Origin of the sequence: Flavobacterium sp. LM5 (assembly GCF_002017945.1) — a bacterium.
Taxonomy (GTDB): domain Bacteria; phylum Bacteroidota; class Bacteroidia; order Flavobacteriales; family Flavobacteriaceae; genus Flavobacterium; species Flavobacterium succinicans.
In genome coordinates, this window is record NZ_MUFX01000001.1 from 519,043 (window position 1) to 576,713 (window position 57,671).

The window sequence follows — 57,671 nt, forward strand, 5'->3', positions numbered from 1 at the left end:
TGTCATACATGCTTTGATGATTAGCTACAATAATAAGAGGAACGTTTTTAGGTATGAGATCTAAATTATTAAACTGATACGTTGTTCCTAATAAATTGGTACATTTCACTAGAAAAAAATTTAAGTAATCTACACTTTTCTTATGGGCTTGATAGCCGAATATATTGAAACAAAGCCACTGAATAGGGTGGAAAATTACTAAACACAAACCAAAACACAAATAGTAAACTATGGATATGGGGTACGAAATTATTTTTTGCATGCGATTAAAATAAGCGTCAAAAGTACAAATTAAATTATTTAATGCTATTTAATTCGTAAACAATAATCTGTTTGGGCTTTAATTGTAACTTTGCAGACAAATTATCCCCTTTTTATTTGAATTTAATGGATTTCAACTACCCAAAAGAAGAAAAGCTCAAAAGTAAAATCACTATCGGTTTATTGTTTTCCGAAGGTAAATCCGTATCTAAATATCCGTTGCGTTTGGTGTATTGTCCTTTGAATAATAACGAGCAACAGCCTATAAAAATGGGAGTGTCAGTATCCAAAAAGTATTTTAAAAAAGCTGTTGATCGCAATTATTTTAAAAGAGTATTACGTGAAACGTATCGATTGAATAAACATTTGCTTTTAGATGCTTTGGAAGAACCTTATGGTTTTATGTTTTTTTATCAAACCAAAGAGCGATTGACGTATGAAGAAATTAATACCAAAACCATCCAATTGTTTGAAAAATTTGTAGCACAGCTTGCACAGAAGAAAGTTGTCCAAAGTACTGATTCACCTTGTACTGATATCTCTCAAAAATAACAGGTCGAGTATTTATTCCCCTTTTATTATTAAATTAGAAGTCTATTAATCAATCAACGCTTTACTTATGAACGCTTTTTTTCAAAAAAAATATATCATTCCTGTTTTGGCTTCTGCTTTTTTGTTTATTGGAGTGAGTTTCAAAAATGATTTTTTTGAAATCGCCAAGCAAATCGAAATTTTCACTACCCTTTTTAAGGAAGTCAACGCTAATTATGTTGACGAGACAAACCCCGGCGATTTGATGGATAAAGCCATTAAAGGAATGCTGGCCAGTTTGGATCCGTATACCAATTATTTTAATGAGGCGGATGTAGTAAAATTCAAAATTAATAATACGGGCGAATATACTGGAATCGGTGCGTTAATCAGTAGGAGAGAAGAACAGTTGATTATCAAAGAACCCTATAAAAATTTCCCTGCCGATAAAGCGGGACTCAAAGCAGGCGATGCTATTATTCAAATTGGTGACGTAATGCTGAAAGATTTTAAAGATGATGCCTCTCAATTGCTTAAAGGTGCCAAAAACACCAAAATCGACATCAAATACATTCGTCAAGGCAAAACGTTGAGTACGCAATTGGTTTTGGATGAAGTAGATCTTAAAGCGGTACCTTTTTTCGGAAAAATTGACGCTAAAACGGGTTATATTGTGTTGACTAGCTTTACCAAAAAAGCTTCTTCGGAAGTAAAAGAAGCTTTGGAACAACTCAAAAGAGAAGGGGCAGATCGTATTGTTTTGGACTTACGCGATAATCCCGGCGGACTGTTGAATGAAGCGGTGAATATTTGCAATTTGTTTGTTCCCAAAAATGAGATTATAGTTACCACTAAATCGAAAGTAGAAAAATATAATAATACCTATAAAACCACTCGCGAACCTGTAGATTTGAACATACCTGTAGTAGTTATTGTCAATGGACGAAGCGCTTCTGCCTCAGAGATTGTAGCAGGTGCGTTGCAGGATTTGGATCGTGCGGTAGTAGTGGGGAGCCGTAGTTTCGGTAAAGGGCTGGTTCAGCGCCCGATTGATCTGACCTACGGTACGCAAATAAAAGTGACTATTTCTCGTTACTACACACCTTCAGGACGTTGCATCCAAGCCTTGGATTATGCTCGAAAAGATAAAAATGGAGCGGCCATACGCACCGAAGAAAAAAATTACACTGCTTTTAAAACGCGTAAAGGAAGAACCGTGTACGATGGAGGAGGCATTCAACCTGATGTTGAGCTTTCAGAAACGCAAGTGAGTGCCATAGCCAATGCCGTAATTAAAAACGATGCTATCTTTGATTATGCTACCACTTATTATTACAAAAATCCCAATCTCGGGACTACCATTCCTACGATAAACGACGCAGATTATGCAGATTTTAAGCAATTTTTGAAAACCAAAAAATTCAATTTGGATACCGAAACCGAGTTGAATTTGAAAAAGACTTTGGCAGCGGCCAAAAAAGAAAAAATTGACGAAGCGATTATTGCAGAATACCAACAATTGTTAAACGCCATCCAAAAAAGTGAATGGAACGCTTTGGACAAAAATCAAAAAGAAATCAAAAATTTATTGCTGGACGAGATTATCAAGCGCTACCAATACCAAGAAGGATTGTATCAATACTACATTAAAAATAATTCTGAAATCAAAAAGGCAGTAAGTGTGTTGAGTACTTCGGCGGAGTACAATAGTATCTTGAAGATGTAAAAGAAATACCCAATAGAAATCAGCATCTATTCTTAAACATATTAGGCATATAAGCATTCAAGTCAATGTCTGAAATTTTTGAACCATATAAGAAATTTAAGGTCATATAAGTTAGTTTTAATGGATATTAAATTCTTCTCTTAATGTTTTACAAAACATAACTCTAGTTTAAAAACAGTACTAGTGTCATTTCGAGCGCAGTCGAGAACCATTACTAAATCTCGACTGCGCTCGATATGACAAAAAACAGCAATTGTGTAAGTGGAAATCTAAGATTCATAATTTATATGATTACCCTCTCTTCATCTCAATATGTGGAATATCATCTTCTAAATATATATCGCTAATGGCCACAAAGCCATGGCTTTCATAGAATTTTTTCAAGTACAATTGTGCGCCAATCGTAATGACAGTTTCTTTAAAATGAGATGCAATGCCTGCAATTGCGTTTTGCATGAGCTCATGTCCCCATTTTTTATCTCTATAATAGGAATCCACCACTACACGTCCGATGGAAGCTTCTGGAAAACTTATGCCTGGTGATAATAAACGGGCGTGGGCTACAATTTTGTCCTCGTAGGTTCCAAAAAGATGGAGTGCCTTTTTGTCTTTTCCGTCTAAATCCAAATAGACGCAGTTTTGCTCCAATACAAAAATTTCACTTCGTAGTCTCAAGATATCATACAATTCGTCTACGGTCAAATCATGAAATGCTTTAATTTGCCAGTGTAACCCCATTTTTTATTTTTTTCTTTTAATAATTTTTACCGATTTGATAATAGATTCCAGCTCAAACATAACATCGCGTTTATCATCTGCTGGCGAATAACAAAAGCCTTCAATCACCATCAATCTCCTATATTCTTTGTCAAAAATAACATAATTGATAAATGGTCCCGACATGAAATCATTTTTTAACTCCCAGGTTCCTTTTGATTCATAGGTGGTGCAGTTGTCTAATTGTATGGTAGATAAATAAGGTGCATACCCTTTTTCGGTAATCATGGGCATTTGAATGTCCTTACCTTTAATGTATAAGTTGCCAATTGAATCCCGCATTTTTATAATAGATCCAATGGGGTCTTTGCGAGAAATGGTTTCTAACGGTACATGATAGAGTAATAAACTCATGCTTCCACTAGTGATTTCTTTTTTCAACCAAATTAATCGAGGTTTTTGCAATGCGTAGGTAAAGGTTTCGGGAACCTCTATTTCGATCTGAAATTTATTTTTGAATATTTTGGGGTTTAATAGCGCCTCTCGATTGTTTTTTTGAACGACTTCAATTTCGCCTTTCTTTAGCGTTTGAATCATTTCGGGAGCGTGTTTTTCTAGAAGATATAAAAGTGTATCCGTGGTAGAGCCCGACAAATGAAAGACGGTTTGGGGAGCAGCATATTTGTTTTTTTTGATTTCGAAAAAGGTGTTTTTTCCTTTTTTGATGACGATAATAGAACGGCTATCGGTAATAAATCCTTCTACTAATTTATCTGCGTATTGATTCAGGGTAAAAAGTGGTTCTTCTTGCGGAAGCCCTATAACTGGAGCTGCAAATTTATTGCGCAAGGTGTCACCCACTTCACCATTCCATAGCGCATCATTCATGATCACCGAGATTGTATTGATGTCTCCAGAGGATTCGCGCAATACGTTGTCTTGTTTTTTGGAACAAGAAATTATAAATGTGAAAAAGAGGAGGTATAAAAAATGGGCTTTATTCATAATTTTAAAATTAAAAATAAAACCCAAAAGTAACCTAATTTATTGTATTATCCGTTTATTTTCAACTTCATTCCGGGCTTTAAATCGCTTGCATTAATTCCATTCCATTTTTCTAAGTCGGAAATAGTAACTCCTGGATATTTTTTTGAGATGCTATACAATGAGTCACCTTTTTTAACATAATAGTCGTTAGTAATTCCTTTAGGTTTTGAAGGATAAATTTCTCTCTTTTTAAAGGAATCAGCCGTGGCGTTATTGGTTACAATAGCAATTTCATTTTTAGCTACAATTAGTGTCTTACCTGCTGTGATTTTATTTTTAACAATTGAATTCCATGAAATTAAATCAGTAGTAGGTGTCCCGAATTTCTTTGCAATGGTGCCCAAGTTATCACCTTCTTGTACCACATACGTAATGTCTTTTAATTCAGGTTTTACGCCTACTTGTGCCACTACAGCATTGGAGTTGGTTATGTTAATCCTTGCGCCAGGGGTAAAGCTAGTAGCTGTAATTGGATTCCATTTTTTTAGATCCTCAGCAGAAATATTGTATTTTGCAGCAATAGTATTGAGATTATCACCTTTTTGAACAATATGTTGCGTAGGGTTTTCTGCGACCAACAGCGAGTCTATGGACTTGTCATCTTTGACAGTTTTGTTTTCCGCTAGGGATTGCTGGGATGTAAAAGAGGGAGTGTTGAGGGCTGGACGTGTCGATTTTATTTTTAAAATTTTACCCATTGCCACGGTATTCCCTTTGATATTATTCCACTTTTTCAAATTGGCAACCGATACTTTGTAATCGGCGGCGACTGTATTTAAATTATCCCCTTTTTTAATTTTATACCATTCGTTGATAGTGGTAGTGGCTTCTTTAGTAGTGGTATTTGCGGCAATAGCGCTAGGAGTGTTCCATTGTACAGGATTTTTCCTTTTTTCATTGTCATATGCTGTGTAGGCGTATATCTTTTCTTCATTCGAAGTAAAAAGGCCAATTTTGCTATGAGGTAGTCTTAAATAATGCGCTTGATTGTCGTAAACTGGAATGACATTCATTTTATAAGACGGATTAAGTACTTGTAATTCGCTTATCGAAACGTCTATTAAATCTGCAATTTGTTTAAAAGTTATTTCTTTTTGAATACGAATCGTATCCGTTTCAAAGTGCTTTAATTTGGCACGTTGTGGAACTATCCCATGCTCTTTATGGTATTCGTATAAGTACATGGTCGCCAAAAAGGCAGGAAGATAGCCTTGTGTTTCTTTTGGAAGATGGGTTTTAATTTTCCAAAAATTGTGATAACCGCCAGAGCGTCTTATGGCTTTGGTTACATTTCCAGGTCCTGAATTATAGGAGGCTAGCACCAAATCCCAATCCTGAAATAGAGGATACATGTTGGCCATGTATTGGGCTGCTGCTTCAGATGATTTTAACGGATCCGATCGTTCATCGATATAGGAGTCAATTTTTAAATTGTATTGTTTGCCCGTATGATACATGAACTGCCACAGTCCAGTCGCGCCAACTCTCGACACGGCTTTTGGATTTAAGGCCGATTCTACAACGGCAAGATACTTTATTTCTAATGGAATGTTTTTATTGGCTAATGCTTCTTCAAAAATGGGAAAATAGTATTCGGAGGTGGCCATTAATTTGCCAAAAGCATGCCGTCTGTTTTTTAAGAATGATTTTATTAAGTTTTCAAGACCTTGATTGTATTCGATATGAAAGGGTGATTTGGCATCCAAGGCGGCTAACCGTTCTTTAAGTAAAGCCGTTGGTAATTCTTGATCGATGGTTACATCGGTATTTAGAGTCTGAATATCGGTCGCTAAGTCATTGTAAATGTCGCTGGTTGCTAACTCTTTCATCCAAAGGCTATCCATTACTTCTGTTTTGGAATGGCTCACAAAAGTTTGTTTGATAGAATCGAGATAACTAACTGGTTTTTCAATCATTGGTGCTGTTTTTACTTCTTCAACTTGCTGCGAAAATACAGTTAGTGAAAAAAGAAAAAAGAAGCTTAATGTGGTATTTTTAAAACTCATAGATTTTATATTCAAAGTGCTTTTTTCCAAATGCTTACATACGACAATTGCAAAAATACTTGGTAAGAACTAAAAAAAACCATAAATATTGTTAAATATACAACATTTATGGTTTTTAAGGTACTTTTATTTTAAAAAACAGAGTTAAAGTAAGATTTTTCAATAGCACATTTAGCTTCTGATTTGCTGCTGTGCTGTATAATCTTATTCTAAAATAGCGGCGATACCCGGTAAAGTTCTACCTTCTAGCATTTCAAGCATGGCGCCACCTCCTGTAGAAACGTAGCTCATTTTTTCTTCGAAACCAAATTGTTTCACTGCTGCAACTGAATCTCCACCACCTACTAAAGAAAAAGCGCCATTAGCAGTAGCTTCTGCGATGTAATCTCCTAATGCAATAGTTCCTGCTGCAAAAGTTGGCATCTCGAAAACTCCTAATGGTCCATTCCAAAGAATCGTTTTTGAGGCCAAAATAACTTCTTTGAAGTTGGCTAATGATTTTGGACCTGCATCCAAACCTTGCCATCCGTCAGGAATTGCTTTTACATCCACAATTTGTGTGTTGGCTGTATTTGAAAAATCATCTGCAGCAACCACGTCAACAGGAATGTGGATTTGAACTCCTTTTTCTTTCGCTAAACGCAAAATTTCAAGTGCTAGTTCTTGTTTGTCATCTTCACAAATTGAATTTCCAACAGAACCACCTAAGGCTTTTACAAAAGTAAAGGTCATACCTCCACCAATGATCATGTGGTCCACTTTATCCAAAATATTTTCAATAACTGTAATTTTAGAAGATACTTTAGAACCACCTAAAACAGCAGTAACTGGTTTTTCGCTATTTTTCAATACTTTGTTTAAGCTTTCAATTTCTTTAGCCAATAACGTTCCAAAACATTTACTAGTTGCAAAAAATTGTGCAATGATGGTCGTAGAGGCATGTGCTCTATGAGCTGTTCCAAAAGCATCGTTTACATAGATATCTCCTAATGCGGCTAATTGTTTAGCAAAGTCAACATCACCAGCTTCTTCTTCTTTGTAAAAACGTAAGTTTTCTAACAATAGTACTTGTCCTGGTTGTAGGTTGGCTGCCGCTGTTGTTGCTGGTTCACCAATACAATCTGAAGCAAATTGAACAGGTACTCCAAAAACTTCAGAAACTTTTGCTACAATATGACGTAACGAATATTTGTCTTCCGCTCCTTTTGGTCTTCCTAAGTGTGACATTAATATTACGCTTCCACCATCGGCTAAAATTTTGTCAATTGTAGGTTTGGCAGCTTCGATACGGTTAGCGTCTGTTACATTGAAATTTTCATCCAATGGCACATTAAAGTCTACACGGATAATCGCTTTTTTATCTTTGAAATTGAAATCGTTTAATGTTCTCATTATATAAAGTATTTAATTGTAAATTATAATCTTATCTCACAAAGATAAACTATTTTGTCTTTCGGCTTTCTAGCTTAATCTATTAAAATATACTTAATTAATAACGAAAACGATGTAATTTTTTAATAAAATCAAATTTTTGACTTAAAAAAAATAGTATCGCATTATTTCGTTTTTTTTGAGTTTGAAAGATGATTCAAGTGCCATAAAAAAATCCAAAGCATGAGACGATTCTTTGCTTTGGATTTGATGATTTATTATTGAAAAAAGTGCTGTGATTACGCGATATTCATTTCTGGGATATCGCCTTCTATAATTAAGGAGGCTTCCGTTGCTTTGATTATTTCTTCGATGCTCACTCCTGGCGCTCGTTCTAATAATTTAAAACCTTTAGGTGTGATTTCCATAACGGCCAACTCGGTCACTACTTTTTTTACACAACCTACGCCGGTTAGTGGTAAGGTACATTTTTTGAGAATTTTGCTTTCGCCTGCTTTGTTTACGTGCATCATGGCCACAATAATGTTTTCCGCAGAGGCGACTAAATCCATGGCGCCGCCCATTCCTTTGACCATTTTTCCTGGAATTTTCCAGTTGGCAATATCGCCGTTTTCGGCAACTTCCATAGCTCCCAAAATGGTTAAATCAACATGTTGCCCTCTAATCATTCCGAAACTTGTGGCCGAATCAAAGAAACTAGCGCCTGGTAAGGTGGTAATGGTTTGTTTTCCGGCATTAATTAAATCGGCATCTTCTTCGCCTTCAAACGGGAAAGGTCCCATGCCTAACACCCCGTTTTCGCTTTGAAATTCTACCGAAATATCTTCTCTTACATAATTGGCTACCAAGGTTGGAATCCCGATGCCAAGGTTTACAAAGTAACCGTCTTGTACTTCTTTTGCAATGCGTTTTGCTATATCTTCTTTTGTTAGCATAATTTTGTTTTTTGAAACATAAAAGTCATATAATTTTTGTTTTAGGATCGTCTATTAAACCTTTTGAATCAAATAGGGTTAAGTACGTTTTCACTTCAGACTGAATACTAAAAAAGGACCACTGAACACTATCTTTTCCTAACCGTTCTTTGCTCTATTCGTTTTTCATATTTTTCTCCTTGAAAAATACGTTGCACTAAAATTCCAGGAATGTGAATTTGATTCGGATCCAAAGTGCCTGCTTCGACTAATTCTTCTACTTCGGCAATGGTAATTTTTGCGGCACCACACATGCAAGGATTAAAGTTTCGAGCTGTTCCTTTGAAGATTAAATTACCTGCTGTATCGCCTTTCCAGGCCTTAACAATCGCAAAGTCTGCTTTGAAAGCTTCTTCCATGATGTGCATTTTACCATTGAATTCGCGTACTTCTTTTCCTTCTGCTACTTCAGTTCCATAACCAGCAGGGGTGAAAAAAGCAGGAATTCCGGCTTGAGCTGCTCGGCATCGTTCGGCAAGAGTACCTTGCGGAATTAAATCAACTTCTAATTCTCCAGACAGCATTTGGCGTTCAAATTCAGCATTTTCGCCTACGTACGAAGAAATCATTTTTTTGATTTGTTTGTTTTGCAAGAGTAAGCCAAGGCCAAAATCGTCTACGCCAGCATTATTGGAGATACAAGTTAGTTGCTTGGTCTCTTTTTGGACTAAAGCAGCAATGGCATTTTCGGGTATGCCACAAAGGCCAAAGCCGCCTAACATTAAGGTCATTCCGCTCTCAATCCCCGAAAGGGCTTCTTGAACATTTGAAACGGTTTTATTTATCATAAGTAATAGTTTAAAAGGTAGCTACAAACGAAATCGATTTCGTATTTTGATTTCGGATTAGCTTAAAATGGGTAAAAGGAAAGTAATGTTAATTTTAAATGAAAACAACGATAGTCCACTTGATGAACTATCGTTGTTTATTATGAATTACAGTTCAAATTCTTCTGTACTTTGTTCTACAGCGGTTGTGTCCACTACCACTTTTTTTCTTGGGGTATAACAATCTACTTTGATAGATAAGTTAGCCGGTCTTTCGAAAGGATCTTTAGATACTTGAAGGGTTGCATCTTCGTAACATTTTTTCATAAAATAACCCCATACAGGCAATGCGGTTGCAGCACCTTGTCCGTAGGTTAAGGTTTTGAAACGTGCCGAACGATCTTCGCAACCTACCCATACACCTGTAACTAAGTTGGGTACCATTCCCATAAACCATCCGTCAGATTGGTTTTGAGAAGTTCCGGTTTTACCTGCAATTGGGTTTTTGAACATGTATGGATAACCTGTCCAACGATGATCGCCTGAACCACCACCTTCGGTTCTTAATCGAGCACCTGATCCGCTTTCGGTTACGCCTTCTAGTAATTTAATTACCGCAAAGGCAATATCTTTATTCAATACATCATGCGATTCTGGAATGGGTTCGTAAATCACTACGCCACTTTTGTCTTCTATTTTTGTTAAAAATTGCGGTTTCACATAAACCCCTTGATTAGCAAAAGTGCTGTAGGCAGCCACCATATCTTCTACAGTAATTTCTACGGCGCCTAAGGCAATGGAAGGTTGGTTAATGATTTCAGATTTTACGCCTAATTTATGGGTCAATTCAACTACTGCTTCTGGACCTGTTTTATCAATTAATTTTGCCGAAATGGTATTGATAGAGTAGGCCAAACCTTGTTTTAAAGTGACCATTCCACGGTATTTGTTGTCAGAGTTTCTTGGCTCCCAATCTTCAGTAACGTGGTGACGTCCTTTGTGAATCATAAAAGGAGAGTCGATGATAGAGTCGCAAGGCGACATGTTCAATTGTTCGATGGCCGTAGCATAAACAAACGGTTTAAAAGTAGAGCCTACTTGTCTCGCTCCTTGTCCTACGTGATCGTATTGAAAGTATTTATAATTGATGCCGCCAACCCAAGCTTTGATGCTTCCAGTTTGTGGCTCCATAGCCATTAAACCAGATTGTAAAAAGTGTTTGTAATAACGAATAGAATCCATAGGTGTCATTACGGTATCAATTTCTCCTTTCCAAGAGAACACTTTCATTTTGGTTTTTACATTAAAAGAAGCGATTATTTCATCCTCAGATTTTTCCATGCCTTTCATGATGCTCCATCGGCTAGAGGATTTCATGGCTTGTTTTAAAATGCGTTGTGTTTCGGCTTCAGTAATATTAATAAATGGAGCGTTTTTGTTTCCTTTTTGTTGTAAAAAGAATTCCTCTTGCATATTGGCCATGTGTGCATTTACGGCTTCTTCTGCATAAGTTTGCATTCTTGAGTCGATGGTAGTATAAATTTTCAAACCATCTTTGTAGATATCATAATCTGTACCATCTGGTTTTTTGTTTTCTTCTACCCATTTTTTCATATAATCTCTAAGGTATTCTCTAAAATAAGTAGCAATACCGTCTTTATGAGTTTCTAGTTTGAAATTGAGTTTTATCGGCAAACTTTGTAATTGCAATTTTTGTTGTTCATTAATAATTTTGGCTTTTTCCATTTGGTGCAAAACCACATTACGACGATTTTTTACGCCTTGTGCATTACGAATTGGATTATAAAGTCCTGAATTTTTGAACATACCTACCAAAATAGCCGATTCTTCAATGCTTAAATCTTTAGGCGCTTTTGAAAAATAAGTTTTCGCTGCCGAGCTTACTCCAACCGAGTTGTTTCCAAAATCATAGACATTACAATACATGGCAATGATTTCGTTTTTGGTATATTGGCGCTCCAAACGAATGGCAATAATCCATTCTTTCATTTTTTGTACGATTCGGAAAGGCAAGAATTTCGATCCTTCTCCGTGGAATAATTGTTTGGCTAATTGTTGGGATAAAGTACTGGCACCGCCACTAGTTCCTAGACTCAAAACAGCTCTTAAAGTACCTCTGCCGTCAATTCCGGAATGTTCGTAAAAACGAGTATCTTCGGTCGCTACCAAGGCATCTACCAAGTTTTTCGGCAAATCAGAATACTTTAATTGCGAACGATTCTTTTGGAAATATTTTCCCAAAACTACTCCGTCAGATGAGATGATTTCCGTAGCTAAATTAGAGTCTGGATTTTCTAAATCTTCGAAAGAAGGCATAGATCCAAAAAGTCCCCATGAAGCAAAAAGGAAAAACAGGGCAATTATCCCCAAACCATAAAAGTAGATTTTCCAAAATTTCTTTTTATAGTAATTGATGTCTTTATCAATTCCTTTAGTCGATGTGTTGTTTTTTTTGACAGCCATAATGTTATTCTGTTTTTTCAATTCTAAAGCCCACATTGGTAATTCCTTCCAAAACAGGAACCCCAGGGACTTTACCGTTTTCTCTTACTGCTTGTTTAATGTAAACTTTGAATTGTCCGTTAAACTTAATTTTTTCTTTATAAAAGAGCTTGCTTTCCTTTAAATCTGAGAAACCATCGCCTAGCAAGGTACCATCTGGATTGGCCATTTGGTATTCTAAAGTATCTACTTTGGTAAAGCCATTTTTCTTTTCGATGGCCACAATCAAGAAGATGTTATTGAATTTGTAATCGTCATTGGCTCTCAAATTCACAAACAAATTGTATTGTTGCGTGGAGTCCAATACAGGCAAATCGAAGGAAACAATACTGTCTTTGTTCCAGCCTTCGCCGACTGATTGGTATTCATCAAAAACTCTTTTCTTGTCACAGGCCAAAAAAAGCATAACAATTGAAAATAAAAGGCAACTATTTCTTATCCCCATTTTTTGTAATGATTATAGGTTTTCTTGGTTCATTAGGTTGATTTGTATTTGGCTTTTTCTCAGAATTATTTCCTCTGTTTCTGTTGTTTTGGGGGCGTTTTTTGTTGCCCGTTGCCCCAGTTGGTTTATTGGTATTGCCTGCTGGAACTGGATTTTTTGCTGGAGCTTTTGGCGCATTCACCGAAGTGTTAGGGGTTATGGCAGCTCCTGCTTTACGTTTTTTAGCTGGACGTTTTTTGGCTTTGGGTTGGTCAAAACGAGTCAAACTTTCTTGGCCCATAGCGTTGTTAAAGTTTTTCTCTGGTTCGGCTACCACTTCTAGAGCATAGTCTTCTAACGATGAAACTTTGTTTTTTAGTTTGTTTTCGGCAATGATTTCTTGAACCTGTTCAATTTTTAGCACATGCCAATTGGCGAAATTATTCGTGTAAGCAAACCACATTAAGCCTTTGAAAATATCTTGTTTTTGACAGATAGCATCTCCTTTTTCGGTCACTAATTTGGTGTCGAAATTTGGAAAATGTTTCAAAGCATCCATGTAGGTGTCTAGTTCATAATTCAAACAACATTTCAATTTTCCACATTGTCCTGCTAGTTTTTGTGGATTCAAAGACAATTGTTGGTAACGTGCTGCTGAAGTGTTTACACTTCTAAAATCGGTCAACCAAGTCGAGCAACATAGCTCTCTTCCGCAAGAACCTATTCCTCCTAAACGAGCAGCTTCTTGACGGAAACCTACTTGTTTCATCTCGACTCTGGTGCTAAATTCTTTGGCAAAATCCTTTATTAATAAACGGAAATCGACACGATCGTTGGCGGTGTAGTAAAAAGTAGCTTTGGAACCATCACCTTGAAATTCGATATCCGAAATTTTCATTTCTAATTTATGCTGAATAGCTAATTCACGTGCACGAACTTTCATAGGTTCTTCTTTATCTCTAGCAGCAGACCAAATATCGATGTCTTTTTGAGAGGCTTTTCTATAGATTTTTGGAATTTCTCCACTGTTATGGTTGACTCCTTTTTTCTTCATTTGAATTTTTACCAACTCCCCAGTTAGCGTCACAATTCCGATATCGTGACCCGGTGAAGCTACCGTTGCCACGATGTCTCCCATACTTAAGGTTAGTTTTTCGGTATTGCGGTAAAATTCTTTTCTTCCGTTTTTGAAACGTACTTCGACACAGTCAAAAGGCGCTTCGCCATTGGGTAAACTCATGTTCGAAAGCCAATCAAAAACGGTTAATTTGTTGCAGCTATCGGTGCCGCAAGTCCCATTATTTTTACACCCCTTTGGTGCGCCACCATCGGAAGTTGAACAACTTGTACAAGCCATAATTATATTGTGATGTTGCCAAAAAAGCAACTTGAGTTCATACTGAAATTTAATCCGTAAAGATAGTATATTTTAATTGTATGTTACAACCGTAAAAATGAAGGATACTTCTTAAAATTGTACTAAAATAATTGGGGTTAATTAGTACTCTTTTTTTGAATGGGATCAACTAATTTAAATTGTATCACTTGGCTAATAAAAAATCTTCGTAGTTGTCGGGGTTTATTATTGTTGTCGTTACATTGTTGTAATTGTCTAAAAACGTAGTAGGAATTTTACATTTCGCAGCCCTATTCCATTTGATTTCACAAGCTAAAAGTTGGTCATTTCTTTTTTCGATATAATCAATTTCTTGCTGTTGCGTAGTTCTCCAAAAATGGCACTCAGCTTCTTCTTGTTGGATATTTAAATATTTTATTCGCTCGCTAATAATGTAGTTCTCCCACAAGTTTCCTGTGTCGTTTCTTTGGTTTATGGCATTGAAATTCCCCGTAACTGCATTGATAATTCCATTGTCATAAAAATATATTTTCTTGCCTTTTTTAATTTCATTTCGAACATTGTTTGAAAATGCGGGTAGTTTGAATATCACAAAAGCTTTTTCTAATAAATCAATATATTTTTCAACGGTTTTATTATCTATTTGTATGAGTTTGCTCAATTCATTGTAATTTACTTCGCTGCCTACTTGTAGTGCTAATGCTTTTACTATTTTCTGCAGTACGACAGGTTTTGCTATTTGCTCCAATAGAAATAAATCTTTGTATAAGTAACTATTAGCGATGAGTTTGATATGCTCTTTAGCATCAACTGGATTACTAATTATTTCTGGGTAATTACCGTAAATAAGTCGTTGTTCAATATTTCTCTTTTCTTCTAAGAGTCCTTTGTGGGTAACCATTTCCGAGAAGGCAATAGGAAATAAATACATTTCATATTTTCTGCCTGTTAGGGGTTCGTTGAGTTTGTTAGCTAATTCGAAACTGGAGGATCCGGTAGCAATGACTTGTACGGATTTGATTTGATCGACGATGATTTTGAGCACAATGCCAATGTTTATTACTCGTTGCGCTTCGTCAATCACTAAAATTTCGTTGTCGCCAATTATATTTTTGAGTTTGGTTACATTAGGATTTTCGAATAAAGTATGCACATCCGATTCGTCTCCGTTTAAGAAAAGTGTTTTTTTGTTTAGGTCTGCAATTAGATGTTGAACAAAAGTTGTCTTGCCTACTTGTCTTGGACCAAATATAAGTAAGGCTTTGCCTTTGAATAAACGGGCTTTGGCATATAAGGCTTGTTCTCTTGTTACCATAAAGTATTGATTTTAAGAAGTCAAATGTAATTGTTTTAGTTTTAATTCCAAAATGATTATGTTTTTTTTGGATTTAATTCCAAAATGATTATGTTTTTTTTGGATTTGATTCCAAAATTATTATGTTTTTGAACCATTTAAGGCATTTTAGGACCTATAAGTTTGGGGTAAAATAAAAACCACCACAAAAAGGATTGTGATGGTTTGTGTTGTTTTATTATATGATTGTTCCTAAAGAACCGGATTGTAGCTCTTTAGCCCCGATTGCTTCGCCAGTTCGCTATCGCTCGGGTGTAAAAAAAAGATTGCAACGGATAGCGGGACCACTGTTCCTTAAAAAACCCTATTTTTTCTGCTCCTAAAAATCAGCTAGAAGCTAGGTTTCTTTAACCGAAATAATTTTTACGGGACAGGCTTTGGCGGCGAGTTCGCAACTTTCTACGATGGTGTGGTCGGGTGATTTTAGGGTGTAAAAACCTTTGGCATTGACACTTTTAATGAGTACCGATTTACCGTCTTTTTTGGACATTTGAAACTGTACGGGTGCCATTTCTACGCAGTAATTGCATCCGATGCATTTGTCTCTTTGCAGGGTGATGATGACCATTAGGCTTCTACTATTTTATATAATTTGTCGGACATACGGATTCTAAACGGCAGTTTGAGGGTGCAATCGTCTCCTTTGGTAGCGCGCTCAGCCGAAGTATCGTTGACAAACATTTCTTCGATAATCATTTCTTGTGCGCCAGTGCTTGGACCCGTTACCAAAATTTTATCGCCCACTTTGATGTCGTAGGCTTCGATTTTGAATTGGCCAATTTCAGCTTTGGGGAAGAAATGGGTGCCTTTGCCAACATACACTTTCTTCTGCGTAGCCACAGAACCGGAAACATCGCTCCATTCGCCTAGCTCTTGTCCTAAATAATATCCCGACCAGAATCCGCGGTTGTACACGGTGTTCAAAGCTTTCATCCAGGTTGCAACTTTTTCTTTGGAGAAAGTGCCGTCATAGTAGGCATCAATAGCTTCGCGGTAGGTTTTGATTACGGTGGCTACGTATTCTGGAGCACGACCACGACCTTCGATTTTGAGGACTTGAATGCCCGAATCGATGACTTGGTCTAGAAAATCTAGGGTGCATAAATCTTTGGGCGACATCATATATTCGTTGTCCAATTCGATTTCGAAACCGGTTTCTTGGTCGATTACGGTATATTTTTTACGGCAGTTTTGTTTGCAAGCGCCGCGGTTGGCAGAAGAGTTGTTGGAATGTAAACTCAAATAGCATTTACCCGAAACGGCCATACACAATGCGCCGTGACCAAAGATTTCAATCTCAACCAGATTCCCGTTAGGGCCTTTGATTTGTTCTTTTTCGATTTGTTCGGTGATTTTTTTTACTTGACGTAAACTCAATTCGCGACTCAACACCATAGTATCGGCAAAAAGGCTGTAGAATTTAATAGTTTCGATATTGGTCACATTCAATTGCGTAGAAATATGAACTTCCATCCCCACGCTTCTAGCCATAGCAATTACAGCTTGATCGGAAGCAATCACCGCAGTGATGTTGGCTTCTTTGGCTTTATTGATTAAGGTTTTGACCACAGATAAGTCGTGGTCATAAATGATGGTGTTTAAGGTCAAATAACTGCGAACGTTTTTGGCTTCACAGCGTTTGGCGATTTCGGCTAAATCATCCATAGTGAAGTTTACCGAGGCGCGGGCTCGCATATTGAGTTGTTCTACTCCAAAATAAACGGAATCACATCCGTTATCTAAAGCGGCTTGCAAGGATTCGAAATTTCCAGCAGGCGCCATTAATTCTATTTTGTTGTTTGTTGTCATTGTGTGTATTGTTTTGACACAGATTTTCACATATTAATTTGTGAAATCTGTGTTTAATTTATTTATGAATCTTTGTCAATGTTTTGAATTTTGAAAAAGATGATGGCTGAAATTTTGGAAAAACTATTTTAAAATTTTATACAATGTATCAGATAAACGTACTCTGAAAGGCACTTCAAAAGTTACTTTGTCGCCAGGTTGTGCGACCGTTTTTTCGATGCCGTTGACCAACATTTTTTCGAGTACAAGTTGTTCGTTTCCAGTAGTTGGACCCGAAACTAAAAGGGTATCGCCTAATTGTAGTTCATTATTTTCAATGACGAAAAGAGCAACTTGCGCTTTTACAAAATAATGTTCGGCTTTACCTAAAAGTGCTTTTTTGATTTTGATTCTTTGACGAATTTTGGCTGGAGTCGTGGCAACTGCCAATGGTGTATCCGAAAGCTCGCCAGAATGTTTGAAAGGTAATTTATCCGATTTTCCTTTTCGGAAGACTTTATTGCCTACTTGTTTTCCTTTCCTCAACTTTACTTGCTCAACTAATGGCAAGTTGATGATGTCTAAACATTCGGTAGAACAACAATTTTGCATAGCTTCTTTGCATTCGTCACATTGAATGAACAACAAATGACAGCCTACATTTTCGCAATTGGTATGGTTATCGCAAGGTTTTCCGCATTGGTGGCATTGCGAAACGATATCGTCTGTGATGCGCTCACCCAAACGATGGTCAAAAACGAAATTCTTTCCGATAAATTTACTCTCCAGATTTTCTTCTTTGATTTGCTTGGCGTAATTGATGATGCCACCTTCTAATTGGAAAACATTTTTAAAACCTTGGTGTTTGAAGTAAGCCGAAGCTTTTTCGCAGCGAATTCCTCCAGTGCAATACATCACCAGATTTTTATCTTCTTTAAAATCTTGTAATTGTTCGTTGATGATAGGCAATGATTCCCGAAACGTTTCCACATCAGGAGTAATAGCTCCTTTAAAATGTCCAATTTCACTCTCGTAATGGTTTCTAAAATCAACTACAATCGTGTTGGGATCTTCTAATATTTCGTTGAATTCCTTGGCTTTGAGGTGTACTCCAATATTGGTTACATCAAAGGTTTCGTCGTTTAATCCGTCGGCCACAATTTTGTCGCGCACTTTTACCGTTAGTTTCAAAAACGAATGATCATCGTGTTCTACGGCTACATTCAAACGAATGTTGCGCATAAATTCATAAGCTTCTAGCGTTTCACGAAAAGCTTCTAAATTTTCGGCAGGGACAGACATTTGGGCGTTGATTCCTTCTTTGGCTACATAGGTTCTACCTAGTGCATCGAGTTTATTCCATTCGATAAATAAATCGTCGCGAAATTTTTTGGGATCTTCAATTTTGGCATACGCATAGAAAGACAACGTGAGGCGTTGTTTTCCGGCTTGGTCAATAAGCTCGGCTCTTTCTTCTGCGCTTAAGGTGTTATACAGTTGCATGCTATAAACGTTTAAGTGAGAATATTTTAGTGAACTCTAATTGGAAGAATTCGGGCGCAAAAGTAGTGTTTTTTTTTCAGTAAACCATAGGTTGTGTGTGATGAACTTGATTTGATAGCGAGAAATTGCTATAAAAAAGAGGTCAGTATTATGCTGCTTCCGCGTTTTTTTTTAGATTTTAATTTCTTGAAGCCTTTGTTGTCTCAAAAATTATACAATAAAAAACAAATCAAATTCTCACAAAAAATAGCTAAAAAAGAAGGTAAGCTATAAAGTGGTTCTCTTTAAGGGTAATAAAAAACTACTTGGACTGGAAATGGATGAAATTGAATGCTGTAGGATAAGATTTCATAAAAAATTAAGTTTATTCTATGACTTGGTGTCATTTCTTTTTTTGTATTCTTCTTAAATAAAGCGTAACAATTGCCTAATTTTTTTAAAATTAACCTTTTGTGTTCTTTAAGTATAGTTTTTTTGGTTAATTTTGAGAGAATTGTGATTCACTAGCAACTTAAAAAATAATACTATGGACTTCGTAAAGGATTATAAAAAGAGTATCGTACTGTTTTTTTCATTTGTTTTTCTTGTTTCTTGTAATAAAAAAGAAAATCAAGCACCACCACCAATTCCAGCTCCTTTTATTACTGTTGTCGCCAAAGATGTTCCGATTTATAAAGAATTTGCCGCTCAAACGTTTGGAGATTTGGATATTGTTTTGACAGCGAGAATCGATGGGATTTTAACGGGTATTCATTTTACCGAAGGACAAAGAGTAAAAAAAGGACAATTGCTTTACACCATAGACCCTTTGGAGTATGAAACTAAAGTGGAACAAATGAAAGGACAAGTAGCTACTTCTCAAAGTAATTTTGTGAATGCAGAAGAGGAATTAAAACGAATAAAACCGTTAGTTGATATGAATGCGGTGAGCAAGCGAGAATATGATGCGGCTGTGGCCAAAGCAAAAGCTGCTCGATCAAATTTAGAAAGTACCCAAGCAGCATTGCGAAACCAAGAATTAGAGAGAAGTTATTGCAATATTCTATCTCCTATTGATGGAATTATTGGTATTAGTAATGCTCGAGTAGGAGATTACATCTCTAGAATGGGAAGTTCTTCTAAATTGAACACTGTTTCTAGATTGGATAAAGTTAGAGTACGATTTACCATTAGTGAGGCTGAATTTTTAGAGTATCGTAAAAAGAATAGTTTAAGTAGCGATAACAAGGCAAATGATATTGAGCTTTTGCTTTCAGACGGAAGTGTTCATCCTTACAAAGGGGTCCTGAATTTTTCGGATGCCAAAATTGATCCTACTACAGGAACCATGACTATTGAAACCACATTCCCTAATCCGGAGAATAATTTGCGTTCTGGACAGTTTTCAAAAGTAAGAGCTTTGATAGAAAACCAACGCAATGCTATCGCAATTCCTCAAAAAGCGGTGACCGAATTACAAGGAATTTACCAAGTATTAGTCATTGATAAGGAAAATAAAATTCAGGTTCGTATTGTTGAAGTAGGGACCAAAGTGGGAGAAGATTGGGTAATCACCAAAGGTATCAATGCAGGAGATAAAGTGGCTATTACAGGAAGTATGTTTATTCAACCTGGCTCCGTAGTAACTCCTGTTCCTTATGTAACCGAAGATAAAAAAGCGAAATAGTTATGGATAATTTTTTTGTAAGAAGACCTATTGTAGCCATAGTTTTATCCATATTTATGGTAATCATAGGAGGTTTATCTATACTAAACACTCCCATTGCTCAATATCCCGAAATTGCACCGCCGGTAGTTCAAATTCAAACCAGTTACCGTGGTGCTAATGCATTGAATGTGGAGCAGGCTGTTGCTACTCCCATTGAACAGAAAGTGAATGGTGTAGAGAACATGTTGTACATGCAATCGACCAACACTGGCGATGGAAGTATGTCGCTTTCGGTAACTTTTGATATGGGAACCGATTTGGATAATGCCACGATGTTAACGCAAAACCGTGTAGCATCGGCCACTTCAACCTTGCCAGTAGATGTGAAAAACACAGGGGTAACTACCAAAAAATCCCTGTCGATGCCGTTGCTTTTATTCTCACTTTCTTCACCCAATAATACGTATAGTTCCGACTTTTTAACGAATTATGCCAACATCAATATTGTAGATGCTTTATCTAGAATAAAAGGTGTAGGTGAAGTAGTTATTTTTGGAGGAAGTAACTATGCGATGCGTATTTGGGTAAAGCCTGATATTTTGGCTAAATACAAGTTGACCATCCCAGATATTATGAGTGCGATTAAGGATCAAAACTCGATTGCTCCAGGAGGAAAATTTGGCGCGCCACCTGCAGAGGATGGGAATGAGTTCACTTATAATGTGACCTTGAAAGACCGTTTGGTTGATATTAAGGATTTTGAAAATATTATCTTAAAATCCAATATTGGTAATCAACAAGTTCGATTGAAAGACGTCGCTACAGTAGCGTTAGGTACTGAAAGTTATGCGTCAAAAGGTGCCTTAAATGGAAAACCTGCAGGGACTATTGGAATCAAGCAAATGCCTGGTTCTAATGCGCTAGAAGTAGCAGCGGCCTGTAAAAAAACGATGGACGAATTGAGTAAAAAATTCCCAGAGGATCTTAAATACGATACCTCATTGGATACTACTTTGGCCATTACAGAGGGAATTAGCGAAATTATGCATACCCTTTTGGAAGCGATATTGCTGGTAATTATCGTGGTGTTTATCTTTTTGCAAAATTGGAGAGCGACTATTATTCCTTTACTTACGGTACCTGTGTCGTTAATTGGAGTATTTATGTTGTTTCCTTTGTTAGGTTTCTCAGTAAACGTATTGTCACTTTTAGGTTTGGTTTTGGCTATTGGAATTGTGGTTGATGATGCTATTGTTGTAGTAGAAGCTGTAATGCATCATATCGAACATGGACTCTCGCCGCGTGAAGCGACCAACAAAGCAATGAAAGAGGTTTCTGGTCCCGTAATAGCTATTGCTGTGGTGTTGACCGCCGTATTTATTCCTGTGGCTATGACTCCTGGAATTACTGGGCGTTTGTACCAACAATTTGCCATTACAATTGCTATTTCAGTAATCTTTTCTGCGATAAGTGCATTGACTTTAAGTCCAGCCTTATGTTCAATATTATTAAAACCTAACCAAGAATCCAAAGGTTGGTTAGGAAAGTTTTTCAAAGTATTTAATCAAAAATTCGAATCATTTACCAATAAGTATACTGGATTTACTGGGTTTTTGATCAAGAAGATGGCTCGTAGCTTTATTTTTATTGGAATAATTATAGGAGCTATCGCTATCTTGGGGACTAAAATACCAGGAGGTTTCGTTCCAGAGGAAGATCAAGGGTATTTATTTGTAAATGTTGAATTGCCAGGGGCTTCTTCTTTGCACAGGACTGAAGCCGTTTGTAAAAAAATAGAAGCTATTTTAGGAACTACAGAAGGTATCGAATATTATACCACCGTATCAGGATATAGTTTGTTAAAAAATTCTATGGCTACTAATAATGGATTCTTTTTTATCTCTCTAAAGGAGTGGAAAAAAAGGGAAAAAGACGTATTCCAAATCATTCAAGAGTTAAATGGGAAATTAGTGTACGCTGTTCCTGAAGCAACGGTTTTTGCTTTTGGACCACCACCTATTAGTGGAATTGGAAATGCGGCAGGTTTTTCTATGATGCTACAAGATAGGGCTGGAAAAACACCGCAATATCTCTTTGATAATGCGCAACGTTTTATGGCTGAAGCTCGAAAACGACCTGAAATCGGTAGTGTAAGAACGACTTTCAATCCTTATGTGCCGCAAATTAGTTTGGATATTGATCGTGAAAAAGTAACCGAGTTGAATTTGTCGCTTTCGGATGTCAATTTAGCCATTGGTGCGAGTTTAGGAGGACAATATGTTAATGAATTCAACAGGTTCGGTCGTCAATATATAGTATTGATTCAAGCCGCTCCAAGTTTTACCTTAAATCCTGACGATATCAACAAAATCTTTGTTCGTAACAAAGACAATGTGATGATCCCTATTTCGAGTATTGCTACTATCAAAAAAGAAAGTGGTCCTGAGTTTACTACCCGATTCAACTTGTATCGATCTGCTGAAATAGGCGGGACACCTGCTCCTGGATACACCTCCTCTGAAGCAAGGGTAGCGCTAGAAGAAACAGCTGTTAAGACACTTCCTTCTGATATGGGTTACGAATGGTCGGCGATGAGTTATCAAGAAAAACAAGCTGAAGGAAAAGGAGCTACCGTTTTCATTATGGCCATTTTATTCGTTTTCTTAATTCTTGCTGCCCAATATGAAAGCTGGAAATTACCTTTTAGTGTATTGTTAGGAACGCCTTTCGCAGTTTTTGGTGCCTTTTTGGGATTATACCTCTGTAAGTTATTTAGTCCTGATTATGTGAACAATGTTTTTGCACAGATTGGATTGGTGATGCTTATTGGATTAGCTGCCAAAAATGCTATTCTTATTGTTGAGTTTGCCAAAGCTGAGTATGAAAAAGGAGTGCCATTGGTTGAAGCAGCTTTAACCGCAGCTAAGCTCCGATTTCGTCCAATTTTGATGACCGCTTTTGCTTTTATTTTGGGAGTTGTTCCTTTGTTAACTGCTTCTGGAGCGGGAGCTCAAGCGCGAAAAGTAATGGGAATGACCGTGTTTAGCGGAATGCTAGTCGCTACCATAATGGGTGTATGTTTTATTCCAGTGCTTTTCGTTTTTGTGGAAAGAATTGGAAAAAAGAAACATCAAGAAAATGCGGTTGAATCTACAAAATCTATCAGTCATGAAGAATAAATTTAAATTAGGGCTACTATTAGTACTGCTTGCGTTTTTACCAGTAAGTTGTTTGGTAGGTCCAAAGTACAAAGCGCCAGAGTTACAGGAAGCAAGCAAATATCGATTTTCACAAAATGCCGATACTACAAGAACAGTACTTAATGTAAAATGGTTTGATATTTTTAATGATGATGTGCTAAAAGGATTGATCAACAAAGGCATTGAAAATAATTTTGATTTAAGAACCGCAGTTTCTCGTTTAGAGCAAGCCAAAGCCAATTTAGGATTTACTAAAGCCAATGTTTTTCCATCTTTTCAGTATAGTGCTGGAGTTAATACGGCTCAAAATTTCATTCAAAATTCATCATTAATTGGAAGTATGTCCTGGGAAATTGATTTCTGGGGCAAATTACGCCACGAAAATAGAGCGGTTCAAAATGAATTGTTAGCTACTGAAGAAGCACGCAAAACGGTCATGGCTGGAATTGTTAGCGATATTGCCACCGCTTATTTTCAATTAAGAGATCTAGACAATCAGTTAGAAATCACAAAACAAACGCTAAAAACGCGCCAGGATTCTTACGTAATTATTTCAGATCGTTTCAAGAGCGGGTATACTTCTGAATTGGATAAAGTACAAATTGAACAACAGGTGGCTATTGCTGAAGCTGCAATTCCTAACATAAAAAGACAAATCACGGTACTAGAAAACACGATCTCAATTCTGCTGGGTCAAATGCCTGGTCCTATTGAAAGAGGCAAGCAAAACAAGGACCAATTAATGGTTAGCGACTTACCAACAGCAATTCCGTCCTCGTTGTTGCAAAATCGTCCAGATGTAAAAAGAGCAGAATTGCAATATGTGGCAGCTCACGAACGCATTGGAGTGGCGCAAGCCATGCGTTTTCCTTCTTTTAATATTGCAGCTATTGCTGGATTTGCAACTCCAAAAATTGGTGATTTGTTTGATAGTGGTGCATATAGAGATAATGCTTCAGTCGGAATAACTGGACCATTATTTCAATTTGGTAAAAATAGAAGACGTGTAGAAATTAATAGACAATTGGCGGAACAATCTAAAATTAGTTATGAAAAGACCTATTTGGTAGCAATTGCTGAAGTGGAAAACGCTATTCAAAATGCCACCACTTTTAAAGAAGAGTACGAAGCCAGAAGTCGACAAGTGGCAGCTGCCAAGAAGAACTATGAATTGTCTTATGCAAGATATTATAATGGCTATGTATCCTATCTAGAAGTATTAGATGTTCAACGTTCTTTATTTGATGCCGAAATTAGTTTGTCACAATTGTCGCAACGTCAATTGACCGCTATGGTACAACTTTACAAAGCGCTTGGTGGAGGTTGGAATTAGAGAAATCAAACGTGCTATAAAACAAAAAAACATCCCGTTAAAAGGGAGGCCACTGAAAAACCTCGTCGAATTTGATAGGCATTGTTTTTAGACAATAAAAAAACGCTTATAATTGGAATTTTACCTTCCTTTTATAAGCGTTTTCTCTTTTTGATTAATTTTATTTGAGATTTTATTGTGGCTACATTTCGATTTATCTAAGTTCATTTTAGATGAATCTGGAAGTAGACTTGATTTGCTACATTAATTTCAGTATTCTTTTTAAATTGACTGTAAAAATAGCCATTGCACCCTGCATTTGCATATTTTCTATACCGTACGATAGTGCTCTGTCATAACCATGTACATTCTTTAACTCACTATTTTTAGCCTCTATCTTGTATCGATGTTTTGCTTTTTCCTTGTAATATTCTGTTTCTTGAAAATCTATTTGGTCTTGATGTAATTTTGATTTTATAGATACCGAATACGTTTTTGTTTTGGCTCCATCTTTATAGCAACCTTCTTTTAAAGGACAAGACTTGCATTTTTTGATATCAAAATAATAAGTATCTACTTGATTTGCCCCGACATCTTTGGTTCCCCCTCGTGCTTTTCGTATTGCCATATGTCCTGCTGGGCAAACAAACCTATCAGCATCTTTATTGTAGTCAAATTTATCTTCATCTTTTCTAAATCCTTGTGCTATCGATGGATTTAGTTTTGCTACTATTTTAATGTTTTGTTCACTTGTTATTTTTAGGTTTTCTTTTCCAGAATAAGCAGCATCGCCAATAATGGTGTCAACATCAATTCCGTTTTCTTGACTAATTTCTAAAAGTTTAGGCAATTCCGGTCCATCGCCTTTTTCTCCTGATGTAACTACGGCCGCTGTAATGATGCGTTCTTGGGTCATTGCCAAATGGGTCTTGTATCCAAAAAAGGAGCTCTCGGCAGATTTATGGCCTATTTTTGCATCGGTATCTTTTGATAGCGTTAAATTTTCTTGAGTATCTTCTAGGGTTTCTTTTAGCAGATTTAATTTTTCTTTCACAGCGGGTATTGAACTTATCGATGGCTCATTTTCGATACGTTTTCCTAAGTCTTTGCAATAAGCTAGTTCCTTTTCTAAATCATTATCGGTATTTTTTTCAGGCATACGTTCTTTGAATTGGTCGTCAAAGATGTATACTGTTTTTCGAAGAAGTTTTGAACGTTCTCTCAATACATCGATAGCTGAAAATGGATTGGATCTTGATAAAGTATGTGTGGCATCAACGATAATAGACCTCGAACGGATGATACCTTTTTCAATAGCGATGGCTACCGTTTTGTTTATCAATAGATTTAATAAATCGGTGTCTTTTAAACGCAGTCTTCTGAATTTTGTCAACGAACTAGAATTGATAACATCGTCTTCTGGATTCATGTCCAAAAAATATTTAAAGGACATATCGTAACGCGAACGCTCTACTACATCAACATCAGAAACGGTATAAATTGTTTTAAGAAGCAGATACTTGAACATACGAACAGGACTTTCTGCCATACGCCCATTATCGGCGCAGTATTTATTCAATAACTCGTCGTAAATAAAGGAAAAATCAATCAAATCATTGATCTTTCTTAAAATATTTTCCTTTGGAACGATTAAATCATACAATGTAGAATGCTCGCTGAATCGTATTGTTTGTTGCTGTACTAACACTTAAAAAATATTAAAATTACAGCTAAATATAATAAAAAAGGAGCAGGAAAGCTAAGCTTTCTACTCCTTTAATTATCGCTTTTATTCCTTAAAGTACTTTTTCAGTGGCCTCTTAAAAGGATGTTTTTTTGTTTTATGTTGAATGTACTTAGCACACTTCGTTATAAGCATCTTTCAAGTTGTCGGCGATCATTTCGGCTGGACGACCTTCAATATGATGGCGTTCTAGCATGTGTACCAACTCACCATTTTTGAACAAAGCAATAGAAGGTGAAGAAGGAGGAAAAGGAAACATATGTTGTCTGGCCGCATCAACCGCTTCTTTATCAACACCTGCAAAAACAGTGATTAATTGATCTGGTTTTTTTGCTCCATCGATACTCAAAATGGCTCCTGGACGTGCATTTCTAGCTGCGCAACCACAAACAGAATTGACTACAACTAGCGTAGTTCCCTCTTTTTTAATGGCTTCATTTACGTCATCAGCATTGTGTAAATCTTGAAAACCTGCCGAAGTTAATTCAGCTTGCATGGGTAATACCATATCTTGTGGATACATATCTTTTAATTTTTAGTTAAATTTTGACTGCAAAGTTACAAAGTTTGCCAAAAAGTTTTGGGAACAAAGTATAAAGTTTTGTTATAGTTACTGGTAATTAATTTATCGTTTCTCCGTTAGTAACTCCTTCCGTATCTGGATTCACAAAAACCAATTTCCCTTCTGCATTAGAAGTCATCAAAATCATACCTTGGCTTTCTACGCCACGTAAATTTCTTGGTGCTAAGTTTACTAAAACAGTTACGCGTTTTCCAATAATATCTTCAGGTTTAAAACTCTCTGCAATTCCTGAAACGATGGTGCGAACGTCAATTCCAGTATCTACTTTTAGAATCAATAATTTATTCGCTTTTGGCATTTTTTCGGCTTCCAAAATAGTTCCTACTCGAATATCCATTTTGGCAAAATCTTCAAACTGAATCAACTCTTTCTGAGGTTCAGCTTTTTTATTTTCAGCACTATTAGCCGTTTTTGTAGCTTCTAGTTTGTCGATTTGTTTTTGAATGGCTTCGTCTTCAATTTTAGAGAAAAGCAATTCGGCTTCTCCAATTTGGTGACCTGCAGGTAACAACGTCCAATTGTCAAAATCCAAATTCCAATTATTGACATCGATGTTTAGCATTCGTAACAATTTTTGTGACGTAAACGGTAAGAAAGGCTCACAAAGCGAACTCAAAGCAGCCGCAATTTGCAAGGCTACAAACATTTGGGTTTTGGTACGTTCCGGATCGGTTTTGACCATTTTCCAAGGCTCTTCGTCGGCCAAATATTTATTTCCTAATCGGGCTACATTCATCATTTCGCCCAATGCCTCTCTAAATCGGTATCTTTCGATAGAACTAGAAATAACCGCTGGATAAGCTTTCAATTCTTCTAAAGTTTGCTCGTCTACTTCGGATAATTCATTAGGTGTTGGTACAATTCCGTTGTAATATTTATTCGTCAAAACCACCACACGATTGATGAAATTTCCAAAAATGGCCACCAATTCGTTGTTATTTCTAGCTTGAAAATCTTTCCAAGTAAAATCGTTGTCTTTGGTTTCTGGAGCATTCGAAGTCAAGGCATAGCGCAACACATCCTGCTGATTAGGGAATTCTTCTAAATATTCGTGCAACCAAACAGCCCAGTTTTTAGAAGTCGATAATTTATTCCCTTCTAAGTTCAAGAATTCGTTTGCTGGAACATTATCGGGTAAGATAAAACTACCTTCCGCTTTTAACATCGCTGGGAAAATCACACAGTGAAAAACAATGTTATCTTTTCCAATAAAATGTACCAATTTGGTGTCTTGATCTTTCCAGTAAGGTTCCCAATCTTTACCTTCTCTGGCTGCCCATTCTTTGGTAGACGAGATGTAACCAATTGGAGCATCAAACCAAACGTATAATTTTTTTCCTTCGGCACCTTCTACAGGAACATCAATTCCCCATTCTAAATCACGAGTAACTGCTCGAGGTTCTAATCCGCCATCAATCCAAGATTTTACTTGACCGTACACATTAGGTTTCCAATCATTTTTATGGCCTTCCAAAATCCATTCTCTCAAAAACGCATCATAACGATCTAGAGGCAAGAACCAGTGTTTGGTCGATTTCAAAACAGGCGTTTCTCCCGTGATGGTTGATTTAGGATTGATTAAGTCGGTAGCGTTTAATGTAGAACCACATTTTTCGCATTGATCTCCGTAGGCTTCCTCGTTACCACATTTTGGACAAGTACCTACTACAAAACGATCGGCCAAAAACTGATTGGCTTTGGCATCATATAATTGTTCGGTAATTTCTTCGATAAAATCACCTTTGTCGTATAATTTTTTGAAGAATTCAGAAGCCGTTTTGTGATGAATTTCAGCCGAAGTTCTAGAATAATTATCAAATGAAATTCCGAAATCAGCAAATGATTTTCTAATGATTCCATCGTATTTATCAATTACTTCTTGAGGTGTAATGCCTTCTTTTTTGGCTTTCATCGAAATAGCCACTCCATGTTCATCACTTCCACAAACAAACACCACATCCCTTCCTTGCAAACGCAAATAGCGAGAATAAATGTCCGAAGGCACGTAAACTCCCGCCAAATGCCCAATATGAATGGGTCCGTTGGTATAAGGTAATGCTGCTGTAATGGTATATCTTTTTGGATTCTGCATCTTTATTCTGTTTTATTGCCTGCAAAAATAAGATTTTTTATGATAGGGACACAGGGACAAGTCATGACTTGTCCCTACTTCTATAAAAAAGAAGATTTGAAAACCGAAAAACAATTTAAATTTTATGACCTTTGAAGCCAAAACAAAACAAATTATGAGCAAGACTAAACTAACCATCAACAAAAACGGATCTATAAAAATTGAAGGTGATTTTGAAATAGTAGATCAAGACGGAAATGTCTACGGACTAGAAGGAAGAACGGCTTTAGGTTTATGCCGATGTGGCTTGTCTTCGAATAAACCTTTTTGTGATGGTTCTCACCGCAATACTTTTGAAGGCGAATCGAAAGCATTCGATTTACCTCCAATGAAGAAAAATTAGATTCATAAACACCTAAGGTTATGGCTAAAGGACCTGAAAAAAACACCAAAAACAAGGCGTTGCATACCAAATTACTCAATCGGAAGAAGGCAAAAGAGCAAGAAGAGAAAGAGTTACGAGCCAAGAGACTGAAAGCTTTAGTGGCCAAAATGAATGCGCAAAAAAGAACCGACGAAGCGGATTCGAATACCTTGAGTTAGGGTTCAATTTTGGTTAAAACAAAGAGAACTCAATTTTTTGTTCGAAATTTGCGGTAAACTTTCAAATATACAACTATGGAATTCGGTAGAATTATCGTTTCAGAAACAGCTTTTAATAGTGAGAATCTTCAAGATGTTATTCATTCGAACATTTCGGTCATTAATTTAATGCGAGAAGAAGGCGTTGAGGATGAGTTGATTCATGAAGATGCTTTGACGAGCTATTACTTGGATTATTATTACACTCAATATGTAACGGGTAATTTTGCGCAATTTGTGCATCATTCGGGTTGGAATGCAGAGTTGAACGAGCTGATAGAAGAAGGTTTGGCTTTGATTGGTGCCGAAAAGCATTTGGAATTCTTTCAGCAACAATCCAAAAAAGTAAAACTGATGAGTAGCGTGAAACTTAATAAGTTTTTGAAAGGGAAACTAGAGGGTGTAAATCCTGTACGTGACGCACTCAATAGCGATACTTTTTTTGAAATAGAGGAAAATTTAGTGACTTTGAATGCCAATTTTTTAAAATTACATCCCGATTTTGAAGTGCTTACGGTAGACGAAATGTTTGCCACTTTGGAAGAATTTGTAGGGCATGAGATTAAAAGAGAATAACTAATATTTCTCAAAAAAAGGCCAAGAAAAACACGAAGGAACACGGAGAACTTTCTATAAATTAGAGAAAACTTCGTGGCTCTCTGTTACTCTTTCGTGAATATTAGTGAAATATCTTTTCCAAAAGAAACTTTGTACCAATCTTATCAAACATTTCCTTAAATTTGTGGGCGCAAATAGCCTTAAATATAAGAGTTAAAAACAAAACTATGTTACAAATCGCATTTATTAGAGAGAATCAAGAAAAAGTAATCAACGCTTTAGCCAAAAGAAACCTTGACGCTAACAGTATTGTAAACGAAGTGGTACAACTAGACGAACAACGTCGCGCTACTCAAGTGGCTTTAGACAACACTTTATCTGAATCTAATAAATTGTCCAAAGATATTGGGGATTTGATGAAAAGTGGTGAGAAAGCAAAAGCCGCTATTCTTAAAGAAAAAACAGTTTCTTTAAAAGAAAAAAGCAAGGAATTGGCAGAAAAAGCAGATGCTTTGGCCGAAGAATTGACTCAAAAATTATATACCTTACCTAACCTTCCAGCGGATATTGTACCGAACGGAAAATCGGCAGACGACAACCTAAACGTTTTTCAAGAAGGTGACATTCCTGCGTTGCACGAAGGCGCTTTGCCACATTGGGAATTGGTAAAAAAATACGATATCATTGATTTTGAATTGGGTGTAAAAATCACGGGTGCGGGATTCCCTGTTTACAAAGGAAAAGGAGCTCGCTTACAACGTGCTTTAATCAATTATTTTTTAGATAAAAACACAGCTTCAGGTTACAAGGAAATGCAGGTGCCACATTTAGTAAACGAAGCTTCAGGCTACGGAACGGGTCAATTGCCAGACAAAGAAGGGCAAATGTACCACGCTACTGTTGATGATTTGTATTTGATTCCAACGGCTGAGGTTCCCGTGACCAATTTATTTAGAGATGTTATTGTAAGTGAAAATGAATTGCCAATTTTATGTACCGCTTACACTCCTTGTTTCCGTCGTGAAGCAGGTTCTTATGGAGCACATGTACGCGGATTAAACCGTTTGCACCAATTTGATAAAGTAGAAATTGTTCGTATCGAACATCCAGAAAAGTCATACGAAGCTTTGGATGGTATGGTAGAACATGTCAAAGATATTTTGCAGGAACTAAAATTACCGTACCGAATTTTGCGTTTGTGTGGAGGCGATATGGGATTCACTGCGGCGTTGACCTATGATTTTGAAGTGTTTTCAACTGCGCAAGACCGTTGGTTAGAAATTTCATCTGTATCTAATTTTGAAACCTTCCAAGCCAACCGTTTGAAATTACGTTTCAAAGACAAAGACGGCAAAAATCAATTGGCGCATACCTTGAACGGAAGTTCTTTGGCTTTGCCTAGAGTTTTGGCTGGAATTTTAGAAAACTACCAAACTCCAGAAGGAATCGTAATCCCAGAAGTATTACGTCCGTATTGTGGTTTTGATATCATTGACTAAAATAAATTACCATATAAGGCATTTAAGGTCATTTAAGTTTTAATGATTAAAATAATTTTTCAGGCATTAAAAAAAAATATGATTCAACTTTTTAAGGCAAAAGCTTAAATTTTGAATAGCAATGTAATTCTTATATGCCCTTAAATACCTTATATGGTTAAATAAATTCGCAACCCATGAAAAAACTCTTTCTACATATCATGCTGTTTTTTTCATGGATTTGTTTTTCGCAAAACGAACAATTGGCTCAATATTTTTATGAAAAAGGAGATTTTGAAAAAGCCAAATTAGGGTACGAAGAATTGCTCAAAAGTATCCCTCAAAACTCTCAATATTTTCTCAGAACAATTGATTGCTATCAACAATTGCAACAATATGATTTGGCCGAAAAAACCATACAAACGCGTTATTCTAAATACAAACAAGCTTTTTTATTAGTCGAAATGGGCTACAATTGGCAGTTGCAAAAAAACGAAGCCAAAGCCAAAAGTTATTACGAACAAGCGCTTGAAAGTATTCGTAAAAATCCCAACGAAGTGTATGGTGTATCCAATGCTTTTGAGAAAAAAGTGATTTTAGAATACGCCGTAAAAGCCTATCAAATTGCGGTCGAATTGGAGCCCACTTTTAATTTCAATTATCAAATGGCCTTGCTTTATGGGCAATTGGGTAAAACCGATTTAATGATTACCACTTTTTTAGACGAAGCCTTCATCAATCCTCAGAATTCGAGTTTAATTCAGCATCAATTGTCTCGTTATATGTCAGACGAGAACGATACCTCATTTTCTGATTCTTTAAAAAAGGCGTTGATTTTACGCACTCAAAAAGACCAAGATATCTTCTGGAATCAGTATTTGAGTTGGTTTTATGTACAACAAAAAGAGTTTGGCAAAGCATTCATTCAAGAAAAAGCCATTTACAAACGTAATCCAGAATCCTTGGCTGAAATTGTAAGCTTGGGACAAATGGCAATTGAAGAAGACCAAACCGAAGTGGCAACCGAAATCTTAGGATTTGTATTGGAGAACACTAAAGATTTAGAAACACTAATACAAGCCAATACGTTTTTGATCGAAATGAAATTAGCGAAAGCAAAGCCTGCTGATTTTGCTGCCATTGATGCTCAGCTAAAAGCCTTGTTGCAAGAATTTAAAATTACTCCATTTACCTTGAGATTGCAATTAATTCAAGCTCATTTTACGGCTTTTAGTCTTAAAAAACCAGAAGAAGCCAAGGCAATCATCAACAAGGTCTTGACATTACAACTAAACGATTATCAAATTGCCGATGCCAAAATGGAGTTGGCCGATATCTTGTTATATGAAGAAAAATACAACCAAGCCTTGTTGTATTATTCCCAAATTGAATTGGATTTGAAGAACGATGTAATGGCGCATGAAGCCAGTTTAAAAGCAGCCAAAACGAGTTATTTTAAAACCGATTTTGATTGGGCGTTGAAGCAATTTAAAGAATTAAAATCTGCCAATACGCAATTGATTGCCAATGATGCTTTGGAATATTTTTTATTAATCAATGACAATACCGTTGCCGATTCGACTCAAACGTCTTTAAAGCAATTTGCCAAAGGCGACTATTTGATGTATCAAAAACGTAACGAGGAGGCTATTGCTCATTTCCAAAAGATACTACAGCAATTCAAAGGACAAGAGATTGAAGCGGTGACTCTTTTACGATTAGGTAAATTGTATGAGACGACTGGTAATTATACTTTGGCATTGCAACAATATCAGGCGATAATTGCTCAACATAGTGATGGCATTTACATCGATGAAGCCTTGTTTTTTGCAGCAGAACTGTATGTGAAATACCTAAACGACCCCGAAAAAGCAAAACCACTTTATGAAAAAATGATTTTTAACCATCAAGACAGTATTTACTTTGTTGAGGCAAGGAAAAAATTCAGACAGTTAAGAGGCGATACAAATTTGTAAAAGAGTGTAATCGTTGACTCGGTTAACCGATAAAACAAATCAACGATTAAACAATTAACCGATAAAACAACAAAAGATGATTATATACAACGTTACCATCAATATTCACGAAAGTGTACACGACAAATGGATGATTTGGATGCAGCACAAACACATTCCAGAAATGTTAGCTACGGGCAAATTTATTAATGCTAGATTAGTTCGCGTTTTGGTCGAAGAAGAAATGGGTGGACTTACCTATTCGGTGCAATACACGACAGATAGTAAAGCGACCCTTCAAAAGTATTATGATGAAGACGCTCCAGCTTTAAGAGAAGAAGGCTTAAAATTATTTGGAGACAAAATGCTAGCTTTCAGAACAGAATTACAAGTGATTTCGGAGCATTAAATCAAAATCAACTAATTTGCGATTTGAATCCGATAGTGAAAATAATAGCATTTAGAGGTAATGAGGCTAATTACTCTAAAATAATCAGTAGTTATGGAACTTTTTTTTCAAACCAAAGAAGAAAGCAATAAAAAACAAATAGATGATTTTTTGAAATTATCTAAATGCGAACGCTTTTATAGTTTTTTGCGTTTAATGGAGAAAATGCAGGAATTTCCAATTAAAAAAAAGGTAAAGAAAAGCACAAATTTTATTTTAATTAAAAAGGAGCATGTCTCATAAATGGGAAGAAAATATTAATCAGTTTATTGCAACGGCGAATAAATATAAAGTTCGTATGCTGATGGTTGGGGGTGGAGCTGTAAACTTTCATGGGTATCAACGCCATTCATCTGATGTAGATTTTTGGATTGAAACCACAGAACTTAATTTCAAAAAGTTAGTCGCTGTTTTTAATGAAATGGGATATGAAATTGAGGATTTTCCCGAAAATGTTAAAAAAGAAAAACAAAATATATCGATTAAATTTTCTCCTCTGGATTTAGATTTAGAACTAATTACCAAGTTTTCCGTAAATAAAACTTTTGACGAAGCTTTTGAAAGTAGTGAAGAGGTAACGGTTAATTCTAATTCGTTTTTAAAGTGGAATGTACTCTCTCTCGAAGATTTGATAACAAGCAAAATAAAAGCAAATAGACCAAAGGATTTATTAGATATTCAGCAACTGCTAGAAATAAACAAAAAAAAATAACCGATTTGAAACACTTCAATATCAAATTCTAAACACTATAAAATTTCATGGAAAAAGTAAAAGCCAAAAAACATCTCGGACAACACTTTCTAAAAGATGAAAGCATTGCCAAAGCCATTGCCGACACCTTGAGTTTAGAAGGCTACAACGAAGTCTTAGAAATTGGTCCAGGAATGGGAGTGTTGACCAAATATTTGCTAGAAATACCCATCGATACCTATGTTATAGAAATCGATACGGAATCGGTAACTTATTTGGATGCCAATTATCCAAAATTAAAGGATAAAATTATCTCAGAAGATTTCTTAAAATATAATATCAATTCCGTTTTCGAAGGGAAACAATTTGCTATCATTGGTAATTTTCCCTATAATATTTCAACGCAAATTGTATTCAGAACTTTGGAGTTTAGAGACCAAATTCCAGAGTTTTCAGGTATGTTTCAAAAAGAAGTTGCCGAACGCATTTGCGAGAAAAAAGGAAGTAAAACTTACGGCATACTTTCGGTTTTGGCACAAGCATTCTACGATACCGAATATTTGTTTACGGTTGACGAACACGTATTCAATCCGCCGCCAAAAGTAAAATCGGGTGTGATGCGTATGCGTCGTAAAGAAAATTACACCTTGCCTTGTAGCGAAAAACTTTTGTTTACCGTAGTGAAAACTGCCTTTCAGCAGCGCCGAAAAACCTTGCGCAACAGTTTAAAAACCTTAAATTTGTCCGATGCTTTAAGAGAAGACCCAATTTTTGATATTCGTCCGGAGCAATTGAGCGTAGAAGAATTTATAGCATTAACACGAAAAATAGAAGCCGATGGAGTTTAAAATCAGCAAAGAACTCATACTAGAGTTAGAGCAACTCATTCAAAACAAGAACGACGTTCAGTTGGAATTGTTATTGAATGACATGCACCATGCTGATATTGCAGAGGTTTTAGACGAACTCGACTTTGACGAGGCAACCTATATTTTCAAGGTTTTAGATAGCGAAAAAACAGCCGAAATCCTTCTAGAACTAGAAGACGATTTGAGAGAAAACATCTTGAGCCGTCTTTCCCCAAAAGAAATCGCTGAAGAGCTTGATGAATTAGAAACCAATGATGCGGCCGACATTATTGCCGAATTATCGCAAGACATCAAAGCCGAAGTAATCTCAGAATTGCAAGACGTTGAGCACGCCAAAGACATTGTCGAATTGCTGCGCTATGACGAAGATACTGCTGGGGGAATCATGCACAAAGAGTTAGTGAAAGTCAACGAAAACTGGAACGTACTCACTTGTGTCAAAGAAATGCGAATTCAAGCCGAAAATATATCACGCGTTCACTCCATTTATGTAGTAGATGATGACGGAAGACTAAAAGGACGTTTATCGCTCAAAGACTTATTAACCACTTCTACACGAACCGCAATCAGCGATGTGTACATAAGAAAATTAAATTTTGTCAACGTAGACACCGAAGATGTTGAGGTGGCTCGTATCATGCAAAAATATGACTTAGAAGCCATTCCTGTCGTGGATGAATTAGGCCGATTAGTAGGCCGTATCACCATCGATGATATCGTAGACGTAATCAAGGACGAAGCCGACAAAGATTACCAGTTAGCAGCGGGTATCTCGCAAGACGTAGAGGCCGATGATAGTATTATGGAATTGACCAAAGCACGTTTGCCTTGGTTGGTTTTAGCGCTATTAGGTGGATTTATCACCGTTCGCGTGCTTGGTTTGTTTGAAGGCGCCATGGCTGAACATGGCAAATTATTCTTTTTTACTCCATTAATCGCTGCGATGGCTGGAAATGTTGGGGTGCAATCCTCAGCAATTATTGTTCAAGGTTTGGCAAATAATACCTTAAGTGGTTCGCTGTTCAATCGTTTGGTCAAAGAAATTTCACTAAGCCTTTTGAACGGATTAATCTTAGCCAGCATCTTGTTTTTAGGAAGCCATTTTCTGCTGAATGTAGAGGTAATTATTGGCGTAATTGTAACAATTGCATTGGTTTCCGTGATAATTATTGCCTCATTAATTGGTACTTTTATCCCGTTGTTATTGGACAAATTTGGTATCGACCCGGCATTAGCAACAGGGCCATTTATTACCACTAGTAACGACATTTGCGGAATTTTGATTTATTTTTCTATAGCCAAATTGGTTTTAGGATTTTAATAAGTAATAAAAATAACACATTCCCATATCGGCTCCCCCTCTTTTGGAGGGGGCTGGGGGGAGGAAAAAACCAAACCATGAAAGTACACATCATCGGAGGAGGAAACCTTGGCGTTTCTATTGCCTTAGGTTTAGCCAAGTTTTCACAAGGACATCAAATCACCATCACACGACGCAACACGGCTAGTATTTTATATTTGCAAGAACTCGGAATCACCGTTGCAACAGACAATACCTTAGCTATTCAAGAAGCCGATTTAATTATCTTGACCATCAAACCTTATCAAGTAGATACAGTTTTGACTGAAATCCTTCCAGTAATTACGAACAAAACCATTGCTTCAGCCGTTAGTGGTTTATCTATCGAAAATTTACAAAACAAAATAGGGGCTTCTCACAGCGCCATCCGAATTATGCCCAATATCGCTGCCCAATTCGGAGCTTCAGCGACTTGTATCGCCTTCAACGAAAAAAACAAAGAAACCGCTCAACCGGTAGTGCAATTGTTTCAGGACTTAGGAACCGCGCCAATTATCGATGAAAAACTAATGGATGCCGCCACCGTTTTGGCCGCCAGCGGAACAGCTTTTGCCCTACGTTACATCCGCGCGTCTATGCAAGCGGGTATTGAGATTGGATTCGATTGGCAAACTGCTTTGGCCATTTCAGCACAAACCGTCAAAGGTGCCGCCGAAATGCTCCTAGAAGAAAAAGGCCATCCAGAACAATTAATCGACCGCGTAACTACACCACAAGGCTGTACCATCGCAGGACTCAACGAAATGGAAATGCACGGTTTCAGTTCCTCACTCATTCGAGGCATCAAAACGTCTTTAAAACAAATCAAAGGATAAATCATTTGGGCGTGCCACCCTAAAGCAAAGGGGCCAACTCATGCTACTCGTGAGTCGGCCCCTTTCCTTTAGGCTGTCGGGCTATCCGCGCTACTTCGGTAGCTAGCTCCTATCCCTCACGCGATATCATTACGAAAAGAGATTTCAGATTTCAACAAGGCTAACCCGTTTTATTGGATTAGTGTCATTAAAACGAATTTCAATTTGTGTTGATTGGTGTAATTCGTGGCTAAAAATAGATTACACCGCTTTTTTCTTTTTAGCCTTCTTCTCTTTTAAATTGATTTTGAGCCAAATAAAACCAAGGGTTCCTGCCAAAAATGAAGCAATTAGAATTGCAATTTTAGAATAATTGATGATTTCCTCCCCGTCATTTTTAAAGGCCAACAAGGTGATAAAAATGGACATTGTAAATCCAATCCCGCCAAGCATTCCAGCTCCAACAATATCTTTCCAACGCAGTTCTTTCGGCAAAGCACAAAAACCCAACGACACCGCCAAAAACGAAAACAACCAAATCCCTAATGGTTTTCCGATGACTAAACCAACTATAATACCCAAAGAGTTAGCATGCGACAAGCCCTCGTGCCAATCGCCTTCAATTGGGATTCCAGTATTGGCAATGGCAAATAAAGGTAGGATAATAAACGCCACGGGATTGTGTAAAAAATGTTGTAAACGGTAGGAAGAAGTCTGCGGTCCACCATCCCCAAACGGAATCACAAAGGCCAAAATAACACCTGTAATCGTAGCATGAATTCCTGAATTCAACATAAAATACCACATGGCTACGCCACCAAGCAAATACGGAATTAAATTATGGACCTTTTTTCTATTTAAAATAAACAAGAAGCCCCAAACGGCTAAGGCATAAAATAAATTTAGAAAGGCAATCGAATCAGTATAAAACACAGCGATGACGATAATGGCTCCTAAATCGTCAATAACAGCCAATGCCGTTAAAAATATTTTTAAAGAAGCAGGCACCCGATTCCCCAGTAAGGATAAAATTCCAATAGCAAAAGCAATATCAGTAGCCATAGGAATACCCGCTCCGTTTTGGGTAATCGTTCCAAAATTTAACGCTAAGAAAATTCCAGCAGGCACTAGCATCCCTCCCAAAGCTCCAAAAATAGGTAAAGCCGCATTTTTAATATCGGATAATTCGCCATCATAGATTTCGCGCTCCAATTCTAATCCAATCATTAAAAAGAAAATAGCCATCAAACCGTCGTTGATCCAATCGGTAATGCTATGATGCCCCAAAGGCGTTTTCCAAAAAGCGATATAATCGGTTTGTATACTCGAGTTAGCTAGAAATAGTGAGAGGATTGTCACAAAAAGGAGTAATAAACCTCCAGCTTTCTCAGTTTTGAAAAATGCTTTAAATGTTTTTGTTAATTTCATAAATAGTAATTATTGAAACGAATTTCTAGCACAGCCTTCTTTTAACAAGATATAGGTGTAAAAGTAACTTTTTTATACAGAGTAAAAAAGGTGTTTTTTTAAAGTTGAAATCCGAAAAATGTGTTTTTTGCAAATTTAAGCTTTTTTTGAGGGAACTGTTTTAAAGAAAACATAAACCGTATTTTTTTTTCGTTACTTTGAAAGCTAAAAAATTAAAATTTATGGACATCAAAATCCTTCATATAGATAGCAACAATCCTTTGTTGTGGGAACAATTGCAGCAAGCGGGTTTTCACAACGAAGCCGACTTTACTTCTTCTAAAGAAGCCGTTGAAGATAAAATTAAAGACTATCATGGCATCGTTATTCGTAGCCGATTCAAAATCGATAAAAATTTCATCGACAAAGCTACTAATTTACGGTTTATTGCCCGAGTGGGTGCTGGTCTCGAAAGCATAGATTGCGAATATGCTTTGTCTAAAAATATTGCACTCATAGCCGCTCCTGAAGGTAATCGAAATGCGGTATCAGAGCATTCTTTAGGAATGATTTTGTCGCTTTTTAACAAACTCAATCAAGCCGATGCTGAAATTAGAAAAGGACAATGGAATAGAGAAAGTAACCGCGGTCATGAACTAGACGGAAAGACCGTTGGGATTATTGGTTACGGAAATATGGGAAAAGCTTTTGCTAAAAAACTGCGAGGGTTTGATGTTGAAGTACTTTGTTACGATATTTTGCCTAATGTAGGTGATACCAACGCCAAACAAGTTACACTAGAAGAATTACAACAAAAAGCCGATGTGCTGAGCCTACATATTCCTTGGACACCCGAAACGGACAAAATGGTGAATGCTGATTTTATCGCTTCATTTTCCAACTCTTTTTGGTTAATTAACACCTCAAGAGGCAAAAATGTAGTTACTGCCGATTTGGTTCAAGCCTTAGAATCTGGAAAAATTTTGGGTGCAGGATTGGATGTTTTGGAGTATGAGAAATTGTCTTTTGAAACTTTATTCCAAGATAAAAACACGCCAGAAGCTTTTGATTATTTACTAAAAAGTCCAAAAGTTTTGCTTTCTCCACATATTGCTGGCTGGACTTTCGAGAGTCATGAGAGATTGGCTCAAGTGATTGTGGATAAAATAAAGGCACTTTATGGTAAATGATAATCTATTGGTTAATAAAAATATGTAACTTTTTTTATAGATTTACCACTAACTAAGTCATAACCAAAATAAACCATCATGGAAGAAACGAAACACGAAGCATGGAACACCCCTTATCCTAAAGCACAACCAGAAAACAAAAAAATTATTGCCGGTGTATTGGCAATTCTTTTCGGGTATCTTGGGATTCACAAGTTTGTTTTAGGCTACACGCAAGAAGGAATTGTTCAATTAGTAATTGGTGTAGTTACCTGTGGAATTGGAGGTATAATTGGCTTTATAGAAGGTATTATCTATTTGACCAAATCTGATGAAGAATTTTATCAAACCTACCAAGTGGGCAAGAAAGGATGGTTTTAAACTATCGATTCAAAAATAAAAAAGGCTGTCTAAACTAATTTTAGGCAGCCTTTAATTTATCGTAAAAACATTTTATTTTTCTAAAACGTAACGTCTAGTTACTTCAGTCCAATTGATTACATTGAAAAAAGCTTCAATATAGTCTGGTCTTCTGTTTTGATAGTGCAAGTAGTAAGCGTGTTCCCAAACGTCCATTCCTAAAATTGGAGTTCCGCCGCAACCTACACCTGGCATTAATGGATTGTCTTGGTTTGGTGTGCCACAAACGTCTAATTTTCCGCCTTTTTGAACACACAACCAAGCCCATCCTGACCCAAATTGTGTAGCTCCAGCTTTAGCAAACTTAGCTTTGAATTCTTCAAATGTTCCGAAAGAAGCCTCGATAGCATCAAGCAATTCTCCAGTTGGTTGTCCACCTCCATTTGGAGACATTACAGTCCAAAACAAATTGTGGTTATAAAAACCTCCACCATTATTACGAACGGCAGCGTTGCTTAGGTCTAAATTGATTAAAATATTTTCGATGGTTTTGCCTTCCATATCTGTACCTGCAATAGCTGCATTTAGGTTGGTAGTATAAGCATTATGATGTTTAGAATGGTGAATTTCCATTGTTCTTGCATCAATATGTGGTTCTAATGCATCGTATGCATAAGGTAATTGTGGTAATTCAAATGCCATGATATGTGATTTAATTGATTATAAAAATTTATCCAAATTTATGCAATTAACTTTATACTTTAAAAAACAATTTTGTTATAATTCCTATTATGTTTTTGGAATCCTTATTTTTTGAAGGTATAAATGTAATATACTCACTTTTAGATTTTAATTTCTTTAAAAAGATAATTTTAGGAATGTGCCATAGCTATACAAACAATACTAATTTTGGTGTTTGGAATTTCCAAAAGTGCTCTAGAACAAGCTTCTAGTGTGGCGCCAGTGGTTAAAACATCATCTAGTATTAAATAATGCTTTTGGTGATCCTCAGGGCTAAAATTTACTTCGAAAACTTTTTGATCACCATAGATTCTCCCCATTAAATTTTTCTTGGATTGGGTTTTTACATGAAGTTTTTTAAACAAAATATCTCTTCTTATCGGAATGTTTAACACCATTGATAAAGCTTCTGCAAAAGTATCGACTTGATTGTAGCCCCTTTTGCGCCATCTTTTGGTATGTAACGGAACAGGAATTATTGCAGCTACATTTTTTAAAGGCTCACAATTTTTTAAGTCTTCCGCATACCAATGCCCCAGTTGAGTTCCTATTTCTTGTTGCCCACGGTATTTCAAATTATGAATCAATTCCTGAACCATTCCTTTTTTATGAAAGTACAAAAAAGCAGAGGCATGTTCTAGGGGAATTCTGCCATAAAATTTTTTGTAGGCTTCGTTTTCGGGGAGTAAATGATGATTGGTTTGTGGAAGTTCATGTCTGCATTGGGTACAAATTGTTTTTTCGTTACTCAATAATAACGCATGACATCCGCTGCAAACTGGAGGAAAAAACAAGTCGATAAGGTTTTTAATCATCTAATCAGGGTTTTATTGTTAAAAATAAGTAAATCCGCAATGCAATCTTGCTCTTTTTTCTTTTTTTTAAATCACTTTTTATATTTTTGCAGTACTATGGCAAAACAAGAAGATTTATTTAAGAATGTAGTTTCGCACGCAAAAGAGTACGGCTTTATTTTTCCGTCAAGCGAAATATACGATGGTTTGAGTGCAGTATATGATTATGCACAAAACGGTGTAGAATTAAAAAAGAACATACGCGAATATTGGTGGAAATCGATGGTACAAATGAACGAGAACATTGTAGGTCTCGACGCTGCCATTTTGATGCATCCAACCACTTGGAAGGCTTCAGGCCACGTTGATGCTTTTAATGACCCATTGATTGACAACAAAGACTCTAAAAGAAGATACCGTGCCGATGTTTTGATTGAAGATTATGCCGAAAAACTAAATGTTAAGGCAAAGAAAGAAATCGAAAAGGCAAAAGTTCGTTTTGGAGAGGCTTTCAACGAGCAAGAATTTATTACGACCAATCCAAGAGTAGTAGAATATTTAGCCAAAGAAAGAGAAATTCTAGAAAGAATGGGACGTTCTTTGGGTAATGGTGATTTAGAAGATGTAAAAGCCTTAATCGAAGAATTAGAAATTGCGTGTCCAGAATCAGGTTCACGTAATTGGACCGAAGTGCGTCAATTCAACTTGATGTTTGGTACCAAATTAGGTGCTTCTGCTGATACGGCAATGGATTTATATTTGCGTCCAGAAACGGCTCAAGGAATTTTTGTGAATTTCTTGAATGTTCAAAAATCTGGGCGAATGAAAGTTCCTTTTGGAATTGCACAAACAGGAAAAGCATTCAGAAACGAAATCGTTGCGAGACAATTCATCTTCCGTATGCGTGAATTCGAACAAATGGAAATGCAATTTTTTGTGCGTCCAGGAGAAGAAATGCAATGGTACGAACACTGGAAAGCTACGCGTTTGAAATGGCATTTATCACTTGGTTTAGGGGCAGAAAGATACCGTTTTCATGACCATGAAAAATTAGCGCATTACGCCAATGCTGCTGCCGATATCGAGTTTGAATTCCCTTTTGGTTTCAAAGAATTAGAAGGAATTCACTCCAGAACCGATTTCGATTTGAAAGCGCACGAAGAATATTCAGGTAGAAAATTACAATATTTTGATGCCGAATTGAATCAAAATTACGTGCCGTATGTGGTAGAAACTTCAGTTGGTTTGGACAGAATGTTCTTGGCGGTTTTTGCTACTTCTTTAAAAGAAGAAACCTTAGAAGACGGTTCAACAAGAACAGTATTAAAATTACCATCAGTTTTAGCTCCTACAAAAGCAGCTATTTTACCTTTAGTAAAAAAAGACGGTTTACCAGAAATTGCTAAACAAATCATTGAAGATTTACGTTGGGATTTCAATGTTTCTTATGATGAGAAAGATGCAGTAGGAAGACGTTATAGAAGACAAGATGCCTTGGGAACACCTTTCTGTATAACAGTAGACCATCAAACCGCAGAAGACCAAACGGTGACCATTCGTCATAGAGATACGATGAAACAAGACCGTGTAGCTATTGCCGACTTAAAAGCCATCATCGAAAATGAAGTATCGATGAAAAACTGGTTAATGAAAATGTAATCACATAGCTATTATATAAAGAAAGCTTCTCAAATCGAGAAGCTTTTTTTGTATTTAGTTGAATCGGTAGCCAAAAGTGATGCCGCCTCGACCAACTATTTCATAATCAGTGTCCGAACTATTGAAAAGATTACGTCCAACACCGCCGTTTATCTCGAAGATAAATCCTTTTTTGGTAATCCATTTGGCACCGAGTCCAAATCCTAAAGCGAAATCGGTACGAGTGGTTGTTCTAGATTCGTTTCCTATGGTGTTGTATTTGTAGCTTTCATAATTGTTTAGCATACCAAAACCTTCAGCAAAAAAACCTGCAGCAGGCTTTTTTCCAAAATAGTAACGATAGTAGGGTGTAAAGATCACTTTTGTATCAATATCGTCATCTATAGCTAACAACAAAGAGGCACCAAAGGCTGATTCTTCATTAATTATCCGTTCATAGCTTACCTCTAAGGCTCCCGCCACTAAGAAAGCAGCATTTATTTTCATTTCATTTTTTTTCGAAGAAATTGATTCGTTTTCTTGAGCAGTTCCAGATAAAAAGTATCCGAAAGCCAGTGCGAGTAGAATTTTTTTCATAGTTAAAATAGATTTTAGTTGTTTCAAATGTAAGAAAAAAATGTAAACAAAATCTTAGACTTATTTTTTTCTCAATGTTCTTTCGGCTTAATTCAGTTTTTAAGACTGATTTTTACGCACTTCATCGGATTTTTATGCATTTCGTCTATTTCTATTAACATTTCAAGGTTTTGTTTTAACAAACTCAAATAAAGACATAACGATACAGTAATTTTAAAGGTCTAAATTGTGTTTTTTGTTTAAAATGGTACTTTTGCGCACTATAAAAATATCCACAAAAAAAGATTTAGAATTTAGACAACCGATTTCTAAACTGAATATAAGTGTTGTTGAATGAGTTTTACCTATATTATTATTGACGATTCTCAAGAAAGTGCTTTGGATACCAAGGCTACTGCACAAGGTTTTTCGGAACTAGAATTCTTAGGTATGGCTTTTACGCTTGAACAAGGAGTACAGTTGATACTTGAAAAAGGGCCTGATCTTGTTTTTTTAGAGATTGCTCCTGGTGATGAAAAAAGCAAGTTATCCTTATTTTTGATTAGTGAATTGCACCGTTTTTTAGCCATTCTGCCAGCAATAATTATTACAACTACCCAAAAAGAGTACGCATTCGAGGCCATTGATTATGGTGTTTTTGATTATTTTTTAAAACCAGTATCCTCCGTACAGCTATTAAAGACATTGCATAAGTTGCGAAAAAAAGAACCATTTCTTTTGCCTCAAACCGAAACACGTCATGAAAGTAATGCGGATGCTAGGGCAAGGGTTCAATTAGAAACTCAAGCAATACCCAAACCGTTAACAATTTGTATTAAATCCTATGGCGATTATCGGTACCTTGTTGCAGACGAGATTACGCATTTTGAAGCCGACAATAACTCGACCGATATTTATTTGAAATCAGGAGAAAAAATTACTGCCTTTAAGACCCTTAAACATTTTGAATCCATGCTGGTTTTTCCATTCGTTCGAATCCACAATAGTTTTATCGTTAATAGCCAATGGATCTCCCGAATTCAAATGGGAAATTCTCAATGTTTTATCAGGAATTCCTCCATAAAAATTCCTTTTTCCAAAACATACAAAACGAATGTTGACTTAATTATTTCTGGTTTTTCTGATCAAAATTATATAGAGTTTTGATAATCAGTCTATTTGCTCTAATTTGACTACTCTTCACTCATGAATGCCTATGTTCTACCAAAAAGCGTGTTTATGTGTAGGAAAAAATCCTGTTACCTACTTAGATTTACAAAACAATTCCGAACAGATCGGGAAAAAAAGTAAAATCTAATCAAAAAATAAAGCACCAAATTATGAAAAAAGCAATCTTAACTATCGGTTTATTTACATTAGTAATGGGATTAACATCATTTACTTCTACTGAAGCAAAAAGTTCTGTTGGAAAAGAGATCAATTTATTAGAAATAAGTGGTTCTCAATCAGCGGGCAGAAATAAAAAGGTTGATATTAGTGGTTCTCAATCTGCAGGAATGAATAAAAAAGTAGATATCAGTGGCTCTCAATCTGCAGGTAGAAATAAAAAAGTAGATTAATTTTTTTCTTTAAATATACCTAAGGGACATCAAATTTGATTGTCCCTTTTTTTTTGTAATAACTTTTCCTATTTTTGGTAAAAACAAAAACTATTGATTGCTAGATATTTATTAATTGTCATCTGTGTTCTTTTATTGATGAACTGTTCAAGAAGTGAAACGGTGAAGGCAAAAAGAGTTGCACTGTCCAAAGATAGCTTGATGCTGTATTTAGACAAAGCCAATGATGATAAATACACAAGAGAACAAAAACAACTTTTCAGTAAGCAAGCATTTGAGTTATTAATGGAACAAGAAGTAGATTCCTTGTCCATAGTAAATATGTTCAAAGTTGCGAATCGTTTTTATAACATTGGTGATTGGAAAAATTTCAAAATTGTAACTGAGAAGATTTTAGTTCAGACTTTAAATCAGAAAGATACTTTGAATATAGCCAAGTCTTACTCATATATAGGGGATTATTATAGTTCGATTGGTGTTTCTGACAGTTCATATGTTTTTTATTATAAAGCGGAAAAACTATATTCAAAAACAAACGAAGTCAGCAATTTATCAAAAGTTTTGCTAAATAAGGCTTTGCTGCAATTCAATGAAGATGATTTCCTAGGTAGTGAGAGGGCTGTAATAAAAGCTTTAAGAGCAATTCGTGGAACTGACTCAAAAGATATTGAATATGAATCTTATAATTTATTAGGCATAATTTATAATGAATTAGAGGAGTATGATAAGTCTATAGGATTTCATAATAAAGCATTGTCTTATTCAGATTTAGATGAAATCCCCGCGATTTATCAATCCAAAGCTACTTCTTTAAATAATATTGGTTATGTATATCAGAATCAAAAAAAGTATAAAAAAGCCGCGCAATATTATCAAGAGGGCTTAAAACAAGAAAACTTAAAGTACGACAAACCTTCGTTGTACGCCATGTTGTTGGATAATTTAGCGTATTCAAGATTCAAACTCAATCAAGAGAAAGAATTGCCTGAATTGTTCTTAAAATCGTTACAATTAAGAGATAGTTTAAAATTAACTTCAGGTATTGTAGCTAACAAAATCCATCTCTCAGAATATTACAGTTTTCACAAAGACAGTACAAAAGCCTTACAATTTGCTCGAGAAGCTTTGTTGTCGGCACGTAAAGACAAGAATTTCAGAAATGTGCTAGTGGCTTTAAAACAAATGGGTGTAGTAGAGCCCCAAAACGCTTCTCGTTATTCCAAAGAGTACATCCATATTAATGATAGTCTTCAAAAGGCCGAACGAAAAATGGGCGAAAAATTCTCTAGAATTGAGTACGAAACGGATGTAATTAAAAGTGAGAACACGGATTTAGTAGTGCAAAACCGAAATCTATTTTATGTTTTTAGTATTTTGATACTCGTGGGGGTTTTTATATTTGTATTCGTGAATCAAAGGAACAAGCACAACTTGTTAGTTTTTAAAGCACAACAACAATTAGCCAACGCCGAAATTTACAACTTGATGATTACCCAGCAAAAGACGATTGAGGAGAATCGGATCAAAGAAAAAAAACGAGTAGCTCGAGAGTTGCACGATGGTGTTTTGGGAAAAATGTTTGGAGTCCGAATGAATTTGGATAGTTTAAACACTGTACAAGATGCTTTGGCAATAAAAACCAGATTGAAGTATTTGGCTGAATTAAAGCAAATTGAGCAAGATATCCGTGAAATTTCACACGATATGAACCGCGAAAACTCCGAATTAATTAATAACTTCGTGGTTATTCTGACCAATCTTATTGACCAGCAGCGAAAGGCTTTCAAAACAAAAGTGGTGTTTAGTTTGGATAAAAATATTGATTGGGCTAATATTTCAAATGAGATTAAAATTAACTTGTATCGAATTGTACAAGAGGCGCTTCAGAATTCAAATAAGTATGCCATTCCGTCTGTCATTACCATAGAATTTTCAAAGGAAGAGAACCCTTTACGAATAAAGCTTGTAGTGGCTGATGATGGTAAAGGATTCAATTTGAAAAAAGCTAAAAAAGGAATTGGTTTACAGAATATTGAATTTAGAACCAAAGCATGCCATGGAAAACTTGAGATCAAAACCAAGCCCGGTCAAGGCACCCTATTAACTGTTGAAGTCCCCATCGAAGATAACCCCATAACCTAACAAACCAATGAAAACCCCAACGAAAGAAACCTACGCTTTAATTACCAAGAATATTTTAATTGTTGATGATCATCCCTTTATTATTCAGGGGTACAAAAATGCAATAACTAGATACAAACCTGAGGAATATGGTTTTTCAATTCATCAGGCTAAGGATTGTCAATCAGGTTATGAAGTAATCACAAATCCTGAATCTCCTACTTTTGACATTGCTTTTTTGGATATTAGCATGCCAGCTTACGAAGAAAAAGGAATTTTTTCGGGCGAAGATTTGGCTAAACTACTCCGAGAACACATGCCTGATTGTAAGATCATCTTATTGACCATGTTCACCGAGATTTTAAAAATAAAAACCATTATAAAAACCATTAATCCGAATGGTTTGGTGATTAAAAATGATTTGACTTTTGATGAATTACTCTTTGCGTTCGACAAAATAATTAATAATGAAATTTACTATAGTCAATCCGTTTTAGAGATGCTGGCTCAAATGCAAGACGAGAGTATTGAAATCGATCAATTTGATAAAACCATTTTGTTTCAGTTGTCAAAAGGAACGAAACGTGCTGATATCTCGCAATATTTACCCATTTCATCAAGTGCTATTCAACGCCGAATGGAGGAAATGAAAGTATTATTGGAACTTAAAGAGGGTACCGATGAAGAATTAGTAAAAGTAGCCAAACTAAAAGGATTGTTGTTGTAAAAAAAACAGGCTGCCAAGTTATTCTGGCAGCCTGTTTTTTTAATCTTCTTTGTCGTGCATTTTACGCTCCAATTCAGCTTGATATTCTTCCATCACTGGTTTCATCGTGCTCTCTGGAATGTCTTCTATTCGAATGTAAATCAACCCATCAATCGCGTTGTTGAAAAGCGGGTCTACGTTAAAAGCAACCAATCTAGCGTTTTGCTTGATGTATTTTTTAATTAATACCGGCAAACGTAATACGCCTGGTTCTAGTTCATCAATAATTTTATCAAATTTATTCAAATCGGCATCTGTCTCATTAAAGACAAAATCTTTATCCGCATCCTTCAATTTTACTTTGAATTCCTTTTTCGGATGTACATATTGCGCGATGTAAGGATCGTAATAATGGGATTTCATAAACTCAATCATCAACGATTTTGAAAAATCTGAGAATTGGTTGCTAATACTTACTCCACCAAGTAAATATTTATGTTCCGGATAATGTAAGGTGGTGTGAATGATTCCTCGCCATAACAAGAACAAAGGCATGGGTTTTTGTTGGTACTCCTTAATAATAAAGGCCCTACCCATTTCGATAGACTTATGTAGCATTTCATGCAACTCAGGTTCAAATCGGAACAATCCATTCAAATAAAAACCATCCATACCATATTTAGGATAAATCTCGCAACCTAATCCCATGCGGTAGGCACCAGCAATTTTTTGGGTCTCGTCATCCCATAGAAAAAGGTGGCGATAATATTTGTCGTATTTGTCTAAATCAATAGATTCATTAGTGCCTTCTCCGACTTCTCTAAAAGTAATTTCACGCAAACGACCTATTTCATGCAAAATATTTGGAATGTCCTTGGCTTGTGCAAAAAACACTTCATAGTTTTTACTTTGCAACAAACGGCAATCCAATTGGCGTAGTTTTTCAACCTCACCAATCATGTTTTCACTACTGGCAGGTGTGACGATTTTTTTTGGACTTTTATTTGCTTTTAGTGGGTTCGTGTTGAGAAAGTTGTTGTCTTTCTCAAACGGATTGGCCAGCATGTAGGTTTTTTTTCTTAAAAACTCCGAGTACTCTTCAATGGATTCGTACTCGTTTTGCTCTGCTACAGAAATAGGTTTTCCAATACGTACTTTGATAACCCTTTTCTTTTGCGTTAGCAATTCAGAAGGCAGTTTTGCCGTTCGTAATGTGTCACTAATTTTAGATAAAAAGTAAAATAAATTACTGTTTTTAGCATGAAAATAAATCGGTACAACGGGAACTTGTGCTTTTCGAATCACTTTGATAGCGCCTTCTTCCCAAGGTTTATCTACCATTAATTTACCATCTTTGTAGGTCGAAACTTCACCTGCTGGAAAAATTCCCAAAGGCTTTCCGTCTTTCAAATGGCGCAAGGTTTCCTTGATGCCCATCACACTCGATTTGGCGTCTTTGTGATTTTCAAAAGGATTCACCGGCATGATATATGGTTTCATGGGATCAATACGATGCAACAAGAAATTAGCGATAATTTTAAAATTAGGCTCTTTTTCTAGCATTAATTTCAATAACAATATCCCATCAATACCTCCCAAAGGATGGTTAGATATGGTAACATAAGCACCATCTTTTGGCAATCTTTTAAAATCCTCATTTGGAATTTCGAATTTGATTTCAAATTCATCCAATATGGCATTCAGGAATTCAACCTCACTAAGATGCTTGTTCCTGTTGTATATTTTGTTTAAGGTCGAAATTTTCAAAACTTTCATCAGTAACCATCCCGAGAAAGTGCCAAAAACTCCGTATTTATCCGTTTTTATTGCCTTTGCAACTTCTTTTGCGGTGACTAAACCCATTTATTTTTATGTTTTTGAGCAAGCCGCAAAGATAGAAAAAAAGCCCAATTTATTTGGCTTTTGTCAAACAAACTTCGACTTTTTTAGTACTTTTGGATTCTTCAAAAAATCAAGATATTGGTTTTAATTTTATATTAAATTATTGTCAAAACCTATGTTTTGCTTCAATAGTCATCAACTTTTAACGCAGTACACACCATGAAAATCATTTCTTACAACGTTAACGGAATTCGCGCTGCCATCACCAAAGGCTTCTTAGATTGGTTGCAGCAAGCCAACCCCGATGTTATTTGCCTTCAAGAAATAAAAGCCACCGAGGATCAAATACCCGTAGCCGACATCGAAAAAGCTGGCTATCCCTATCAATACTATTTCTCGGCCACCAAAAAAGGCTATTCAGGCGTAGCCATTTTGTCCAAAAACAAACCTAATGCGGTGACTTACGGAACCGGAATCGAGCATATGGATTTCGAAGGGCGCAACCTCAGAGTCGATTTTGATGATTGCTCCGTGATGAGTTTGTACTTGCCTTCTGGCACGAATATTGAACGTTTGGATCACAAATTCAAGTACATGGATGATTTTCAGGAGTACATTAATGCCTTAAAAAAAGACATTCCCAACCTTATTATATGTGGTGATTACAACATTTGCCACAAACCTATTGACATTCATGATCCCATTCGAAATAAAAACGTTTCGGGTTTCCTTCCTGAGGAGCGCGCTTGGTTAGATCAATTTATTAATTCAGGATTCATCGACAGTTTCCGTCATTTCAATCAAGAGCCGCATCAGTATTCGTGGTGGAGTTACAGAGCAGGAGCCCGCGGCAATAACAAAGGCTGGCGCATCGATTACAACTTAGTCAGCGATACTTTACAACATAAACTCAAAAGAGCCGTTATTCTACCAGAGGCTATGCACTCCGATCATTGCCCAATTTTGGTCGAAATCGAATAATTTTCAGGAGCTAATCCTGCTGTCCGCTATATCTTACTGGGCGAACCCCGCCCAGTAAGGATGCCGCTCCCATCAGGGCTAGGGCATTCGGCTTCTTACAAACAATAGTTTCAATTCGAACATATAGTTTAAAACAAATACCATGATCAAAAAAATCTTCCTTGGACTAACACTACTACTCTTAGCCAGTTCTTGCGTGTCCAAAAAAATCTACAACGAGCTAGAAAATAAATTAGCCAATCTTCAAAAAGAACACGCCGATTTAACCGATGAAAACGGAGAACTGCAAAAAGCAAAGACTCAATTAGAATCCGAAAAAGAAGGATTAACATCTGAGTTAAACAAAACCAAATCCGATCTGGAAAAATTAAAAGCAGATTATGCCGCCGCGCAAAACAAATACAAAGTCTTACAAGATTCCTATGCCGCGCTCGAGAAAAATAGCAATGAAGCTTTGCAAGCCAACATGAAAAAAAATCAAAATCTCCTAGCCGAACTCGATGCCAAAAGCAAAGCCTTGGGCATCGAAAGAGAGCGTTTAAGCAAAAACGCACAGCGTTTGCAAGAACTCGAGGATTTGATTGCTGCTAAAGAAGCCGCCATGAAAAATTTAAAAGAAACCTTGTCCAAAGCCTTGAATAGTTTTGAAGGCAAAGGCCTGACCGTTGAGCAAAAAAACGGAAAAGTTTACGTTTCTATGGAGAACAAATTATTGTTCAATTCAGGTAGTTGGGCCGTAGGTTCCGAAGGGAAAAAAGCCGTAGTAGAAGTGGCCAAAGTTTTAGGCGATAATCCAGATATTGCTGTGCTAATCGAAGGACATACCGATGACGATGGTTTTAAAAGCGCTGGACCCATTGCTGATAACTGGGATTTGTCTACCAAAAGAGCCACGGCTATTGTAGCTATTTTGAGCGAAAACAAAAAAGTCAACAAACAAAATTTAACGGCTGCAGGTCGTAGCGAATATGCTCCCTTAATGAGTAACGCCACCGCCGAAGGAAAAGCCAAAAACCGCCGAATCGAAATCATTCTGACACCACGTTTAGACGAAATCTCAAAAATGTTAAACGAGTTTTAGAAAAAAGCTGGTCTTAAAGAAAAGTACAAAAGGCTCATCGTTTTATGGTGAGCCTTTTGTGTTAAAATTAACGAATGTCAAATTTTAAAACGGAAGCTAATTTTTATCTTTGAATGCTTAAAATGTAATTATCAAATCAATGAAATATACCACACTTCCTAATACCGACATTCAAGTCAGTAAAATTTGTTTAGGCACGATGACTTTTGGTCAACAAAATACAGAAGCCGAAGGACACGCTCAAATGGACTATGCTTTAGAACAAGGCGTTAACTTTTTTGATACGGCCGAGATGTACTCCGTACCGGCTCGTCAAGAAACCTATGGTAGCACTGAACGCATTATAGGCACTTGGTTCCAAAAAACAGGCAAAAGAGACAAAGTGGTTTTGGCTACAAAAATTGCAGGGCCAAATCCTAACTTTACCTATATGCGCGAAAAGAATGATTTTTCTCCAGCGAGTATTCAATATGCATTAGACAAAAGTTTAGAGCGTTTACAAACGGATTATATCGATTTGTACCAGTTGCATTGGCCAGAACGTAAAACCAATTTTTTTGGACAACGCGGTTTTAAAGTGCAAGACGATGCTTGGGAAGACAACATTCACGCAGTTTTAGAAACATTGAATGGTTTTATCCAACAAGGAAAAATAAAACATATCGGATTGTCGAATGAAACGCCGTGGGGAATCATGCGCTTTTTGGAAGAAAGTAAATACCACAATTTGCCAAGAATCAAAACGGTTCAAAATCCGTATTCGTTATTGAATCGTTTATACGAAAATGGTTCGGCAGAGATTGGAATCAGAGAAAATGTGGGGCTTTTGGCTTATTCGCCAATGGCTTTTGGGGTGTTGTCGGGTAAATTTTTAACGGGCGAAGCACATCCTAACGCAAGAATCAATTTGTTTCCTCAATTTTCAAGATACAATAGCGAACAATCGGCTGCGGCTACACGTTTGTACAACGAAATTGCGCAGCAAAACGGATTGACGCTAACGCAATTGGCTTTGGCTTTTATCGAGCAACAACCTTTTGTAACTAGCACGATTATTGGCGCAACGACTATGGAACAACTGAAAGAAAACATCGATACTATTAACGTGACTTTAAGCGAAGAACTGCTGCAAGCGATAGATGGAGTTCAAGCAAAAATTCCAGACCCAGCGCCTTAAGAAAGGACTAGAATTTCAATAAAAAAAGCTGTAATCGTTGTTATGATTACAGCTTTTTTTATGGTTTTAAAACCCGATCGCTTGGATATGTATAAATATTTTTTTTAGGAACGATAGCGCGGATTTACTTCGTCAATTCGCTTTCGCTCGGGTGCAATCCGTGCCCACAACGATGAGTCGCAAACATAATCCTTATCCTCAAGGCAAATCTACTTAAAACAAAGAAATACAAGTTATGTTTTTGTTTGTTTTGTAGCTTTTATTGTAGTTTAAGTGAAAAGGATATATACAAAGTATAAAGCAATTTATTCTAGGTTGTTGATGCACTGTGTGGGCACGGATTGCAAATCCGCGCTATCGTACGTAGAGACATATCCGCGCGATTGGGTCAATTAAAGGAAAACATCGATACAATCAATGTAACTTTAAGCGAAGAAATACTGCAAGCGATTGATGGCGTTCAGGCAAAAATTCCAGACCCAGCGCCTTAAGAAAGGACTAGAATTTCAATAAAAAAAAGCTGTAATCGTTGTTATGATTACAGCTTTTTTTGTGGTTTTAATGTTTCCTAGAAAACAAGATTTTTACTCTATAGCCCCGATTGCAGTGGAAATCCTTATGGCCCGGGGTTCGGGGCATAAGATTGCAACGGAAAGCGGGACCATTGTTTCTTAAAAAAGCCTATTCTTGCTGCTCCAAATTTTTAAAAACCAAAAATCAGATCGGCTGCTATGGAATCGGCTTGGATTTGTATGGAGTCGGGCACTCTCAATTTGATGAACGATTTGGCTTGGCCGGTAACCATAAAGGGTTTGGATTTGTAAATGGAATCCTCGGGCGCTAGCAATCCTCTTCGGTTCATTAAATTGGTCAAAAACAATTGTTGCTTTACGGCAAAGTCTTTGAGTTTTCCTTCGTCATTGAATTGGTACATGAATTTGCGCGGGCTTGGAATAATTCTGGCCAAGTACAAACATTCGTTCAGGTCTAGTTCGGCAGGTGTTTTTTGGAAATAAAAACGACTGGCTTCACCAATTCCGTATACATCAGGGCCCCATTCGATAATATTGAAATAGACTTCGAGCATGCGCTGTTTGCTGACCACACGGTTGTTTTCTAAGATATAGACCAAAAGAATTTCTTCGAGTTTACGCGATAAGGTTTTTTCGCGAGTCAAAAAGGCATTTTTGACCAATTGCATACTGATGGTACTGGCACCACGAGCGAATTTTTTGGTGCGAATGTTTTTGAGAATCGATTGTTTAAAGGCCTCGTTGATAAAACCGCGATGATTAAAAAAAGAAGGATCCTCGGTGGTTAAGACGCATTTTTGCAAATAGGGCGAAATTTGATCCAAAGGCGTATAATCTGCATTTTCGGCTCCTACAAAAATTGGGCGTTGGAGTACATTTTTGATGATGGCTCGGTACACAAATTCGCCGTTGAGTTTGGTTAAATTGGCTTTTCCGTATTTGGTAATGCGAAGGTTTTCTTTGTTGAGTTTGCTATCAAACACCAATTGGTTGGGTTTGTTTTTGTTGAATTTGAAATCCAAATTGTACTCAAAATTTCCTTGGGCTTGCATGCCTTGAAAGTTGGTAAACAAACCATCGGGAAGCGAAACGATAAAGTCTTGCGCCTTCATTTTGGGAATACTCACTTGCAATTTATAAATCGTATCCGATTCGGTTTCGTAAGCCATATACGGATGCACTTTTATTTTGTTGAGTTGCAGTGTTGAGCTTTTATCGATTGAAATAAAATCAGCACCCAGCAGGAATCGATAATCAAATCGAGCGTTGTTAATGACCACATCTTTGTTGGCAATTTTGGGGTGATTGATGCGTAAGTTGGTAATGGTGGCCAGTCCGTCAAAATGGAATTCCCCCGATGATTTTTCAATATTTTGAATATTCAAACGGATGGAGTCAAAGCTGGATTGTAGGTGATAACGTTCATCAACATAGGGCAAACGAATGGCTCCCGTGTCTTGGTTAAAGATCCTGAAATCTGCGGTTTTGTTTCTTGGGTTAGCAATTCCTTTGAGACTTAGTCTTTGTTTGAACGTATTGGTTGCAACAGCAAGGGAGCAATTGAGTTGTTCGTTTTGTAAAGTAAGATTTTTAAAATCGAGTAGGGTTTTGTTGCCGTTATCATCAATTTTGAAGGCTAAGTTTTGGATGTGCATATCGGTAGGCACCAAATTGAGGATTCTTGAAATCAAACGATAGGCTGTGGCGGCATAATCGGTTTTGCGATCTGAATTTTCGAGGTTGATTTCTTCCTCTTTTTTTAAAAAGGCGTCAAAATTGCGTTGTTTTCCTTTTTTGACCAATTGAATATATCCGTCTTCAAGTTCTAATTTTTCTAATTGAATATTTCCAATAAATAAGTTCCAAAAACTGATGCTGGTATTGAGTTTTTTGATATGCAAAAGGGTATCGGCATTTTTTGGAGCCAAAATAACATCGTAGAGATCGATACCGCTCAGGCCATCAAAACTTGCTTTTTTAACACTAAAATCACTGTTGTATTGTTGGGTCATTTTAGTCGAAACCTTGTCTAAGGCTTGATCTAAAAGGGTGTCTCTAAAAAATATAAAACCTCCTATAGTCACAAGTAGTACTATAGCCAATACTTTTAGGGCTAGAAGGAGTTTTTGTTTGTTCGTTCTCATCATTTAAATTTCACTAAGGCTGCAAAAGTATCTTATTTTATGTTATGCTAAAATTAAAAATAGCGTACGGGTTGATACAATAATCCAATGGGATATCGTTCTCAAAAACATCGGTTATTTGGTCTTCGGGGTCAAAGAAAGACAGGCCGATTTTTAGGGTTTCAGGCCTGCATTCTGAAAGGAATTGATCATAAAACCCTTTGCCATATCCCACGCGATTGCCCAGTTTATCGTAGGCGAGTAAAGGTATAAACACGACTTCTATTTGTTTCGAAGGCACTTCGATTCCTGATACGGGTTCAGGAATTTGATACTCGTTTTTTACAATGCGTGTATTGTCTGTAAGTAGAAAATGCATCATTTTTCGGGTGTCGAAATCACTTTTAGACAGGATAATTTCTTTGTCTTTTCCCGCTAAAATGTGCAAAAGAAATTCAGTATTGATTTCTTTTTGGGATGCAATGGGTAAAAAAACATGAAAATAGGTTTTGTCCCAAATAGGAAGCGATAAAGCTTGGTTGGCTATTGCCAAGCTCATCGATTCGATATCATTTTCATGTAGTGCTTTTCGGAGTGTTTTGTACTTAAGCCGTAATTCCTTCTTCAACATGCATAGTTGCTTTTAATTGGGCTATAAAAGTAGTCAAATGTTCGACTTCTACATGATCCATAAGCACTATTTTGTACCATTTATTGTCCCCATGATGTTGTTGTGGCACCAAGTCAAAAGTATCGGCTAGTTTTGGGTCGATGTACTCGGCATGAATGGTGACAATGTTCATGAACGGATCTCTAAAATAAGCAATGCCCAGTTGGTCTAATGCATTGCATAAAAATTGGGTTCTCATTTGCAAAACGCTTACTTTTTCGAACCAGCCGTGTGCGCCATAGGCAAACAAAATCATCCAAACGGCCACAGCATTCGATCCGGAACGGCTTCCACAAAGGGTTAAATCCATACCTTCTACATACTCGGCTTCTTTGGTCAAAACGTTTTCAATTAGATTTTTTCGGCAAATGAAAATACCTGTTCCATAAGGCGATTGTAGCATTTTGTGTGCATCGATGGTGATCGAACTAATTTTTGGATTATTAAAA

51 protein-coding genes (2 of these 51 only partly in view) are annotated in these 57,671 nt (G+C 36.6%); 26 read left to right on the forward strand and 25 right to left on the reverse strand.

Features of this window, described 5'->3' with window-relative positions:
• Positions 1–262, reverse strand: the start of a protein-coding gene (locus BXU11_RS02125; RefSeq protein ID WP_078210850.1) for a 1-acyl-sn-glycerol-3-phosphate acyltransferase. It extends 473 nt beyond the left edge of the window; 262 of the gene's 735 nt are visible here — the first part of the coding sequence; the start codon lies at positions 260–262; the stop codon falls past the left edge of the window.
• 125 nt (positions 263–387) lie between these two features.
• On the opposite strand from BXU11_RS02125, the gene rnpA reads away from it, so the two are divergent.
• Both rnpA and BXU11_RS02135 read left to right on the forward strand, forming a co-directional pair.
• Positions 388–813: a ribonuclease P protein component gene (gene rnpA, locus BXU11_RS02130; RefSeq protein ID WP_078210851.1), complete on the forward strand. Its 426-nt coding sequence runs from the start codon at positions 388–390 to the stop codon at positions 811–813.
• Positions 814–880: 67 nt separating this feature from the next.
• The gene (locus BXU11_RS02135) at positions 881–2,518 is read left to right on the forward strand and encodes a S41 family peptidase (RefSeq protein ID WP_078210852.1); all 1,638 of its coding nucleotides are present in this window, start codon (positions 881–883) and stop codon (positions 2,516–2,518) included.
• Between the two features lie 291 nt (positions 2,519–2,809).
• On the opposite strand, the gene BXU11_RS02140 is transcribed toward BXU11_RS02135, so the two are convergent.
• From BXU11_RS02140 to BXU11_RS02200, 13 genes are all read right to left on the reverse strand, one after another.
• Entirely contained in the window at positions 2,810–3,256 is a 447-nt protein-coding gene (locus tag BXU11_RS02140) for a GNAT family N-acetyltransferase (RefSeq protein ID WP_078210853.1), read from the reverse strand.
• Between the two features lie 3 nt (positions 3,257–3,259).
• Complete coding sequence (locus BXU11_RS02145; RefSeq protein ID WP_078210854.1) at positions 3,260–4,240, reverse strand: DUF4837 family protein; 981 nt, start codon at positions 4,238–4,240, stop codon at positions 3,260–3,262.
• Between the two features lie 47 nt (positions 4,241–4,287).
• Positions 4,288–6,288 carry a LysM peptidoglycan-binding domain-containing protein gene (locus BXU11_RS02150; RefSeq protein ID WP_078212014.1) on the reverse strand — a complete coding sequence of 667 codons (2,001 nt, stop codon included), beginning with the start codon at positions 6,286–6,288 and terminating at the stop codon, positions 4,288–4,290.
• Positions 6,289–6,492: 204 nt separating this feature from the next.
• Complete coding sequence (gene pgk, locus BXU11_RS02155) at positions 6,493–7,680, reverse strand: phosphoglycerate kinase (protein WP_078210855.1); 1,188 nt, start codon at positions 7,678–7,680, stop codon at positions 6,493–6,495.
• 278 nt (positions 7,681–7,958) lie between these two features.
• A complete protein-coding gene (locus BXU11_RS02160) occupies positions 7,959–8,615 on the reverse strand; it encodes a CoA transferase subunit B (protein ID WP_078210856.1) in 657 nt (218 codons plus the stop codon).
• A gap of 128 nt (positions 8,616–8,743) precedes the next feature.
• Positions 8,744–9,442 carry a CoA transferase subunit A gene (locus tag BXU11_RS02165; protein ID WP_078210857.1) on the reverse strand — a complete coding sequence of 233 codons (699 nt, stop codon included), beginning with the start codon at positions 9,440–9,442 and terminating at the stop codon, positions 8,744–8,746.
• A 147-nt stretch (positions 9,443–9,589) separates the two neighbouring features.
• Complete coding sequence (locus BXU11_RS02170; RefSeq protein ID WP_078212016.1) at positions 9,590–11,905, reverse strand: penicillin-binding protein 1A; 2,316 nt, start codon at positions 11,903–11,905, stop codon at positions 9,590–9,592.
• A 4-nt stretch (positions 11,906–11,909) separates the two neighbouring features.
• Positions 11,910–12,389: a gliding motility lipoprotein GldH gene (locus BXU11_RS02175; protein WP_078210858.1), complete on the reverse strand. Its 480-nt coding sequence runs from the start codon at positions 12,387–12,389 to the stop codon at positions 11,910–11,912.
• Complete coding sequence (gene ricT, locus BXU11_RS02180) at positions 12,373–13,725, reverse strand: regulatory iron-sulfur-containing complex subunit RicT (RefSeq protein ID WP_078210859.1); 1,353 nt, start codon at positions 13,723–13,725, stop codon at positions 12,373–12,375. The genes BXU11_RS02175 and ricT overlap by 17 nt, the downstream gene beginning before the upstream one ends.
• Positions 13,726–13,909: 184 nt before the next feature.
• On the reverse strand, positions 13,910–15,040 hold the full coding sequence (locus BXU11_RS02185) for an ATP-binding protein (RefSeq protein WP_078210860.1): 1,131 nt from the start codon (positions 15,038–15,040) through the stop codon (positions 13,910–13,912).
• 376 nt (positions 15,041–15,416) lie between these two features.
• A complete protein-coding gene (locus tag BXU11_RS02190; RefSeq protein ID WP_024980634.1) occupies positions 15,417–15,647 on the reverse strand; it encodes a ferredoxin in 231 nt (76 codons plus the stop codon).
• Positions 15,647–16,888, reverse strand: a complete 1,242-nt coding sequence (locus BXU11_RS02195; RefSeq protein ID WP_078210861.1) for a peptidase U32 family protein — start codon at positions 16,886–16,888, stop codon at positions 15,647–15,649. Before BXU11_RS02195 ends, BXU11_RS02190 begins: the two co-directional genes overlap by 1 nt.
• Positions 16,889–17,011: 123 nt before the next feature.
• Positions 17,012–18,370, reverse strand: a complete 1,359-nt coding sequence (locus BXU11_RS02200) for a rhodanese-related sulfurtransferase (RefSeq protein WP_078210862.1) — start codon at positions 18,368–18,370, stop codon at positions 17,012–17,014.
• Between the two features lie 526 nt (positions 18,371–18,896).
• Here BXU11_RS02200 and BXU11_RS02205 point away from each other — a divergent pair.
• Genes BXU11_RS02205 through BXU11_RS02215 form a run of 3 tightly spaced genes read left to right on the forward strand, consistent with a single transcriptional unit; the run spans position 18,897 to position 24,551 of the window.
• Positions 18,897–20,036, forward strand: a complete 1,140-nt coding sequence (locus tag BXU11_RS02205; RefSeq protein WP_024980637.1) for an efflux RND transporter periplasmic adaptor subunit — start codon at positions 18,897–18,899, stop codon at positions 20,034–20,036.
• A gap of 2 nt (positions 20,037–20,038) precedes the next feature.
• A complete protein-coding gene (locus tag BXU11_RS02210) occupies positions 20,039–23,197 on the forward strand; it encodes an efflux RND transporter permease subunit (RefSeq protein ID WP_078210863.1) in 3,159 nt (1,052 codons plus the stop codon).
• The gene (locus tag BXU11_RS02215; RefSeq protein ID WP_078212018.1) at positions 23,187–24,551 is read left to right on the forward strand and encodes an efflux transporter outer membrane subunit; all 1,365 of its coding nucleotides are present in this window, start codon (positions 23,187–23,189) and stop codon (positions 24,549–24,551) included. Before BXU11_RS02210 ends, BXU11_RS02215 begins: the two co-directional genes overlap by 11 nt.
• 238 nt (positions 24,552–24,789) lie before the next feature.
• Here BXU11_RS02215 and BXU11_RS02220 read toward each other — a convergent pair whose 3' ends face one another.
• The 3 genes from BXU11_RS02220 to metG form a co-directional block, all read right to left on the reverse strand.
• Entirely contained in the window at positions 24,790–26,238 is a 1,449-nt protein-coding gene (locus BXU11_RS02220; RefSeq protein ID WP_078210864.1) for an IS1182 family transposase, read from the reverse strand.
• Positions 26,239–26,386: 148 nt separating this feature from the next.
• Positions 26,387–26,797 (reverse strand): BrxA/BrxB family bacilliredoxin, encoded by a 411-nt coding sequence (locus tag BXU11_RS02225; RefSeq protein WP_024980640.1) that lies wholly within the window; start codon positions 26,795–26,797, stop codon positions 26,387–26,389.
• A 97-nt stretch (positions 26,798–26,894) separates the two neighbouring features.
• Positions 26,895–28,949, reverse strand: coding sequence for a methionine--tRNA ligase (metG, locus tag BXU11_RS02230; protein ID WP_078210865.1), 2,055 nt, complete (start codon positions 28,947–28,949; stop codon positions 26,895–26,897).
• A gap of 154 nt (positions 28,950–29,103) precedes the next feature.
• Between metG and BXU11_RS02235 the strand changes: the two genes are divergently transcribed.
• The 11 genes from BXU11_RS02235 to proC all read left to right on the forward strand — a co-directional run bounded on the left by BXU11_RS02235 (position 29,104) and on the right by proC (position 37,744).
• Positions 29,104–29,331 (forward strand): CDGSH iron-sulfur domain-containing protein, encoded by a 228-nt coding sequence (locus BXU11_RS02235; protein ID WP_024980642.1) that lies wholly within the window; start codon positions 29,104–29,106, stop codon positions 29,329–29,331.
• Between the two features lie 20 nt (positions 29,332–29,351).
• A complete protein-coding gene (locus tag BXU11_RS02240) occupies positions 29,352–29,531 on the forward strand; it encodes a hypothetical protein (RefSeq protein WP_078210866.1) in 180 nt (59 codons plus the stop codon).
• 75 nt (positions 29,532–29,606) lie between these two features.
• On the forward strand, positions 29,607–30,146 hold the full coding sequence (locus BXU11_RS02245) for a hypothetical protein (protein WP_078210867.1): 540 nt from the start codon (positions 29,607–29,609) through the stop codon (positions 30,144–30,146).
• Between the two features lie 209 nt (positions 30,147–30,355).
• Positions 30,356–31,627, forward strand: coding sequence for a serine--tRNA ligase (gene serS, locus BXU11_RS02250; protein ID WP_078212020.1), 1,272 nt, complete (start codon positions 30,356–30,358; stop codon positions 31,625–31,627).
• Positions 31,628–31,803: 176 nt separating this feature from the next.
• Positions 31,804–33,582 (forward strand): tetratricopeptide repeat protein, encoded by a 1,779-nt coding sequence (locus BXU11_RS02255; RefSeq protein ID WP_078210868.1) that lies wholly within the window; start codon positions 31,804–31,806, stop codon positions 33,580–33,582.
• A gap of 76 nt (positions 33,583–33,658) precedes the next feature.
• The gene (locus BXU11_RS02260) at positions 33,659–33,970 is read left to right on the forward strand and encodes a DUF4286 family protein (RefSeq protein WP_064715803.1); all 312 of its coding nucleotides are present in this window, start codon (positions 33,659–33,661) and stop codon (positions 33,968–33,970) included.
• Positions 33,971–34,063: 93 nt separating this feature from the next.
• A complete protein-coding gene (locus BXU11_RS02265; protein WP_078210869.1) occupies positions 34,064–34,252 on the forward strand; it encodes a hypothetical protein in 189 nt (62 codons plus the stop codon).
• Positions 34,242–34,721: a nucleotidyl transferase AbiEii/AbiGii toxin family protein gene (locus BXU11_RS02270; RefSeq protein ID WP_024980648.1), complete on the forward strand. Its 480-nt coding sequence runs from the start codon at positions 34,242–34,244 to the stop codon at positions 34,719–34,721. The genes BXU11_RS02265 and BXU11_RS02270 overlap by 11 nt, the downstream gene beginning before the upstream one ends.
• Before the next feature lie 47 nt (positions 34,722–34,768).
• The gene (rsmA, locus tag BXU11_RS02275) at positions 34,769–35,548 is read left to right on the forward strand and encodes a 16S rRNA (adenine(1518)-N(6)/adenine(1519)-N(6))-dimethyltransferase RsmA (RefSeq protein ID WP_024980649.1); all 780 of its coding nucleotides are present in this window, start codon (positions 34,769–34,771) and stop codon (positions 35,546–35,548) included.
• Positions 35,538–36,890, forward strand: a complete 1,353-nt coding sequence (mgtE, locus tag BXU11_RS02280) for a magnesium transporter (RefSeq protein ID WP_078210870.1) — start codon at positions 35,538–35,540, stop codon at positions 36,888–36,890. The genes rsmA and mgtE overlap by 11 nt, the downstream gene beginning before the upstream one ends.
• Before the next feature lie 77 nt (positions 36,891–36,967).
• Positions 36,968–37,744 carry a pyrroline-5-carboxylate reductase gene (gene proC / locus BXU11_RS02285; protein ID WP_024980651.1) on the forward strand — a complete coding sequence of 259 codons (777 nt, stop codon included), beginning with the start codon at positions 36,968–36,970 and terminating at the stop codon, positions 37,742–37,744.
• Between the two features lie 240 nt (positions 37,745–37,984).
• Here the strand turns inward: proC and nhaA are convergent, their stop codons facing one another.
• Positions 37,985–39,151 carry a Na+/H+ antiporter NhaA gene (gene nhaA / locus BXU11_RS02290; RefSeq protein ID WP_078210871.1) on the reverse strand — a complete coding sequence of 389 codons (1,167 nt, stop codon included), beginning with the start codon at positions 39,149–39,151 and terminating at the stop codon, positions 37,985–37,987.
• A 221-nt stretch (positions 39,152–39,372) separates the two neighbouring features.
• Here nhaA and BXU11_RS02295 point away from each other — a divergent pair, with 221 nt between their 5' ends.
• Positions 39,373–40,320, forward strand: a complete 948-nt coding sequence (locus tag BXU11_RS02295; RefSeq protein WP_078210872.1) for a 2-hydroxyacid dehydrogenase — start codon at positions 39,373–39,375, stop codon at positions 40,318–40,320.
• Positions 40,321–40,398: 78 nt separating this feature from the next.
• A complete protein-coding gene (locus BXU11_RS02300; protein WP_024980654.1) occupies positions 40,399–40,680 on the forward strand; it encodes a TM2 domain-containing protein in 282 nt (93 codons plus the stop codon).
• 72 nt (positions 40,681–40,752) lie between these two features.
• On the opposite strand, the gene BXU11_RS02305 is transcribed toward BXU11_RS02300, so the two are convergent.
• Both BXU11_RS02305 and BXU11_RS02310 read right to left on the reverse strand, forming a co-directional pair.
• Positions 40,753–41,361, reverse strand: a complete 609-nt coding sequence (locus BXU11_RS02305) for a superoxide dismutase (protein ID WP_024980655.1) — start codon at positions 41,359–41,361, stop codon at positions 40,753–40,755.
• 170 nt (positions 41,362–41,531) lie between these two features.
• Positions 41,532–42,215, reverse strand: a complete 684-nt coding sequence (locus tag BXU11_RS02310) for a ComF family protein (RefSeq protein WP_024980656.1) — start codon at positions 42,213–42,215, stop codon at positions 41,532–41,534.
• A 96-nt stretch (positions 42,216–42,311) separates the two neighbouring features.
• Here BXU11_RS02310 and BXU11_RS02315 point away from each other — a divergent pair, with 96 nt between their 5' ends.
• Positions 42,312–43,853 (forward strand): glycine--tRNA ligase, encoded by a 1,542-nt coding sequence (locus BXU11_RS02315; RefSeq protein ID WP_024980657.1) that lies wholly within the window; start codon positions 42,312–42,314, stop codon positions 43,851–43,853.
• A gap of 54 nt (positions 43,854–43,907) precedes the next feature.
• Here the strand turns inward: BXU11_RS02315 and BXU11_RS02320 are convergent, their stop codons facing one another.
• Positions 43,908–44,429 carry a DUF3575 domain-containing protein gene (locus tag BXU11_RS02320; RefSeq protein ID WP_078210873.1) on the reverse strand — a complete coding sequence of 174 codons (522 nt, stop codon included), beginning with the start codon at positions 44,427–44,429 and terminating at the stop codon, positions 43,908–43,910.
• A 333-nt stretch (positions 44,430–44,762) separates the two neighbouring features.
• On the opposite strand from BXU11_RS02320, the gene BXU11_RS02325 reads away from it, so the two are divergent.
• The 4 genes from BXU11_RS02325 (at position 44,763) to BXU11_RS02340 (ending at position 48,836) form a co-directional block, all read left to right on the forward strand.
• Entirely contained in the window at positions 44,763–45,575 is an 813-nt protein-coding gene (locus tag BXU11_RS02325; RefSeq protein WP_078210874.1) for a LytTR family DNA-binding domain-containing protein, read from the forward strand.
• Positions 45,576–45,748: 173 nt separating this feature from the next.
• Positions 45,749–45,988, forward strand: a complete 240-nt coding sequence (locus BXU11_RS02330; RefSeq protein WP_024980660.1) for a hypothetical protein — start codon at positions 45,749–45,751, stop codon at positions 45,986–45,988.
• A gap of 93 nt (positions 45,989–46,081) precedes the next feature.
• A complete protein-coding gene (locus tag BXU11_RS02335; RefSeq protein ID WP_223253651.1) occupies positions 46,082–48,130 on the forward strand; it encodes an ATP-binding protein in 2,049 nt (682 codons plus the stop codon).
• 7 nt (positions 48,131–48,137) lie between these two features.
• Entirely contained in the window at positions 48,138–48,836 is a 699-nt protein-coding gene (locus tag BXU11_RS02340; RefSeq protein WP_078210876.1) for a response regulator, read from the forward strand.
• Positions 48,837–48,875: 39 nt separating this feature from the next.
• Here the strand turns inward: BXU11_RS02340 and BXU11_RS02345 are convergent, their stop codons facing one another.
• Complete coding sequence (locus tag BXU11_RS02345) at positions 48,876–50,678, reverse strand: GNAT family N-acyltransferase (protein ID WP_078210877.1); 1,803 nt, start codon at positions 50,676–50,678, stop codon at positions 48,876–48,878.
• 198 nt (positions 50,679–50,876) lie between these two features.
• On the opposite strand from BXU11_RS02345, the gene BXU11_RS02350 reads away from it, so the two are divergent.
• From BXU11_RS02350 to BXU11_RS02360, 3 genes are all read left to right on the forward strand, one after another.
• The gene (locus BXU11_RS02350) at positions 50,877–51,638 is read left to right on the forward strand and encodes an exodeoxyribonuclease III (protein ID WP_078210878.1); all 762 of its coding nucleotides are present in this window, start codon (positions 50,877–50,879) and stop codon (positions 51,636–51,638) included.
• A gap of 142 nt (positions 51,639–51,780) precedes the next feature.
• Positions 51,781–52,719 carry an OmpA family protein gene (locus BXU11_RS02355; RefSeq protein ID WP_024980664.1) on the forward strand — a complete coding sequence of 313 codons (939 nt, stop codon included), beginning with the start codon at positions 51,781–51,783 and terminating at the stop codon, positions 52,717–52,719.
• A 139-nt stretch (positions 52,720–52,858) separates the two neighbouring features.
• Positions 52,859–53,896 (forward strand): NADP(H)-dependent aldo-keto reductase, encoded by a 1,038-nt coding sequence (locus tag BXU11_RS02360; RefSeq protein ID WP_078210879.1) that lies wholly within the window; start codon positions 52,859–52,861, stop codon positions 53,894–53,896.
• A gap of 703 nt (positions 53,897–54,599) precedes the next feature.
• Here the strand turns inward: BXU11_RS02360 and BXU11_RS02365 are convergent.
• The 3 genes in view from BXU11_RS02365 to BXU11_RS02375 are tightly spaced (at most 37 nt apart) and all read right to left on the reverse strand, a layout consistent with a single transcriptional unit that may run on beyond the window.
• Positions 54,600–56,573: a transglycosylase domain-containing protein gene (locus BXU11_RS02365; RefSeq protein ID WP_078212022.1), complete on the reverse strand. Its 1,974-nt coding sequence runs from the start codon at positions 56,571–56,573 to the stop codon at positions 54,600–54,602.
• A gap of 37 nt (positions 56,574–56,610) precedes the next feature.
• Entirely contained in the window at positions 56,611–57,183 is a 573-nt protein-coding gene (locus BXU11_RS02370; protein ID WP_078210880.1) for a 5-formyltetrahydrofolate cyclo-ligase, read from the reverse strand.
• Positions 57,158–57,671 carry the 3' portion of a pyridoxal-dependent decarboxylase gene (locus BXU11_RS02375; protein ID WP_078210881.1) on the reverse strand. It continues 743 nt past the right edge of the window, so the window shows 514 of its 1,257 coding nt (coding positions 744–1,257); its start codon lies beyond the right edge, outside the window; the stop codon is at positions 57,158–57,160. The genes BXU11_RS02370 and BXU11_RS02375 overlap by 26 nt, the downstream gene beginning before the upstream one ends.

Bases quoted from the DNA above. Each gene is read 5' to 3' on its own strand.
- rnpA (WP_078210851.1), top strand. From the start codon at position 388: ATGGATTTCAACTACCCAAAAGAAGAAAAGCTCAAAAGTAAAATCACT.
- BXU11_RS02135 (WP_078210852.1), top strand. From the start codon at position 881: ATGAACGCTTTTTTTCAAAAAAAATATATCATTCCTGTTTTGGCTTCT.
- BXU11_RS02140 (WP_078210853.1), bottom strand. From the start codon at position 3,256: ATGGGGTTACACTGGCAAATTAAAGCATTTCATGATTTGACCGTAGAC.
- BXU11_RS02145 (WP_078210854.1), bottom strand. From the start codon at position 4,240: ATGAATAAAGCCCATTTTTTATACCTCCTCTTTTTCACATTTATAATT.
- BXU11_RS02150 (WP_078212014.1), bottom strand. From the start codon at position 6,288: ATGAGTTTTAAAAATACCACATTAAGCTTCTTTTTTCTTTTTTCACTA.
- pgk (WP_078210855.1), bottom strand. From the start codon at position 7,680: ATGAGAACATTAAACGATTTCAATTTCAAAGATAAAAAAGCGATTATC.
- BXU11_RS02160 (WP_078210856.1), bottom strand. From the start codon at position 8,615: ATGCTAACAAAAGAAGATATAGCAAAACGCATTGCAAAAGAAGTACAA.
- BXU11_RS02165 (WP_078210857.1), bottom strand. From the start codon at position 9,442: ATGATAAATAAAACCGTTTCAAATGTTCAAGAAGCCCTTTCGGGGATT.
- BXU11_RS02170 (WP_078212016.1), bottom strand. From the start codon at position 11,905: ATGGCTGTCAAAAAAAACAACACATCGACTAAAGGAATTGATAAAGAC.
- BXU11_RS02175 (WP_078210858.1), bottom strand. From the start codon at position 12,389: ATGGGGATAAGAAATAGTTGCCTTTTATTTTCAATTGTTATGCTTTTT.
- ricT (WP_078210859.1), bottom strand. From the start codon at position 13,725: ATGGCTTGTACAAGTTGTTCAACTTCCGATGGTGGCGCACCAAAGGGG.
- BXU11_RS02185 (WP_078210860.1), bottom strand. From the start codon at position 15,040: ATGGTAACAAGAGAACAAGCCTTATATGCCAAAGCCCGTTTATTCAAA.
- BXU11_RS02190 (WP_024980634.1), bottom strand. From the start codon at position 15,647: ATGGTCATCATCACCCTGCAAAGAGACAAATGCATCGGATGCAATTAC.
- BXU11_RS02195 (WP_078210861.1), bottom strand. From the start codon at position 16,888: ATGACAACAAACAACAAAATAGAATTAATGGCGCCTGCTGGAAATTTC.
- BXU11_RS02200 (WP_078210862.1), bottom strand. From the start codon at position 18,370: ATGCAACTGTATAACACCTTAAGCGCAGAAGAAAGAGCCGAGCTTATT.
- BXU11_RS02205 (WP_024980637.1), top strand. From the start codon at position 18,897: ATGGACTTCGTAAAGGATTATAAAAAGAGTATCGTACTGTTTTTTTCA.
- BXU11_RS02210 (WP_078210863.1), top strand. From the start codon at position 20,039: ATGGATAATTTTTTTGTAAGAAGACCTATTGTAGCCATAGTTTTATCC.
- BXU11_RS02215 (WP_078212018.1), top strand. From the start codon at position 23,187: ATGAAGAATAAATTTAAATTAGGGCTACTATTAGTACTGCTTGCGTTT.
- BXU11_RS02225 (WP_024980640.1), bottom strand. From the start codon at position 26,797: ATGTATCCACAAGATATGGTATTACCCATGCAAGCTGAATTAACTTCG.
- metG (WP_078210865.1), bottom strand. From the start codon at position 28,949: ATGCAGAATCCAAAAAGATATACCATTACAGCAGCATTACCTTATACC.
- BXU11_RS02235 (WP_024980642.1), top strand. From the start codon at position 29,104: ATGAGCAAGACTAAACTAACCATCAACAAAAACGGATCTATAAAAATT.
- BXU11_RS02240 (WP_078210866.1), top strand. From the start codon at position 29,352: ATGGCTAAAGGACCTGAAAAAAACACCAAAAACAAGGCGTTGCATACC.
- BXU11_RS02245 (WP_078210867.1), top strand. From the start codon at position 29,607: ATGGAATTCGGTAGAATTATCGTTTCAGAAACAGCTTTTAATAGTGAG.
- serS (WP_078212020.1), top strand. From the start codon at position 30,356: ATGTTACAAATCGCATTTATTAGAGAGAATCAAGAAAAAGTAATCAAC.
- BXU11_RS02255 (WP_078210868.1), top strand. From the start codon at position 31,804: ATGAAAAAACTCTTTCTACATATCATGCTGTTTTTTTCATGGATTTGT.
- BXU11_RS02260 (WP_064715803.1), top strand. From the start codon at position 33,659: ATGATTATATACAACGTTACCATCAATATTCACGAAAGTGTACACGAC.
- BXU11_RS02265 (WP_078210869.1), top strand. From the start codon at position 34,064: ATGGAACTTTTTTTTCAAACCAAAGAAGAAAGCAATAAAAAACAAATA.
- BXU11_RS02270 (WP_024980648.1), top strand. From the start codon at position 34,242: ATGTCTCATAAATGGGAAGAAAATATTAATCAGTTTATTGCAACGGCG.
- rsmA (WP_024980649.1), top strand. From the start codon at position 34,769: ATGGAAAAAGTAAAAGCCAAAAAACATCTCGGACAACACTTTCTAAAA.
- mgtE (WP_078210870.1), top strand. From the start codon at position 35,538: ATGGAGTTTAAAATCAGCAAAGAACTCATACTAGAGTTAGAGCAACTC.
- proC (WP_024980651.1), top strand. From the start codon at position 36,968: ATGAAAGTACACATCATCGGAGGAGGAAACCTTGGCGTTTCTATTGCC.
- nhaA (WP_078210871.1), bottom strand. From the start codon at position 39,151: ATGAAATTAACAAAAACATTTAAAGCATTTTTCAAAACTGAGAAAGCT.
- BXU11_RS02295 (WP_078210872.1), top strand. From the start codon at position 39,373: ATGGACATCAAAATCCTTCATATAGATAGCAACAATCCTTTGTTGTGG.
- BXU11_RS02300 (WP_024980654.1), top strand. From the start codon at position 40,399: ATGGAAGAAACGAAACACGAAGCATGGAACACCCCTTATCCTAAAGCA.
- BXU11_RS02305 (WP_024980655.1), bottom strand. From the start codon at position 41,361: ATGGCATTTGAATTACCACAATTACCTTATGCATACGATGCATTAGAA.
- BXU11_RS02310 (WP_024980656.1), bottom strand. From the start codon at position 42,215: ATGATTAAAAACCTTATCGACTTGTTTTTTCCTCCAGTTTGCAGCGGA.
- BXU11_RS02315 (WP_024980657.1), top strand. From the start codon at position 42,312: ATGGCAAAACAAGAAGATTTATTTAAGAATGTAGTTTCGCACGCAAAA.
- BXU11_RS02320 (WP_078210873.1), bottom strand. From the start codon at position 44,429: ATGAAAAAAATTCTACTCGCACTGGCTTTCGGATACTTTTTATCTGGA.
- BXU11_RS02325 (WP_078210874.1), top strand. From the start codon at position 44,763: ATGAGTTTTACCTATATTATTATTGACGATTCTCAAGAAAGTGCTTTG.
- BXU11_RS02330 (WP_024980660.1), top strand. From the start codon at position 45,749: ATGAAAAAAGCAATCTTAACTATCGGTTTATTTACATTAGTAATGGGA.
- BXU11_RS02340 (WP_078210876.1), top strand. From the start codon at position 48,138: ATGAAAACCCCAACGAAAGAAACCTACGCTTTAATTACCAAGAATATT.
- BXU11_RS02345 (WP_078210877.1), bottom strand. From the start codon at position 50,678: ATGGGTTTAGTCACCGCAAAAGAAGTTGCAAAGGCAATAAAAACGGAT.
- BXU11_RS02350 (WP_078210878.1), top strand. From the start codon at position 50,877: ATGAAAATCATTTCTTACAACGTTAACGGAATTCGCGCTGCCATCACC.
- BXU11_RS02355 (WP_024980664.1), top strand. From the start codon at position 51,781: ATGATCAAAAAAATCTTCCTTGGACTAACACTACTACTCTTAGCCAGT.
- BXU11_RS02360 (WP_078210879.1), top strand. From the start codon at position 52,859: ATGAAATATACCACACTTCCTAATACCGACATTCAAGTCAGTAAAATT.
- BXU11_RS02365 (WP_078212022.1), bottom strand. From the start codon at position 56,573: ATGAGAACGAACAAACAAAAACTCCTTCTAGCCCTAAAAGTATTGGCT.
- BXU11_RS02370 (WP_078210880.1), bottom strand. From the start codon at position 57,183: ATGTTGAAGAAGGAATTACGGCTTAAGTACAAAACACTCCGAAAAGCA.